Source organism: Mesorhizobium sp. WSM4844 (assembly GCF_055811775.1).
The window spans coordinates 1-54,613 of sequence record NZ_JBVVQB010000030.1; the positions used below are offsets into that span (position 1 = coordinate 1).

At 63.1% G+C, this 54,613-nt stretch carries 56 protein-coding genes and 3 pseudogenes (1 of these 59 cut by a window edge); 26 read left to right on the forward strand and 33 right to left on the reverse strand.

Annotation, left to right across the window (positions count from 1 at the left end; genetic code table 11):
* Positions 1–357: 357 nt before the first annotated feature.
* Positions 358–957 carry a TetR/AcrR family transcriptional regulator gene (locus AC0L2A_RS21840; protein ID WP_473610596.1) on the reverse strand — a complete coding sequence of 200 codons (600 nt, stop codon included), beginning with the start codon at positions 955–957 and terminating at the stop codon, positions 358–360.
* Between the two features lie 118 nt (positions 958–1,075).
* Between AC0L2A_RS21840 and AC0L2A_RS21845 the strand changes: the two genes are divergently transcribed.
* Positions 1,076–1,525 (forward strand): OsmC family protein, encoded by a 450-nt coding sequence (locus AC0L2A_RS21845; protein ID WP_473610597.1) that lies wholly within the window; start codon positions 1,076–1,078, stop codon positions 1,523–1,525.
* Between the two features lie 17 nt (positions 1,526–1,542).
* Complete coding sequence (locus tag AC0L2A_RS21850; protein WP_473610598.1) at positions 1,543–1,929, forward strand: nuclear transport factor 2 family protein; 387 nt, start codon at positions 1,543–1,545, stop codon at positions 1,927–1,929.
* A gap of 12 nt (positions 1,930–1,941) precedes the next feature.
* Here AC0L2A_RS21850 and AC0L2A_RS21855 read toward each other — a convergent pair whose 3' ends face one another.
* Complete coding sequence (locus tag AC0L2A_RS21855) at positions 1,942–2,196, reverse strand: hypothetical protein (RefSeq protein ID WP_473610600.1); 255 nt, start codon at positions 2,194–2,196, stop codon at positions 1,942–1,944.
* A gap of 191 nt (positions 2,197–2,387) precedes the next feature.
* Between AC0L2A_RS21855 and AC0L2A_RS21860 the strand changes: the two genes are divergently transcribed.
* Positions 2,388–3,059, forward strand: a complete 672-nt coding sequence (locus tag AC0L2A_RS21860) for a VOC family protein (RefSeq protein WP_473610601.1) — start codon at positions 2,388–2,390, stop codon at positions 3,057–3,059.
* A 327-nt stretch (positions 3,060–3,386) separates the two neighbouring features.
* On the opposite strand, the gene AC0L2A_RS21865 is transcribed toward AC0L2A_RS21860, so the two are convergent.
* A complete protein-coding gene (locus AC0L2A_RS21865) occupies positions 3,387–3,998 on the reverse strand; it encodes a LysE family translocator (protein ID WP_473610603.1) in 612 nt (203 codons plus the stop codon).
* Positions 3,999–4,490: 492 nt separating this feature from the next.
* Here AC0L2A_RS21865 and AC0L2A_RS21870 point away from each other — a divergent pair, with 492 nt between their 5' ends.
* A complete protein-coding gene (locus AC0L2A_RS21870) occupies positions 4,491–5,795 on the forward strand; it encodes a metal-dependent hydrolase family protein (protein ID WP_473610604.1) in 1,305 nt (434 codons plus the stop codon).
* Positions 5,796–5,942: 147 nt separating this feature from the next.
* Here the strand turns inward: AC0L2A_RS21870 and AC0L2A_RS21875 are convergent, their stop codons facing one another.
* From AC0L2A_RS21875 to AC0L2A_RS21895, 5 genes are all read right to left on the reverse strand, one after another.
* Positions 5,943–6,308, reverse strand: coding sequence for a YkgJ family cysteine cluster protein (locus tag AC0L2A_RS21875; RefSeq protein ID WP_473610605.1), 366 nt, complete (start codon positions 6,306–6,308; stop codon positions 5,943–5,945).
* A 23-nt stretch (positions 6,309–6,331) separates the two neighbouring features.
* On the reverse strand, positions 6,332–6,499 hold the full coding sequence (locus tag AC0L2A_RS21880) for a hypothetical protein (RefSeq protein ID WP_473610607.1): 168 nt from the start codon (positions 6,497–6,499) through the stop codon (positions 6,332–6,334).
* 1 nt (position 6,500) lies between these two features.
* Positions 6,501–6,908: a hypothetical protein gene (locus tag AC0L2A_RS21885; RefSeq protein WP_473492436.1), complete on the reverse strand. Its 408-nt coding sequence runs from the start codon at positions 6,906–6,908 to the stop codon at positions 6,501–6,503.
* Positions 6,908–7,135: a hypothetical protein gene (locus AC0L2A_RS21890; protein ID WP_287243968.1), complete on the reverse strand. Its 228-nt coding sequence runs from the start codon at positions 7,133–7,135 to the stop codon at positions 6,908–6,910. Before AC0L2A_RS21890 ends, AC0L2A_RS21885 begins: the two co-directional genes overlap by 1 nt.
* A 346-nt stretch (positions 7,136–7,481) precedes the next feature.
* Entirely contained in the window at positions 7,482–7,691 is a 210-nt protein-coding gene (locus AC0L2A_RS21895) for a cold-shock protein (protein ID WP_010915421.1), read from the reverse strand.
* A gap of 43 nt (positions 7,692–7,734) precedes the next feature.
* On the opposite strand from AC0L2A_RS21895, the gene AC0L2A_RS21900 reads away from it, so the two are divergent.
* Complete coding sequence (locus tag AC0L2A_RS21900) at positions 7,735–7,989, forward strand: hypothetical protein (RefSeq protein WP_473610608.1); 255 nt, start codon at positions 7,735–7,737, stop codon at positions 7,987–7,989.
* Positions 7,990–8,258: 269 nt separating this feature from the next.
* Complete coding sequence (locus tag AC0L2A_RS21905; RefSeq protein ID WP_473610609.1) at positions 8,259–8,438, forward strand: CsbD family protein; 180 nt, start codon at positions 8,259–8,261, stop codon at positions 8,436–8,438.
* A gap of 69 nt (positions 8,439–8,507) precedes the next feature.
* Here the strand turns inward: AC0L2A_RS21905 and AC0L2A_RS21910 are convergent, their stop codons facing one another.
* Positions 8,508–9,638 (reverse strand): metallophosphoesterase, encoded by a 1,131-nt coding sequence (locus AC0L2A_RS21910; protein ID WP_473610611.1) that lies wholly within the window; start codon positions 9,636–9,638, stop codon positions 8,508–8,510.
* Positions 9,639–9,757: 119 nt separating this feature from the next.
* Between AC0L2A_RS21910 and AC0L2A_RS21915 the strand changes: the two genes are divergently transcribed.
* The gene (locus tag AC0L2A_RS21915; protein WP_473610612.1) at positions 9,758–10,345 is read left to right on the forward strand and encodes a hypothetical protein; all 588 of its coding nucleotides are present in this window, start codon (positions 9,758–9,760) and stop codon (positions 10,343–10,345) included.
* A 31-nt stretch (positions 10,346–10,376) separates the two neighbouring features.
* On the opposite strand, the gene AC0L2A_RS21920 is transcribed toward AC0L2A_RS21915, so the two are convergent.
* The gene (locus AC0L2A_RS21920) at positions 10,377–11,063 is read right to left on the reverse strand and encodes a TetR/AcrR family transcriptional regulator (protein WP_473610613.1); all 687 of its coding nucleotides are present in this window, start codon (positions 11,061–11,063) and stop codon (positions 10,377–10,379) included.
* Between the two features lie 95 nt (positions 11,064–11,158).
* On the opposite strand from AC0L2A_RS21920, the gene AC0L2A_RS21925 reads away from it, so the two are divergent.
* From AC0L2A_RS21925 to AC0L2A_RS21940, 4 genes are all read left to right on the forward strand, one after another.
* Positions 11,159–11,929, forward strand: a complete 771-nt coding sequence (locus tag AC0L2A_RS21925) for an NIPSNAP family protein (RefSeq protein ID WP_473610615.1) — start codon at positions 11,159–11,161, stop codon at positions 11,927–11,929.
* Positions 11,930–12,198: 269 nt separating this feature from the next.
* A complete protein-coding gene (gene fumC, locus AC0L2A_RS21930) occupies positions 12,199–13,596 on the forward strand; it encodes a class II fumarate hydratase (protein ID WP_473610616.1) in 1,398 nt (465 codons plus the stop codon).
* 123 nt (positions 13,597–13,719) lie between these two features.
* On the forward strand, positions 13,720–14,142 hold the full coding sequence (locus AC0L2A_RS21935) for a DoxX family protein (RefSeq protein ID WP_473610617.1): 423 nt from the start codon (positions 13,720–13,722) through the stop codon (positions 14,140–14,142).
* Positions 14,143–14,293: 151 nt separating this feature from the next.
* Positions 14,294–14,716 carry a DoxX family protein gene (locus tag AC0L2A_RS21940; RefSeq protein ID WP_473610618.1) on the forward strand — a complete coding sequence of 141 codons (423 nt, stop codon included), beginning with the start codon at positions 14,294–14,296 and terminating at the stop codon, positions 14,714–14,716.
* A 63-nt stretch (positions 14,717–14,779) separates the two neighbouring features.
* Here AC0L2A_RS21940 and ppx read toward each other — a convergent pair whose 3' ends face one another.
* The gene (gene ppx / locus AC0L2A_RS21945; RefSeq protein WP_473610619.1) at positions 14,780–16,315 is read right to left on the reverse strand and encodes an exopolyphosphatase; all 1,536 of its coding nucleotides are present in this window, start codon (positions 16,313–16,315) and stop codon (positions 14,780–14,782) included.
* Positions 16,315–18,516, reverse strand: a complete 2,202-nt coding sequence (locus AC0L2A_RS21950; RefSeq protein WP_236386729.1) for an RNA degradosome polyphosphate kinase — start codon at positions 18,514–18,516, stop codon at positions 16,315–16,317. Before AC0L2A_RS21950 ends, ppx begins: the two co-directional genes overlap by 1 nt.
* Before the next feature lie 319 nt (positions 18,517–18,835).
* On the opposite strand from AC0L2A_RS21950, the gene AC0L2A_RS21955 reads away from it, so the two are divergent.
* Together AC0L2A_RS21955 and AC0L2A_RS21960 are read left to right on the forward strand one after the other, a co-directional pair.
* On the forward strand, positions 18,836–19,081 hold the full coding sequence (locus AC0L2A_RS21955; RefSeq protein ID WP_091590655.1) for a zinc-finger domain-containing protein: 246 nt from the start codon (positions 18,836–18,838) through the stop codon (positions 19,079–19,081).
* 15 nt (positions 19,082–19,096) lie between these two features.
* On the forward strand, positions 19,097–20,332 hold the full coding sequence (locus tag AC0L2A_RS21960) for an FAD-dependent monooxygenase (protein WP_473610621.1): 1,236 nt from the start codon (positions 19,097–19,099) through the stop codon (positions 20,330–20,332).
* 222 nt (positions 20,333–20,554) lie between these two features.
* Here the strand turns inward: AC0L2A_RS21960 and AC0L2A_RS21965 are convergent, their stop codons facing one another.
* From AC0L2A_RS21965 to AC0L2A_RS21980, 4 genes are all read right to left on the reverse strand, one after another.
* On the reverse strand, positions 20,555–21,358 hold the full coding sequence (locus AC0L2A_RS21965) for an amino acid ABC transporter ATP-binding protein (protein WP_023800620.1): 804 nt from the start codon (positions 21,356–21,358) through the stop codon (positions 20,555–20,557).
* Between the two features lie 21 nt (positions 21,359–21,379).
* Entirely contained in the window at positions 21,380–22,537 is a 1,158-nt protein-coding gene (locus AC0L2A_RS21970) for an amino acid ABC transporter permease (RefSeq protein WP_027155356.1), read from the reverse strand.
* A 4-nt stretch (positions 22,538–22,541) separates the two neighbouring features.
* Complete coding sequence (locus tag AC0L2A_RS21975) at positions 22,542–23,729, reverse strand: amino acid ABC transporter permease (protein WP_091590650.1); 1,188 nt, start codon at positions 23,727–23,729, stop codon at positions 22,542–22,544.
* A gap of 63 nt (positions 23,730–23,792) precedes the next feature.
* Positions 23,793–24,821: an amino acid ABC transporter substrate-binding protein gene (locus AC0L2A_RS21980; RefSeq protein ID WP_128169208.1), complete on the reverse strand. Its 1,029-nt coding sequence runs from the start codon at positions 24,819–24,821 to the stop codon at positions 23,793–23,795.
* Between the two features lie 428 nt (positions 24,822–25,249).
* Here AC0L2A_RS21980 and AC0L2A_RS21985 point away from each other — a divergent pair, with 428 nt between their 5' ends.
* From AC0L2A_RS21985 to AC0L2A_RS22015, 7 genes and pseudogenes are all read left to right on the forward strand, one after another.
* On the forward strand, positions 25,250–26,416 hold the full coding sequence (locus tag AC0L2A_RS21985) for a cystathionine beta-lyase (RefSeq protein ID WP_473610622.1): 1,167 nt from the start codon (positions 25,250–25,252) through the stop codon (positions 26,414–26,416).
* Between the two features lie 264 nt (positions 26,417–26,680).
* Positions 26,681–27,769, forward strand: a complete 1,089-nt coding sequence (locus AC0L2A_RS21990) for an HPP family protein (protein ID WP_473610623.1) — start codon at positions 26,681–26,683, stop codon at positions 27,767–27,769.
* 132 nt (positions 27,770–27,901) lie between these two features.
* A pseudogene (locus AC0L2A_RS21995) lies at positions 27,902–28,527 on the forward strand (RNA polymerase sigma factor).
* A 98-nt stretch (positions 28,528–28,625) separates the two neighbouring features.
* Positions 28,626–29,147: pseudogene (locus AC0L2A_RS22000) on the forward strand (DUF4142 domain-containing protein).
* A pseudogene (locus AC0L2A_RS22005) lies at positions 29,144–29,430 on the forward strand (cupredoxin domain-containing protein). The pseudogenes AC0L2A_RS22000 and AC0L2A_RS22005 overlap by 4 nt, the downstream one beginning before the upstream one ends.
* 196 nt (positions 29,431–29,626) lie before the next feature.
* On the forward strand, positions 29,627–30,814 hold the full coding sequence (locus AC0L2A_RS22010) for a Gfo/Idh/MocA family protein (protein ID WP_473510852.1): 1,188 nt from the start codon (positions 29,627–29,629) through the stop codon (positions 30,812–30,814).
* Between the two features lie 211 nt (positions 30,815–31,025).
* Positions 31,026–31,907 carry a sugar phosphate isomerase/epimerase family protein gene (locus tag AC0L2A_RS22015; RefSeq protein WP_473510850.1) on the forward strand — a complete coding sequence of 294 codons (882 nt, stop codon included), beginning with the start codon at positions 31,026–31,028 and terminating at the stop codon, positions 31,905–31,907.
* Here the strand turns inward: AC0L2A_RS22015 and phnE (AC0L2A_RS22020) are convergent.
* The 11 genes from phnE (AC0L2A_RS22020) to phnG all read right to left on the reverse strand — a co-directional run bounded on the left by phnE (AC0L2A_RS22020) (position 31,895) and on the right by phnG (position 41,839).
* Positions 31,895–33,445, reverse strand: coding sequence for a phosphonate ABC transporter, permease protein PhnE (phnE, locus tag AC0L2A_RS22020; RefSeq protein WP_473610625.1), 1,551 nt, complete (start codon positions 33,443–33,445; stop codon positions 31,895–31,897). The two genes, AC0L2A_RS22015 and phnE (AC0L2A_RS22020), sit on opposite strands and share 13 nt — an antisense overlap.
* Before the next feature lie 4 nt (positions 33,446–33,449).
* Positions 33,450–34,424 (reverse strand): phosphonate ABC transporter, permease protein PhnE, encoded by a 975-nt coding sequence (phnE, locus tag AC0L2A_RS22025; protein ID WP_473610626.1) that lies wholly within the window; start codon positions 34,422–34,424, stop codon positions 33,450–33,452.
* Positions 34,425–34,498: 74 nt separating this feature from the next.
* A complete protein-coding gene (gene phnD / locus AC0L2A_RS22030) occupies positions 34,499–35,407 on the reverse strand; it encodes a phosphonate ABC transporter substrate-binding protein (protein ID WP_473610627.1) in 909 nt (302 codons plus the stop codon).
* Between the two features lie 160 nt (positions 35,408–35,567).
* A complete protein-coding gene (phnC, locus tag AC0L2A_RS22035) occupies positions 35,568–36,425 on the reverse strand; it encodes a phosphonate ABC transporter ATP-binding protein (protein ID WP_473610629.1) in 858 nt (285 codons plus the stop codon).
* A gap of 219 nt (positions 36,426–36,644) precedes the next feature.
* The gene (locus AC0L2A_RS22040; protein ID WP_128169633.1) at positions 36,645–37,262 is read right to left on the reverse strand and encodes a DapH/DapD/GlmU-related protein; all 618 of its coding nucleotides are present in this window, start codon (positions 37,260–37,262) and stop codon (positions 36,645–36,647) included.
* The gene (gene phnL, locus AC0L2A_RS22045; protein WP_473610630.1) at positions 37,259–37,966 is read right to left on the reverse strand and encodes a phosphonate C-P lyase system protein PhnL; all 708 of its coding nucleotides are present in this window, start codon (positions 37,964–37,966) and stop codon (positions 37,259–37,261) included. The genes AC0L2A_RS22040 and phnL overlap by 4 nt, the downstream gene beginning before the upstream one ends.
* A 2-nt stretch (positions 37,967–37,968) precedes the next feature.
* Complete coding sequence (gene phnK, locus AC0L2A_RS22050; RefSeq protein WP_023797357.1) at positions 37,969–38,745, reverse strand: phosphonate C-P lyase system protein PhnK; 777 nt, start codon at positions 38,743–38,745, stop codon at positions 37,969–37,971.
* A complete protein-coding gene (locus AC0L2A_RS22055; RefSeq protein ID WP_473610632.1) occupies positions 38,742–39,653 on the reverse strand; it encodes an alpha-D-ribose 1-methylphosphonate 5-phosphate C-P-lyase PhnJ in 912 nt (303 codons plus the stop codon). Before AC0L2A_RS22055 ends, phnK begins: the two co-directional genes overlap by 4 nt.
* Positions 39,650–40,762, reverse strand: coding sequence for a carbon-phosphorus lyase complex subunit (locus tag AC0L2A_RS22060; RefSeq protein ID WP_473517719.1), 1,113 nt, complete (start codon positions 40,760–40,762; stop codon positions 39,650–39,652). Before AC0L2A_RS22060 ends, AC0L2A_RS22055 begins: the two co-directional genes overlap by 4 nt.
* A 1-nt stretch (position 40,763) precedes the next feature.
* Entirely contained in the window at positions 40,764–41,375 is a 612-nt protein-coding gene (gene phnH / locus AC0L2A_RS22065; protein WP_473610633.1) for a phosphonate C-P lyase system protein PhnH, read from the reverse strand.
* A complete protein-coding gene (phnG, locus tag AC0L2A_RS22070) occupies positions 41,375–41,839 on the reverse strand; it encodes a phosphonate C-P lyase system protein PhnG (protein ID WP_473610634.1) in 465 nt (154 codons plus the stop codon). Before phnG ends, phnH begins: the two co-directional genes overlap by 1 nt.
* A gap of 123 nt (positions 41,840–41,962) precedes the next feature.
* On the opposite strand from phnG, the gene phnF reads away from it, so the two are divergent.
* Entirely contained in the window at positions 41,963–42,712 is a 750-nt protein-coding gene (phnF, locus tag AC0L2A_RS22075) for a phosphonate metabolism transcriptional regulator PhnF (RefSeq protein WP_473610636.1), read from the forward strand.
* 7 nt (positions 42,713–42,719) lie between these two features.
* Here phnF and AC0L2A_RS22080 read toward each other — a convergent pair whose 3' ends face one another.
* The 6 genes from AC0L2A_RS22080 to AC0L2A_RS22105 all read right to left on the reverse strand — a co-directional run bounded on the left by AC0L2A_RS22080 (position 42,720) and on the right by AC0L2A_RS22105 (position 50,331).
* A complete protein-coding gene (locus AC0L2A_RS22080; protein WP_473610637.1) occupies positions 42,720–43,736 on the reverse strand; it encodes a zinc-binding alcohol dehydrogenase family protein in 1,017 nt (338 codons plus the stop codon).
* Between the two features lie 65 nt (positions 43,737–43,801).
* Positions 43,802–44,767, reverse strand: a complete 966-nt coding sequence (locus tag AC0L2A_RS22085) for an ABC transporter permease (RefSeq protein WP_091595434.1) — start codon at positions 44,765–44,767, stop codon at positions 43,802–43,804.
* On the reverse strand, positions 44,764–46,317 hold the full coding sequence (locus AC0L2A_RS22090) for a sugar ABC transporter ATP-binding protein (RefSeq protein WP_473610639.1): 1,554 nt from the start codon (positions 46,315–46,317) through the stop codon (positions 44,764–44,766). Before AC0L2A_RS22090 ends, AC0L2A_RS22085 begins: the two co-directional genes overlap by 4 nt.
* A gap of 116 nt (positions 46,318–46,433) precedes the next feature.
* Positions 46,434–47,429: an ABC transporter substrate-binding protein gene (locus AC0L2A_RS22095; RefSeq protein ID WP_023797365.1), complete on the reverse strand. Its 996-nt coding sequence runs from the start codon at positions 47,427–47,429 to the stop codon at positions 46,434–46,436.
* A gap of 336 nt (positions 47,430–47,765) precedes the next feature.
* On the reverse strand, positions 47,766–48,764 hold the full coding sequence (locus AC0L2A_RS22100; RefSeq protein ID WP_473610640.1) for an aldo/keto reductase: 999 nt from the start codon (positions 48,762–48,764) through the stop codon (positions 47,766–47,768).
* A 61-nt stretch (positions 48,765–48,825) separates the two neighbouring features.
* Positions 48,826–50,331 carry a UxaA family hydrolase gene (locus AC0L2A_RS22105; RefSeq protein WP_473610641.1) on the reverse strand — a complete coding sequence of 502 codons (1,506 nt, stop codon included), beginning with the start codon at positions 50,329–50,331 and terminating at the stop codon, positions 48,826–48,828.
* Between the two features lie 269 nt (positions 50,332–50,600).
* Here AC0L2A_RS22105 and AC0L2A_RS22110 point away from each other — a divergent pair, with 269 nt between their 5' ends.
* The 5 genes from AC0L2A_RS22110 to AC0L2A_RS22130 all read left to right on the forward strand — a co-directional run.
* A complete protein-coding gene (locus tag AC0L2A_RS22110; RefSeq protein ID WP_473610643.1) occupies positions 50,601–51,494 on the forward strand; it encodes a GntR family transcriptional regulator in 894 nt (297 codons plus the stop codon).
* A 142-nt stretch (positions 51,495–51,636) separates the two neighbouring features.
* On the forward strand, positions 51,637–51,993 hold the full coding sequence (locus AC0L2A_RS22115; RefSeq protein WP_473610644.1) for a hypothetical protein: 357 nt from the start codon (positions 51,637–51,639) through the stop codon (positions 51,991–51,993).
* Between the two features lie 104 nt (positions 51,994–52,097).
* Positions 52,098–52,634 (forward strand): copper chaperone PCu(A)C, encoded by a 537-nt coding sequence (locus AC0L2A_RS22120; RefSeq protein WP_473610646.1) that lies wholly within the window; start codon positions 52,098–52,100, stop codon positions 52,632–52,634.
* Between the two features lie 39 nt (positions 52,635–52,673).
* Complete coding sequence (locus AC0L2A_RS22125; protein ID WP_473610647.1) at positions 52,674–53,192, forward strand: YcnI family copper-binding membrane protein; 519 nt, start codon at positions 52,674–52,676, stop codon at positions 53,190–53,192.
* 54 nt (positions 53,193–53,246) lie between these two features.
* Positions 53,247–54,613, forward strand: the 5' portion of a protein-coding gene (locus tag AC0L2A_RS22130) for a copper resistance CopC/CopD family protein (RefSeq protein ID WP_473610649.1). 256 nt of this gene lie beyond the right edge of the window; only the first 1,367 of its 1,623 coding nucleotides appear in the window; it begins with the start codon at positions 53,247–53,249; the stop codon falls past the right edge of the window.

Below are 54,613 nucleotides of genomic sequence, written 5' to 3' on the forward strand. Positions count from 1 at the left end.
ATTCAGAAGTAACGGCATGGATCCTAGGGTCTCCGCAACGTCGCTTCGCTCCTGCTCCGCCCTAGGATGACGAAGGCGTACTGACCTGTGGCCAATCACAGGCGTTGGAGATTGGCATCTAATGCAATCGAAAACCGTGGGGACGCGCGGCTGATGGCATATCGCCAACTGAAGATTAGCCGAAACGACATTGCCTTCGTCATCCTAGGGCGGAGCAGGAGCGAAGCGACGTTGCGGAGACCCTAGGATCCATGCCGTTACTTCTGAATGTTGCGGCGGTGCAGAACATGGATCGCAGGCTGGAGCCATCTCTTGTTCGGCCTTCGGGCCCTTTGGCGGCATCCGCACCAGCTTCCGTCACCTCGCCGTTACAGCGACCTCTTTGGCCGGCAATGCACCCTCTATCAGCGCGGCGACTTCATCGGCTACCGCCAGCACCGGGGCGCGGTCGCGGCTGGCGCGCGCGATCACCATCAGCCCCTCCAGCGATGATTCGACAAGCAGCGCCAGGGCGCGGGCGCGGCGCTCGGGCACCCCGGCCCTGACGAAGGCCGCCTGCAGCAGGCCTACCCATTGCTCGAAAGCCGACCGGCACAGTTCGGCCAGGTCCGGCACGTCGGCCGGCGAGTCCAGCACCACGGGTGCGATCGGACAGCCGAGCGTGAACTGGTTGTCCTCCAGCATGCGTGCGACCGACTGGTAGATGTGGTGGACAGCCACCGCCGGATCTTTTTCGGCGGCCAGCTCTTCGCCAAGCCATCGAGACACCTTGTCCACGCTGTCGCGCGTCACCTCGATGACCAATTGGTCCTTGCCACCCGGAAAATGAAAGTAGAGCGATCCTCTTGGCGCACCGGAGGCGCTCAAGATGTCGTTGAGCGAGGTGCCGTGATAGCCGCGCTGCCTCAGCAGCAGCGCCGTCGCCTCGATGATGCGGATGCGGGTGTCGTTCGCCATGTCAACCTCTGTCAGGAGTGAGCACTATAGGCTTGCGCCGAATATGACAATCGGTCTATATAATATGTAGATCAGTCTATATATTCGGCGCCATTCCATCGAAGAGGAGAACGACAAAATGACCATTCGTGAAGCAGAGGCCCAATGGCAGGGTTCGTTGAAAGAAGGCTCGGGCCGGCTGCGGCTCGGCAGCGGCGTCTTCGAAGGCGCCTATTCCTTCCCGTCGCGCTTCGAAAACGGTCCCGGCACCAATCCCGAGGAACTGATTGCGGCGGCGCATGCCGGCTGCTTTTCAATGGCGCTGAGCGCCATACTGGGCAGCGGCGGCCATGTCCCCGTACGGATTCACACCGTCGCCAAGGTGCATCTCGGCACGAGCACGGCCGGACCGACGCTCACCCGCATCGACCTTGAAACGGAAGCCGAAATCCCGGGCCTGGCGCCCGAAGAATTCCAGCGCCTTGCCCAATCGGCGAAAGCAACTTGCCTCGTTTCCCGGGCTTTGGCGGGCGTGGCTGATATCAGGCTCAGGGCCGACCTCGTCACGGCCGCCGCTGCGGAAAAATGAAATCAGGAGGTACCGAGATGAAACGGGATAGCATCATTGTCGTCCATCCCGACGACCAATCCAGACAGACGGCCGATATCATCCGGCGCTTCAACGACGTGTTCCAGCTTCATGATCCGTCGGCGCTCGCCGAGCTGGTGGCCGAGGACTGCGTCATCGAAAACACCGTGCCGGCGCCGGATGGCGCCCGCCATGCCGGCCGTGAGGCATGCGTGCGGCTGTGGTCGGCGATCGCCAGCGAACCCGGCACCCGCTTCGACGTTGAAGAAACGTTCGTCGCCGGTGAACGGGCGACAATCCGCTGGCGCTACTGGCCCGCCGACGGCAACTCCATCCGTGGCGTCAATCTGATGCGCGTAGCGGACGGGCTGATCGTCGAAGCGATGGGATACGTCAAGGGCTAGCGCCAACAGGCGCTACCGCTCGGTCAGCGCCAGTTTTGCGCGAGCGCGACGAAGGCGCCGGCGAAGGTGCGGCGCATCCTGGTTCTGCAGCAGGGCGTGTCCATGACCCGCAGCGGAAGTTCGCTCGTCCTCGATTGGACTTTGATTTTGGGAGTTGATTTGCTGCAATTCAATAAGAATGCTACCAAATTTAGTCGTCAATATTTTTTGCCGATCAGCGATCAGCCTGCCAAAACGTAGGGCGCGTTCGTCCGCCGCGAAGTCCATCTCGGATTAGCGGGCGCGAGTTCGCGCTATCGGATATGTGCACATCCAGAAGAGCATCGCGAGGTTCGGCGGCATAGGTGCGGCCCCGTAGCCTCAAATCCCGCTTGCATGCATGAACAGCCACCACGGGCACCGGCCAGCGCGCGCGGCGTTGAAGATAGCGCAACGCATCCAAACCCAAGGAGATCGTCATGAATGATATTGAGGAGCGCGGCGAAGCCGCAATCGCAACCCCGTCAGCGCGAAGGGTCGACATCAAGCTCGAAGTCGTCGTCATCCCCGTTTCGGACGTCGATCGAGCCAAGCGATTTTACGGCGGCTTGGGTTGGAGGCTCGACGCCGACATCACAGGCGACGAATTTCGTGTCATCCAGTTTACGCCTCCGGGCTCCTCGTGTTCGATAGTCTTCGGCTCAGGGGTCACCCCAGGGCCCTACGCCCGGGTCGAGCTCGATGTCCTCGAAAGCGTTGGCGAGCTCGTCGTGTCAGACATCGAGGCAGCGCGCGCCGAACTCGCCGATCGCGGTGTCGACGTGAGCGAGGTTTACCACTATGCCGGCAGTGAAGGCCATGTCAGCGGTCCGGACCCTGAGCGGCGCAGCTACTCCTCGTGGGCCTCCTTCAGCGATCCGTCCGGAAATGTCTGGCTGTTGCAGGAGGTCACTGCGCGAGCGCCCGGCCGCGTCGACGCTGACGACACCACATTTGTCTCGCCGGCCGAACTCGCGGCCGCGCTCCGGCGTGCGTCTGCAGCCCATGGCGAGCACGAGAAGCGGACAGGCGGCCAGCGTGATGAGAACTGGCCGGACTGGTATGCCGAGTACATGGTGGCCGAGCAGGCTGGCAAGCCGCTGCCGCTGTAAGGATGGATCACGACGTCATTTGAAACAGCATCGACGCAATAGTAACCCTTTGATCGAGGAGCCAGCGCCCTCGGCGGCTTGATCGAAGTGCAGGGCGTGCGCATCCCGGCACCAACCACGCTTTGAGGCATTAGCGATAACGTTTTGATGTTTCTCGGGCAGACTCGCTTGCAAGCGACCGTGCTCTTATCTTCGGGCGCAAAGCGGCCTCCATCTGGCGCTATTTCATGGCCGACGGCAACTCGCTGCGCGGCGTCAACCTGATGCGCGTCGGGAACGGGCGGATCGTCGAGGCGATGGCTACATGAAGGGGTAGCACCGGCGGCTCTACCGCTCGGTCAGCGCCAGTTTTGCGCCGAGCGCGACGAAGGCGCCGGCGAAGGTGCGGCGCATCCAGGTGAGCACCATCGGCCGCGACACGACATGGCTGCGGATCGAGGCGGCGAAGATGCCGTAGCCGACAAAGACGATGAAGGTCAAAAGCATGAAGACGGAGCTGAGCTCCAGCATCTTCGACAGCGCATGCGGTTCGGTGGTGCTGACGAACTGCGGCAGGAAGGCGAAGAAGAAAATCGACAGCTTCGGGTTGAGGATGTTGATGAGGATGCCTGAGGTGATCACCTTGCCGGTCGTGCGCGGCGCGACATCCTGCCCGACGTTCAAGCTGCCGCTCTCCTTCAGCGTGTTCCACGCCATGTAGAGCAGATAGGCGACGCCCAGATATTTCAGCGTCTCGAAGGCGAGCGCGCTGGTGTGCAGCAGCGCCGCCAGACCGGTGATGGCGGCCGCCATGTGCGGAATGATGCCGAGCGTGCAGCCGAAAGCAGCGATGATGCTGGCGCGCGCGCCACGCGAAAGTCCGGCGCTCAGCGTATAGAGAACGCCGGTGCCGGGCGAAGCCACGACGATCAGCGACGTCAACAAGAATTCGATGCTCACGATGCGTCCTCCGGTGACCTGCCGCCGGCAAGGTAGCCAGCGAAACGCGCGGGCACAAGCCAGCCCGAGGACCGTTAGTGCCTCATTTCGAATTTCGGGTCACGACCCAGGGCGGTATCCCTCGGCGGGATTTTAAAACCAACTCCCGTAGGCGACGTTTCGTCAGAATCGTCAGCTCGTTTCCTGAGGCAAACCTTGCACTGCTGGCCCTGCCGTCATCGCATTGGCCTGATTTTGGACACCACCTTCACTGCGAACGAGGCCAGTCCGGTGCCAGTCCGGAACACTTCTTGACCCGATGCCGTGTAAGCTACAAACTTGTCCTTGCGCCGTGACCACCTCTCCAGAAGCGGGATAATCGTCATGTGTCACAAATCCTTTGGATCGCAGGAGCTGACGAAAGGCAAGGTTGCGGCGCATGCCCTGTCCTGCGCCGCTGTGTTGTTCTTTGTTGCGCGCCCGGTTTTCACGATGCTTCGCTCTGGCAGACAAATGCTTGCGGCGGCTCTCCTGCTTGGACTTTGCGCCAGCGCGAGCGCCGATGACGTGCTTTTCGAAAACGTCCGCATCTTCGACGGGAAGGGCGCCGCACTTTCGGCTCCGTCGAGTGTGCTGGTGCAGGGCAAGCTGATTGAGCGGATTTCGACAAGTCCCATCGCGGCCGAGGGCGCGCAGCGCATCGCCGGCAACGGGCGAACGCTGATGCCGGGGCTGATCGATGCGCATTGGCACGCAATGCTGATTGCATCCACCCCGGCAGAGGCGATGGGCGACATCGGCTTCGCCAATCTTGCGGCCGGCGACGAGGCGACGGATACGCTGATGCGCGGCTTCACCACCGTTCGCGACGTGGGCGGGCCGGTGTTCGGCCTCAAGCGCGCGATAGATCAAGGCATCGTCGCGGGACCGCGCATCTATCCGTCCGGAGCCATGATCACCGTGACCAGCGGGCATGGGGATTTCCGCCAGCTCAGCGACTTGCCCCGGACGATCGGCGGCTTGTTCACCCCCATGGAGAGGAACGGCGGCAGCATAGTCGTGGACAGCCCCGACGAGGTGCGTTTGCGTGCCCGCGAGCAATTCATGCAGGGGGCCGCGCTGCTGAAGCTGACAGCGGGCGGTGGAGTGTCGTCGCCCCACAGCCCGCTCGACGTCACCACCTTCACCGAGCCGGAACTGCGGGCCGCCGTTGAAATTGCCGAGAATTGGGGCACCTACGTCGCCGCGCACGCCTTCACCTCGGATGCGATCCGGAAGGCTGTCGCGGCTGGCGTCAAGTGCATCGAACACGGCTTCCTCATGGACGAGGCAACCGCCAAGCTGATCGCCGAAAAGGACGTTTGGCTGAGCTTGCAGCCGCTTCCCGAATTGATGAGGACAGGCCTCCGAGAGGGTTCGGTCGAGCGAGCCAAGGCCGATGAGGTGTGGCCAGGCATCGGCAGGACCTACGAACTCGCGAAGAAATACAAGATCAAGACGGCATGGGGCACCGATGTCCTGTTCTCCCGCGCGCTGGCGAAGCAGCAGGGAGCAATCCTGGCGTCGCTTGTGCGTTGGTACACGCCTGCCGAAGCACTCGTCATGGCGACCGGGACCAATGCCGAGCTGCTCGCGCTGTCGGGCCTTCGCAATCCCTATCCGGGAAAGCTCGGCGTGATCGAAGAGGGCGCGCTCGCCGACCTCCTGCTCGTCGAAGGCAATCCGCTGGAGAACCTCGACCTGGTGGCCGATCCTGCCAACAACTTCAAAATCATCATGAAGGACGGCCTGATCTACAAAAACACGCTGACTCAGTGAGGAACGACTGAGCCACCCGTCTCTACTCGACGCATCCGATGGCCTGCTGGCGGCCGCGGAGCGCTGGCATTCCACAGCCGAGCGACAAGGAATGGTCGCTTCCAACCCCGAGCTGGAATTCAAACTGAGACCTATCGGGGCCGGTTGTCACAGCGCCGGCAGCCCATGTGCCTTGCGCGCCATCAGGCAGTCGTCGCCACCGGGCATGCAGGCGCGGCAGACGTCCGGTCTGACCTCGTAGATGCCACAAATGGTCGACTTGCCGACCTCGCCGGAAAGTGCCGAGCAGCGCACGCCGTCGCAACGCATGCCGGCCTCGTCGGCAGCCACATATTTCTGCGGGATCAAGTCGAGCTGCGCGTCATCTTCGGTCGAGAAGCGCGGCCATTCGGATGAATAGGAACAGCAGGCGCCACAGCTCTGGCAGTCGAAGAGAGGGGCGGCGCGCTCCTCCAGTGATGAAAAGTCTCCGGCGCTCGCCAGGGCGAGCAGCCCTGACGCAACAGAATTCATACCGGCGTTGCTCGGCAAGGGCGCTATTTTTTCTTCCTGGTCTTGCGCGACACCACGTCCGCCGGCGACTTGAACAGGTCGGTCGCTGCCTCGGCGGCGACATCGGCTTTCGGCGCGGCGGCCGGCTTGGCCAGCTTTGCGGTGGCAGCGGCTGCTGCCGGCTGATCCTTGGCGGAAAATTTTATGGCCATATCAATCCTCGTCGGAGAAACGCGATGATGGCGCATTCGGGTTGCGAAGCCGGCCGATCAGCGCCGAGACCGCCGTGATGTTCATTTCCTCGGGCGACCAGTTCCTGGCCTCCTCGATGTGCCGGGGTGCCAGTTCGCGATGCGTGCTGCCGCTATAGGCGGCATCCTGATGGGTGACGCGCTCACGGGTCTTGGCATTTTCGCGGACATACTCGATCAGATAGTTCGGGCATTCGGAGCGGCCACGCACGCCGAGCCTGACCTGGGCATCGCCATGGGCGCGCTTGCACCGCTCGAGCTTTTCGAGCACGCGCCGGACATACTCGACCGGCTTGTCGAGGGCTCCCACGACATCGGCGATGGTCGAATCGGCGGCGATCGCCTCTTGCGGGACGCGCTTGGTGGCCATCAGCGTTTGCCTGCGCGCTTCGGCGCGGCCGCGAGCGAGGCGGCTGCAGCCAGCTCGTCAGCTTCCTTTTCCAGGCGCAGTTCGCGCAGCCGCGCGGTCTTGGCTTCCCGGGCCTGGCTGACAGCATCCTGCTCGGAAATAATGCGGTTGAGCGACATGGACTGGGTCTGGGTCTTGCTGAAGATGGATTCGGCGTGGTCGCGGGATTTCTTCGAAGTGGCGGTCAAGGTCTTTCTCCCGGTTCGGAGCGTAATGCCGAAAATGGCGAGACCGGTCTTTCGACCAGGACCACGCACAAAGCAATACGGCAGTCGATTTCAAATTGCTGGAGCATCCTTAGCACGTTCAAGCGAACGCGCGGTGCTCTTTTCGAACTTTGCGGCGCCCGAAACGCAAAAGGCCAGGCATTGCCTGACCTCCGCCGGAGCGCCGCGCGGCCGGTTGAACGCGCGTGCACTTGCTCATTCTGCGCATGATCCTTTCCGGAAACCGGTGTTTCCGGGGTCATGCGCTGGAATTTGCCGTTCACCGGTGCCAGTACATCCGTGGTCACCAGCGAGGCTGAATTCCGTTTTAGGCCGCCTTCAACTGATCGGCGGACATCTTGCCCGACTTGTTGTCGCGGACCATCTCGTAGCCGAGCTTCTGGCCCTCGACGATGTCGCGCATTCCGGCGCGCTCTACGGCCGAGATGTGGACAAAAACGTCGGCCGAGCCGTCGTCAGGCTGAATAAAACCGAAACCCTTGGTGGCATTGAACCATTTAACTGTGCCTGTGCTCATAACGAACCCTTTCCGTGGCAAATATTCGTTCGCAGTCATGCGAATGCACAACAGCGTTTGTCTCGATTTTGATGGGGGAAGTTCGTCAAAGGCGCGCCTGGACACGCGGATAACAAAAGTCGGTCAAACAAATATCGACGAATTGCTTTTAGACTTCTTTTGGCGCCGTGTCAATTTTTTGCTTTCGCCGTCTGCTTTCGTCGTCGGCGGGCCAATGGCGGCACGCTGGCTGCGCAGCCAATTCGACGGCGGATCTGACGCCGAAAACCGGGCCCAGCGTCAGCTGTTAAAAATGTAAAAAAAAATCGCGCCATGCCGGGAACCATCTTGGCATCCGTGCATTTTAAATATCGCCAGCAGTTCATGAGAGCAATCTCAGGAAAGGCTGACACAAAGGACGCCTCCCGTGCAATAAAACGCGCGAGGGGCGTTCTTTTATGCCGGGCAGCAATCGCCATGGCGGTCAGGGCCAAAGGCCGTGGCCTGTTGATTGACCGACGAGGCAGGGCTCCGGAACCGAAAACCCAGCCACCCGTTTCCCAAAAGCAGATTCCGGGAGATGCGGCCATGGTGAACAAGAGGCAGATTGCGGGCCTAGCCAAGCAGCTCAAGGGCTCGGTGAAGAAAGCCGCCGGCAAGGCCACCGGCAACAGGCGCGTCCAGGCTGAAGGCGTGGCCGACAAGATCGCCGGCAAAATGCAGAAGGCCTATGGCGACATCAAGCACAAGCTCAGGAAGGTGATCTGAACCCTGCGCTGTTGTTTCGATAGCGATGAGGAAAGCGGTTTAGCGGTCCGCTGTCTGCTTCAGTTGCCGTTAGAAATTCAGGCTCTTTGAGAAAGCGTTGGTGAAGGCGATCTCGCCATGGTCGCCAACGGCTTCGCCAAGCGCCACGTCCATGCTGTCGCCGCTCACCCGCGCCAGCGCGAAGCCGCCCATATAAGCGGCCTTCGGCTTGAACAGGTCGAGCCCATCGCTGCGGTAGATCATCGCTGTCTCGTGCTGGTGGCCATGGAAGATGCCGATGACGTTGTAGCCCTTCAGCGCCGCCAGCAGCGCCTGCCGGTCCGCCTCGCTCCACCAGTGCGGCGCGCCAGCGCCTTCATCGTCGAAGGTTCCTTTGGCGGCATCCCACCGTTCGATCGAGAAAACATCCCAACCATAGTGCTGGAACAGGATGACGGGGCGGCCGTCCGCTGCATAGGTCGCCAGATCCTGCTTCAGCCATGGCAGGCCGGGGACCGCGCCGTGGCCGGTGTCGCCGGCGAAACGGTGCGTCTGGACTAGATGCAGGCCGCCCCAGTCCCACGAGTAGCAGTCGGTGTCGACATCGTAACTGGTCACCGGCACCGGCGGCTTGAAGAACACGCCGGCACGATGGTTGACCTCGACATAGTCCCGCAATTCGCGGCGGTACCAGTCGACGTGGTTTGGCGGGCCGTTCTGGTCGAGATCGTGGTTGCCGAGGCCGACATAGACCGGCACATGCACGCGATCGGGGCCGACGCCCTGCTGGAAACGCTGGCTGAACTGGAGCAACTGCGTGCCTTCGCTGGGCCGGATGACCTGGCCGCCGCCGTCGTCGGTCATGTCGCCGCCGACGACGAGGCCGAGCGGCGTGCCGATGCGGCTGCCGGCTGAGCGCAGGCCGGTGGCGATGCCGTTGATTTCGGCCGGCCAGTGCTTCTCGCCAATGGCGTTCAACGCGGCGACACTGCGCAGCAAGGCGGCGTCGGTCTTGCCTTCCTGCTGGCAATTGGGGCTCAGCCCGCTGGCCATGCGGCAGGCATGGACATCGGCGACGAACAGGAAGGTGGCGTCGACAGGCGCAATGCGCTGTCCGGTCTGTCCGAGCGCCGGTCGCGCAAGGACGCCGGCCGCGGCCAACCCTGCTCCCTGCGTCAGGAAGCGGCGCCGGGAGAGTGATCCTGCCGAGATACGATTCATGGCGTGAAATTCAGCACAGCCGGCGCCTCTTCGTCCAGTTGCCGCGAACGGTATGTCGACACGCTGCCGCAGGTCTGGCATTGCTTCAGGTCAGGACTCAACTTGCGCGGGAAAACGCTATGAAGACTATATCCATCGCAACGGCACTTACCATCCTGGCGAGCGCCGCTCATGGTGCCGAGTGCATTGACGCCAAAGCCGCCAAGGCCGGATTCATTCTCGAAAGGCCCGGCATCCACAGCGAGTTTCGACCGGCGGCGGGTGGAATGGTGTCGGTCGCCAACGAATACCAATCCCAATCGCCGCAGACGCAGTTTCTGTTCGGCGGTCTGATCGAGGTGTTTCGCGACAGCGAGACCGGTCAGCTTGCGATGATCCCGTTTTCGGATCTCAGAAAGCTGTTTCCGCTCAAGGCCGGGGCGAAAAGTAAGACCGTGTTCGTCCGCCTCGCTGCAAACAAACAGCCCAAGGGCACCGAGACGCTCGAGATCAGCGTCAAAGGCAAGGAGACGTTCAGCCTGGGCGACTGCAAATACAACGTGCTCGCCGTCAGGCTTACGATCAAGAACGGGGCCGGCAAGACCCAGGATGAATTCACCGCGCTCTATGCGCCCGATCTGCAGGCCGTTCTGGCCAGGCGCTATGACGAGGGCACCAACGCCGAAAGCGTGGTCGGCTACGAGGTCATCAAACCGCTGCCGAATTAACCCCCCGGCAGGGGAGAAGGCGACTCCGGCATCAAAAGGCTTTGTACTGCCGCAGCACCCTGCGACGTCGCTTCGCTCTTGCTTCGCCCTTGGATGACGAAACTGGGGAAACTCCCTGCTCCAGCGCGTTCAGGCAATCGCGCAGCACAGCAGAATCCTGCGTCGTCTTGGCCATCGACATGGCGCCGGAATAGGTCGCGACCGCGAGTGCCGCGAAACGCTGCGGATCGGTGTCCTGCTCCCTGCCCGCTTGCTGGTCGGCCCCGACCTTGGCGGCGATCGCCTGGCGCCACGCCGAAAAAATGCCGGCAAGGGCGGTGCGGAAATCCGGATCGGCAAGCGACAATTCATGCGCCAGGTTGTTGAGCGGGCAGCCGCGCACGAAACCCTGTTGCTCCAGTTCCGCGGCCACGGCCTCGAACACGCTGCGCACGCCCTCGCGCGCCGAGCCTGCCGCCTGCACCGGCGCGATCCATGTTGCTTCGACGGCTGCGGCGACCCGCTCCTCGATCACCGCCAGGGCCAGCGCCTTCTTGGTCGGGAAGTGATGATGCAGCGCGCCGCCGGTGACGCCTGCCGCGGCCATCAGGTCGCCGAGGCTGGAGGCATGGTAGCCGCGCGCCTGAAACAAGGCTTCGGCGACATCGAGCACGCGTTTGCGCAGGCCTTCCGGGTCGTTGGTCCGTTTGCCGGGCTGCGCCTTTGGGCGAGCGGTCATCTCTGCTGACATTTTTCAACGATAGCAGATTGACAAAACAGGACAACCGGTCTGTTTATAAAACAGGATGAACGCCCTGTTTTGGAGATTGCGCGATGAGCCTGCCCCTGAATGCCGCGTCCAAATCCGGCCTCAACGCCTCGCCGGTCGTCGAGCTCAGGCAATACACGCTGAAACCTGGCCGGCGCGACACGCTGATCGGGATCTTCGACGGTCACCTCATCGAGGGTCAGGAAGCGGCTGACATGACCATCATCGGTCAGTTTCGCGATCTCGACCGGCCTGACATGTTCATCTGGCTGCGCGGCTTCGAGGGTATGGAAGCGCGGAAAAATGCACTGACCGCGTTCTATGAGGGGCCCGTATGGGCCGCCTGGCGCGACGCCGCCAACGCCACGATGATCTCCTCCGATGACGTGCTGTTGCTGAAACCGGCATGGCCCGGCGCCGGATTCGATCTGTCGGGATCGCAACGAGCAGCCTTGGCTGGTTACGAAAAACCAAGCGGAGACAATCGCTTGTCGGATATTGTTATAATCAAGATTCATCATCTGCGGCACGGCGCCGAAGCCGACTTCGCCAGCCGCTTCAAAACCGACGCGATTGCCGTGTTGGCGGCACTTGGCGCGCGGCCGCTTGCTGCGTTTGTCTCCGAACATGCCGAAAACAGCTTTCCCCGCCTGCCGGTGCGATCAGGCGAAAATGTCTTCATCAGCGTCGCCGCCTTCGACAGCGCGGACGCCCACGAAAGCGTTGAAGCCGCGCTTGCCGCGGCGCCGGCCTGGCAGGCATTGCAGTCGAGCCTGGCCAGACCGACGGAAACGCTGCGCCTATCTCCAACCGCACGATCGCTGCTTGGGCGGTGAGCGGCAAACTTCTTCCTTCTCCCCTTGTGGGAGAAGGTGGATCGGCGCGCAGCGCCGAGCCGGATGAGGGGTGTTGGACGGAGTGCTGTCGGTGCCAAGCTGGAGCACCCCTCATCCGACCTCGCTTCGCGAGGCCACCTTCTCCCACAAGGGGAGAAGGAAGAGTCCCCCCTCTTCAACCGATTTGCATCCTTGTCGCCCGCAATCTCCGCTTGAAGCCATTTGTGCAACGCGATAGGCCGTTTGCAAATTGCAATCCGGAGAGACATGTGAGCGCGCCAGAGACCAGAACCGAATCCGACACGTTCGGTCCCATCGAGGTTGCCGCCGATCGTTACTGGGGCGCGCAGGCGCAGCGTTCGCTGGGCAATTTCAAAATCGGCTGGGAAAAGCAGCCGGCGTCGATCGTTCGCGCGCTCGGCATCGTCAAGCAGGCGGCGGCCGAAACCAATATGGAGCTGAAGCGGCTCGACCCGGCCATCGGCAGGGCGATCATCGAAGCCTCTCAGGAAGTCATCGACGGCAAGCTGAACGATCATTTCCCGCTGGTCGTCTGGCAGACCGGCTCGGGCACGCAATCCAACATGAACGCCAACGAGGTGATCTCCAACCGGGCGATCGAACTGCTGGGCGGTGTCATGGGGTCGAAGAAACCGGTGCATCCCAACGACCACGTCAATATGAGCCAGTCGTCGAACGATACCTATCCGACGGCCATGCACATCGCCTGCGCCGAGCGCATCGTGCACGATTTGTTGCCGGCGCTCAGGCATTTGCACGCCGCGCTGGAGACCAAGACCAAAGCATTCGCCCACATCGTCAAGATCGGCCGCACCCACACGCAGGACGCGACGCCCCTCACCCTTGGCCAGGAATTTTCGGGCTATGCCGCGCAGGTCGCCTCCTCGATCAAACGCATCGAGATGACGCTGCCCGGCCTGCAGGAACTGGCGCAAGGCGGCACGGCCGTCGGCACCGGCCTCAACGCGCCGGTCGGCTTTGCCGAGAGAGTGGCGGATCGCATCGCCGCGATCACCGGCATCGCCTTCGTCACCGCGCCAAACAAGTTCGAGGCGCTGGCGGCGCATGATTCCATGGTGTTCTCGCATGGCGCCATCAACGCCTGCGCCGGCGCCCTGTTCAAGATTGCCAACGACATTCGTCTGCTCGGCTCCGGCCCGCGCTCCGGCCTTGGTGAACTGTCGCTACCGGAAAACGAGCCCGGTTCGTCGATCATGCCGGGCAAGGTCAATCCCACCCAGTGCGAGGCGATGACCCAGGTCTGCATCCAGGTGTTCGGCAACAATGCGGCCGTGACCTTCGCCGGCAGCCAGGGCCATTTCGAGCTCAACGTCTACAACCCGCTGATGGCCTACAATTTCCTGCAGTCGGTGCAACTGCTCGCCGACGCCTCCATCTCGTTCACCGACAATTGCGTCGTCGGCATCGAGGCGCGGGAAGACAATATCAAGGCCGCCCTCGACCGTTCGCTGATGCTGGTGACAGCACTGGCGCCGACCATCGGCTACGACAACGCCGCCAAGATCGCCAAGACCGCTCACAAGAACGGCACAACCCTGCGTGAGGAAGCGCTTGCCACCGGGCTGGTCAGCGAAGCCGACTACGACCGCCTGGTTCGGCCAGAGGAGATGACGCATCCGGGATGATCTTGCGCTGATCGCAAAAACTTTACTGCGGTGAACAATCTGTAACCAAATCTGCATCTTTGGTGAACAGTCGCCCTGCTCTATGTGGGTGGGCACCACAACCCCTCCCGGAGAGAGCCCATCATGTCCACCAACACGACCGTTGCCGGTTCCGGCACCGTATCCAATGCCTCAGGCAGCATCCTGCTCGGCCGTATCCTGCTTTCGGTCATCTTCGTGCTTTCCGGTTTCGGCAAGCTCACTGCGATCGCCGGCACCGCCGGTTACTTCGGCAGCATGGGTCTGCCGATGCCGACCGTGACGGCGATTGTCGTCGGGCTGCTCGAGCTGCTCGGCGGCCTCGCCATCCTCATCGGCTTTCAGACCCGGATCACCGCCTGGGTGCTGGCAATCTTCACCGTCGCCACGGGATTGGTCGCCCACACCGGCTGGGCCGATCAGATGCAGATGATCAGCTTCATGAAGAACCTGGCGATTGCCGGCGGCTTCCTCGTGCTGGCTTCCTCGGGCGCCGGCGCCTATTCGGTCGACGGCAAGCGCGGCTGAAGCGGTCCAGAAACCACTTGCAGCAAGGGGCGCGGAATTTTCCGCGTCCCTTTTTCGTTGTCGGTTTATGCCCGTCGATCAGCCGGCCGGACTTTCTGCTAGGATGAGGTGTCGGGGTGAAGCCAACCGCCGCCGACGTCGGAGGTGACCAATGCCGCGCGATGCGCTGCTTCTGCTTTCGCGGCTGCTGCTCGCCGCTCTATTCGTTCCGTCCGGCTTTCACGCGCTTACCGACATTGCTGGCACATCGGGCTATTTTTCCGGCCTTGGCCTGCCGCTGCCGACGCTCGCAGCCTGGGCGACGGGGCTGTTCGAATTGATCGCCGGACTGCTCATCCTCGTCGGCCTCAAGACGCCGATCGCGGCGCTCCTGCTTGCCGCTTTCTGCATCGCGGCAGGCTTCATCGGCCACTATGGCCAGGGCGGCGACGATCCGACGCTGACCTTCATGCATTCGCAGATGCTGATGAAGGACATCGCGCTATCGGGCGGTTTTCTGGCGCTGGCAATGGCAGGCGCCGGCGCCTACTCGATCGACGGGCGGATGCTTCGGATCGGCGCTGAAACGACTTGACCGACACAACTGCCGGACTGAGCCGAATTATTTGACCGAGCCGAATTACTTGACTGAGCCAGACTACTTGGCTGGCATAGTGGGGCCGCCCTCGACCGCCAGCACCAGCCGGCGATTGGTGACCCTCGCCAGCTGCGCCAGTCGCCCGGCCGGCCGCTCGCCGTAAAGGTCGGCCAGCGACGCCGGCAGCACCAGCGCCAGCACGCCATTGCCGCGCCTCTCCCATTTCAACCGCGGCATGACGCCCGGCATTGCCGCCGTCAGCAGGTAGACGACGCGCATCACCGCGGCCAGCACACGGGCGCGCTCGATATAGCGCGGCGTTGCCAGTGCCTTGATTTCCGGCGCGATCGATTCGTTGAAGACGCCATCATGACGGTAGGCGTTGGCCAGCGCCAGGAAGGCGCGGCCGGGATGGTCGACGCCGATGAAGGAGGCGTGGGCAATGATGTTGAGCGATTGCTTGCCGCGATATTCGGGATGCGCGCGCCAGCCGATGTCGGCAAGCAGGCAGGCGGCCTGGCGGTAGCGCGCCTCGTCGACCGTCTCCTCGATGCCGAAGGCGGCGAAGGTCTTGCCCGTCCACTCGACAAGCTCATGCGCGTGGGTGACCGAGCGCGAACGCAGCCGGGCGAGTTCCTCCGAGGCCGAGATCAGCGGATCCGCCTTCTGCTCGGCTTTGTCGAGCAGCGAATAGAGAAAGCCCTCGCGCACGCCCAGCGCCGAGACGATGATCTTTGACGGCTGCATCGCCGCCATGATCTCCTGCAGCACGATGGCGCCATAAGGCAGCAGCGAGCGGCGGTTCTTCGAGACGCCTTCGATACCCCTTATCTTCTCGATCTCGCCCTTGGCGACCTGCTTGAGGAAGTTCGCAGCGCTGTCGATGCCGATCTCGTAATGGTGCATGACGCTCAGCGGATAGCTGGTCATTTCCATGTACAGCCGAGCGAGGTTTCGCCAGGTGCCGCCGACGGCATAGAACGGCCTGCCCTGCCCGCCTTTCAGCAGCCTTGCCTTCGCGAGTTCGTCGCGCGCTATCTTTGCCGCCTGGGCCAGTGAGTTCTTGGCCATGTCCTGCAGGCGCAGGCCACCCAGCGGCAGCGTAATGCCGTCGCCGATTGCCTCGCCATCGACGTCGACCAGTTCGAGGCTGCCGCCGCCGAGGTCGCCGGCGATGCCGTTGGCCGGGTGGAAGCCGGAAATGACGCCAAGCGCGGAATAGTGGGCTTCCTGGCGCCCGCTCAGCACCTGGACCTCGGTCTTGAGCACATCTTCGGCGCGGTGGATGAAATCGGGGCCGTTGACCGCCTCGCGGGCGGCGGCGGTCGCCAGCACATACATATGCTCGGCGCCGGCCTGCTCGGACAGCGCACGGAAACGCCGAAACTCCTCCATCGAACGGGTCACCGCCTCGGGATCGAGCTTTCCGGTCGAGACGATGCCGCGACCGAGGCCGGCCAGCATCTTTTCGTTGAACAGCGTGGTTGGCGAGCGCGCCAGCCCCTCATAGACGACAAGCCGGATCGAGTTCGACCCGATGTCGATGATGGACAGCGGTCGGCGGTCCTGAAGCCGGCCCTGGGACGTTGAAATCATCAGCCGGTCGCTGCGGCGTTTTTCTTGCGGCGCTTGAACTGCGCGATGCGCTTGGGCGCATGCGATTTCAGCGCATCGCCGCGTCCGGAGAGGCTCGGATTGGTCATGAAATATTCCTGCGCGTTGAACGGTTCCTCGCCCTCCTCGAGCGTGGCGCGCCGGGAGGTTCCGTCAGCCAATACGTCGAAACTTTGCTGGTTGTCCATGATGTTGCCCAGCATGATCTGGCCGAGGACTTGTTCATGCACCGTTGGATTGGTGATCGGCACCATGGTTTCGACGCGGCGGTCGAGATTGCGCGGCATCAAATCGGCCGATGAGATGTAGACGATCGCCCCGTCCGACGGCAGTCCATGGCCGTTGCCGAAACAATAGATTCGGCTGTGTTCGAGGAAGCGGCCGACGATCGACTTGACCCTTATGTTTTCCGACAGGCCCGGCACTTGGGGCCTCAGGCAGCAGATGCCGCGCACGACGAGATCGATCTCGACGCCGGCGCGGCTGGCGTCATAGAGCGCATCGATGATGATCGGGTCGACCAGCGAATTCATCTTCATCCAGATGCGGGCCGGCCTGCCCTCCAGCGCATGGCCAATCTCGTCCGAAATGTGCTTGAGGATGCGCTTGCGCAGCGTGAACGGCGAGATGGCCAGCCGCATCTCCTCGGTCGGCTCGGCGTAGCCGGTGATAAAATTGAACAGCTGGGCGACATCGCGGGCGATTGTCGGAGCGGTGGTGAAGAAGGACAAGTCGGTGTAGATGCGCGCGGTGACCGGATGGTAGTTGCCGGTGCCGAGATGCACATAGTTGCGCAGCTTGCCGTCCTCGCGCCGCACCACCAGCGACATTTTCGCGTGGGTCTTCAGTTCGAGGAAGCCGAACACGACCTGAACGCCGGCGCGCTCGAGGTCGCGCGCCCAGCGGATGTTGGCTTCCTCGTCGAAACGCGCCTTGAGCTCGACCAGCGCGGTCACCGACTTGCCGGCCTCCGCCGCGTCGACCAAAGCGCGCACGATCGGGCTGTCGTTCGAGGTGCGATAGAGCGTCTGCTTGATCGCCACCACTTCGGGATCGGCCATCGCCTGGCGCAGGAACTGCACCACCACGTCGAAGGATTCGTAGGGGTGATGAACGATGATGTCCTTCTCGCGGATGGCGGCGAAACAGTCGCCGCCGTGCTCGCGGATGCGTTCGGGAAAGCGCGGATTGTAAGGCTTGAATTTGAGATCGTCGCGGGCGATGGCGACGATCTCGGAAATCTGGCTGAGCGCCAGCGGACCGGTGAGCACGCTGATCCGGCTCGACGAGACGCCAAGCTCGCCGGCGACGAACTCGCGCAGTTCGGCCGGCATCAGCTTGTCGAATTCGATGCGGATGACCGAGCCGCGACGACGCCGTTTCAGCGCCGTCTCGAACAGGCGCACGAGATCCTCGGACTCCTCCTCGACCTCGATGTCACTGTCGCGGATGATGCGGAAGGTACCGGAGCCCTTGACCTCGTAGCCGGGGAACAGCTTGCCGATATAGAGGCCGACCGCTTCTTCCAGCGGAATGAAGCGGACATGATGCTTGCGGTCAGGCAAGCGGATGAAGCGCTTCAGCGCCACCGGCAGACGCAACAGCGCGCTCATCTCCTCGCCATTCCTGCGGTGGCGCAGTTGCAGCGCCATCGAGAAGCCGAGATTGGGAATGAACGGGAACGGATGCGCCGGGTCGATCGACAGCGGTGTGAGCACCGGAAACACCTGCTCCTGGAAATGATCCTCGAGCCAGGTCTTCTCGTCCTTGGTCAGCCCATCGCGGCTGATGCTCTCGATGCCTTCCTTGTCGAGCAGCAGCATCAGAGCGGATAGGCTGTTCTGCTGGTCCTCCTGCAGGCGCTCGACCTCGCGCAGCAATTGTTCCAGCTGTTGTTCGGGGGTGCGGCCGTCCGCGCTCTTCAGCGTGATGCCTTCGCGAACCTGGCCGGCGAGACCGGCGACACGGACCATGAAGAACTCGTCGAGATTGGCGGCCGAAATCGACAGGAAGCGGACCCGCTCGAGCAGCGGATGGTTGGCGTTCAGCGATTCTTCGAGGACGCGGCGGTTGAATTGCAGCCAGGAAAACTCGCGGTTGACGAACCGATCCGGGTTGCCGCCCTCTGGGCTCGCCACCTCGACAGTGGTGAATTCGCTCTGCACCGGCTTTAGTTCGTTCATGGTTCCTGCTCGTTTCGCACCCGCTGGCCACAGCGTCGCGCGTCTTTGCGGACGCGCAAAAGGACGCTCCCGCCACTTAAGCTACGCATGATCCCCAGCAAAACCGAATTCGGTTTCGGGGCCATGCCTTAACCGGCTTAGCTTATCCTGTGACAGGCTTTTACGACAGTTTGATTTCATCGATCTTGCAAAGAGACTGCTTATGATCCAGATGCAATCCAGGTACAGCGCGGCGCGTCCTTTGGACGCGCAAAGGGACGCGGTGGAATTTTGATTTTGCACATGATCCGGGGTCATGCGGCAAATATAGGAGACGACGATGGCAGGCGGTTCCATTCCCCATTTCCAGAACGATGCGGGTTATGCGGCGATCGACATCGGCGTCAAGGAATTCATGTGCACCGGCGCCAACCCGCCTTTCGACCATCCGCATGTGTTTCTCGACATGGGCGACGACAATGAAAAGGTCTGCCCCTATTGCTCGACGCTTTATCGCTATTCGCCAAAGCTGAAGGCGACGGAAACGCAGCCTGCCGGATGCCTCTATATCCACCAGGCCGCCTGACGCGCACACCATCCGATGGACGACACCCGGTCCCGGCAGGTCGTTATCGCCGGAGCCGGCGTCGCCGGACTGACCGCGGCACTGGCGTTTTCCGAGCGCGGCTATCTGGTGCGGCTGTTCGAACAGGCGCCGCGCCTCGAAGCGGCCGGCGCCGGCATCCAGCTCTCACCCAACGCGACGCGCATCCTTCGCCAGCTCGGCGTGCTCGACCGGCTGTTGCCGGCGGCGGTGCGGCCGGAGGCCGTCGTGCTCAAGGACGCCGCCACGCTGCGTGAGCTGGCGCGGGTACCGCTTGGCGAAGCGGCCGAAAGGCGCTGGCAGGCGCCTTATCTCGTCGCTCATCGGGCTGACCTGCAAGATGCACTGATGGCGCGCCTTGCCGAACGGCCGGACATCAGTCTCGTCACCGGCGCGCGCGTCGGCGGCATCGCCACAGGACCGCGCCATGCCACGGCAACAGTCGAGATTGCCGGCAAGACAGTCGAAGCCGGCGGCTTTCTGCTGATCGGCGCCGACGGCGTCTGGTCGGCGATCCGGGCTTTTGGCGGGTTTGCGGCCAAAAGCCGGTTTTCGGGCGAGCTTGCCTGGCGCGCTACGATCAGTGCAGACAGTGTCGCAGGAGAAGCCCTTGCGGCGGTCGGCGCCGCCAATTGCGTGACCACCTTCCTGCATCCCGGCTTCCACCTCGTCGCCTATCCGGTCAGCAACGGCACGGCGTTCAACCTGGCTGCCTTCACCAGGGGCGAGATCATCGCCGAGCGCTGGTCGGGCCACGCCGACCCCAATATCCTCCTCAGCGCCATGCGTGGCACGGCGGCAGCGCTGGGCCGGCTTGCCGAGGATGCCGGCCCGTGGACCGCGTGGCCGATCCATACGGTCGACCAGGCACAGCCATGGACGACGCCCGCCGGCATCGCGCTGATCGGTGATGCGGCGCATGCAATGACGCCGTTCGCGGCGCAGGGGGCGGCGATGGCGATCGAGGATGCCGCAACCCTTGCCGGCTTTGTCGCTGCCGCGCCCGCCGATCCGTGGGGCGCGCTTGCCGCCTGGGAGAAGATGCGCCGCCCGCGTATCGCCAAGGTCTCCCGCCGCGGGGCGGTCAACCGGCTCGCCTGGCATGCAGCGGGGCCGGTGGCCGTCGCGCGCAACCTGTTCCTGAAGTGGCGCTCGCCGGAAAAGCTCGCGGCCGATCTCGACTGGCTCTATGGCTGGCGGCCGGACACTCTACAGTTTAGCTCGTCGACGTAGCGATCCTTCCCACCCCCCTCTGTCCTACCGGACATCTCCCCCGCAAGGGGGGAGATTGGCCGTCACTGCGGCCTTCGCCAATCTCCAACGTTGCAGCAGTGAGCGGAGCGCCGAAGCTGCTGATCTCCCCCCTTGCGGGGGAGATGGCCGGCAGGCCAGAGGGGGGTGCTGTCCCTCTAACATCAAAGACTTACGGTCTGCGCAGCTGCGCAGCGACAGCGCTCAGTGCAGGATTTGCGACAGGAACAGTTTTGTGCGCTCGTGGCGCGGATTGTCGAAGAACTCGGCTGGCGTGTTCTGCTCGACGATCTGGCCCTGGTCCATGAAGATCACCCGGTTGGCGACCTTGCGTGCAAAGCCCATCTCGTGGGTGACGCAGAGCATGGTCATACCCTCTTCGGCGAGGCCAACCATCGTCTCCAGCACTTCCTTGATCATTTCGGGATCGAGCGCCGAGGTCGGCTCGTCGAACAGCATGATGCGCGGATTCATGCACAACGAGCGGGCGATGGCGACGCGCTGCTGCTGGCCGCCGGAAAGCTGGCCGGGATATTTGTTGGCCTGTTCCGGAATCTTGACGCGCGTGAGGAAGTGCATGGCGATTTCCTCGGCCTGCTTCTTCGGCGTCTTGCGCACCCAGATCGGCGCCAGCGTGCAGTTTTCCAGGATGGTCAAATGCGGGAACAGGTTGAAATGCTGGAACACCATGCCGACCTCGCGGCGCACCTCGTCGATCTTCTTGAGATCGTTGGTCAATTCCTTGCCGTCGACGATGATCTTGCCCTTCTGGTGCTCTTCCAGCCGGTTGATGCAGCGGATCATCGTCGATTTGCCCGAGCCCGAAGGGCCGCAAATGACGATGCGCTCGCCGCGCATCACCTTCAGGTTGATGTCCTTCAGCACATGGAATTCGCCGTACCATTTGTGCATGGCGATGATGTCGATGGCGACATCGGTGGTGGAAACCTGCATCTTGGCGGCATTGACCTTGATCTCTTCCGCACTGACTGCATTTTCTATTGTCATGGAAGGTTCCCTTTTTTGTTCTTAGCGCTTGTGGCCGGTGTCGAGCCGGCGTTCCGTGAACATCGAATAGCGCGACATGCCGAAACAGAACAGCCAGAAGACAAAGGCAGCAAACACCAGGCCGGACCTGGCCGTTTGCGGCGTTGCCCAGTTGGGGTCGTTAAAATTCTGTTTGACGACGCCGAGCAGGTCGAACATCGAGATGATCGAAACCAGGCTGGTGTCCTTGAACATGCCAATGAAGGTATTGACGATGCCGGGAATGACCAGCTTCAGCGCCTGCGGCAGCACGATCAGGCCCATTTTCTGCCAGTAACCGAGGCCGAGCGAATCCGCACCCTCATACTGGCCCTTGGGGATCGCCTGCAGGCCGCCCCGCACCACTTCGGCCATATAGGCAGCGGCAAACAGCGAAACACCGATCAGCGCACGCAGGAACTTGTCGAAGCTGACGCCGGCCGGCAGGAACAGCGGCAGCATGACGCTGGCCATGAACAGCACGGTGATCAGCGGGATGCCGCGCACCGTCTCGATAAAGATGACGCACAGCATCTTGACGATCGGCATCTTCGAGCGCCGGCCGAGCGCCAGCACGATGCCGAGCGGCAGCGACACGGCAATACCGACGAAGGACAGGGTGAGCGTCACCAGCAGCCCTCCCCACAGCGGGGTTTCGACATGCGGCAGGCCGAACACGCCACCAACCAGCAGGATGAAGGCAAAGATCGGCAGCGCCCCGAAGAACAAGATGGCGTTCAGCCCCTTGCGCGGCACCTTCGGGATGAGCAGCGGCACCAGAAGCGCCACGAACAGGATGGCGACCAGGATCGGCCGCCAGCGCTCATCGATCGGATAGCGGCCGAACATGAACTGGCCGAACTTGGCGTTGACGAAGGCCCAACAGGCGCCGGACCAGCCGTCCGGCTGGACGCCGCCCTGTGCCGCCGTTGCGCAAAAGGTACGGTCCGCGCCGGTCCATTGAGCGTTGATGAAGGCCCAACTGATCAGTTGCGGCAGGATCATCGCGACCAGCACGATGCCGATGATGGTCAGGATCGTGTCACCGGTCGACGCAATCAGGTTCTTACGTATCCAGGCGCCCAGGCCGCGCTCGCTTGCAGGCGCCGACTGTGCCAGCGCCATTTCGACGCGGACGAAGGAAAGATCGTGCTCCTGCATGTCGCTACCTCTCCACCAGCGCCATTCTGGCGTTGACCACGTTCATGACCGCCGACGTCAACAGGCTGAGTGCGAGATAGACCACCATCATGATCAGCACGCACTCGATAGCCTGACCGGTCTGGTTCAGCACCGTGCCGGTCGTCGCCGTCAGATCCGGGTAGCCGATGGCGATGGCCAGGGACGAGTTTTTGGTCAGGTTCAGATATTGGCTGGTCAGCGGCGGAATGACGATCCGCATGGCTTGCGGAATGACGACAAGCCGCAGGATCGATCCCGGCCGCAGCCCGAGCGCACCAGCTGCCTCGGTCTGACCCTTATTGACGCCCATGATGCCGGCCCGCACGATTTCGGCGATGAAGGCCGCCGTATAGAAGGACAGCGCCAGGTAGAGCGACAGGAACTCCGGTTTGACCTGAAAGCCGCCAGTCAGGTTGAAGGTCGATTGCTTTGGATAATCGAAGCTCAGCGGGAAGCCGCTGAGCGCGTAGGCCAGCAACGGCAAGCCGATGATCAAAGCCGCCGATGTCCAGAACACAGGGAATTGCTGGCCGGTCGCCATCTGCCGCTGACGCGCCTTGCGGGCGACGAACCACGCCATGGCGATGCCGAGAAGCAAAGCAACCAGGATCAGCCAGGAGCCTTCGCCCCACACAGCGCGTGGAAAATAAAAGCCGCGTTGGTTGAGAAAGGAGCTGAACGGCAAATTGATGCTTTCACGCGGCGGCGGCAGCACCGAAAGCACGCCAGAATACCAGAAGAAGATGACCAGCAGCGGCGGGATGTTGCGAAAGACCTCGACATAGACCATGCAGATCTTGCGGATCAGCCAGTTGTGCGAAAGCCGGCCGACGCCAAGGATAAAGCCGATGATGGTGGCGGTGACGATGCCGGCGGCGGCAACGATGAGCGTGTTGACGAAGCCGACCACAATGGCGCGGCCATAGGTCGAATCCGACGAATAGGCGATGGCGCTGTCACTGATGTCGAAGCCGGCGCGGCCCCTGAGGAAGCCGAAGCCTGACGCAATGCGCAGGCGCGTCAGATTGTCGATGGTGTTTTGGACGATCCACCAGACCAACGCAACCAGCACGATGACGACCACCGCCTGGAAGACTATGCCGCGGACCTTTGGATCATTGATGAAGGAGCCGCGGCTTGGCTCCTCGCGAAGAATTTCCTGCGATGCCATTCGACCATCCCCTGGAAAGAGAAACCGGGAGGCAGACGATCTGCCTCCCGGATCACATTTCGATCAGCGGATCGGCGGAGAGTATTGCAGACCGCCCTTGGTCCACAGCGCGTTGATGCCGCGCGCGATCTTCAGCGGGCTGCCCGACCCGACATTGCGTTCGAACATTTCGCCGTAATTGCCGACGGCCTTGACGATGTTGACGACCCAGTCGTTGGAGACGCCGAGATCGGTGCCGATCTTGGTATCGGCCTCCTGGCCGAGCACGCGCTTGATCTCGGGATTTTCCGAGGCCTTCATTTCCTCGACATTGGCCTTGGTGATGCCGAGTTCCTCTGCCTGCAGCAGCGCAAAATAGGTCCACTTGACGATGTGGTACCACTGATCGTCGCCCTGGCGCACGGCCGGTCCGAGCGGTTCCTTGGAGATGATCTCAGGCAGCACGACGTGGTCGGCGGGCGCGCCCAGCGTCAGCCGGATGCCGTAGAGACCTGATTGGTCGGTGGTGTAGACATCGCAACGGCCGGCGTCATAGGCCGCGTCGACCTCTGACAGCTGTTCGAAGACGACGGGGCTGTACTCCATCTTGTTCGTCTTGAAGTAGTCGGCGAGGTTGAGTTCGGTCGTGGTGCCGCTCTGCACGCAGACCGCCGCGCCCGAAAGCTGCAGCGCGGAATTCACCCCCGGCAGCTTCTTGGCGTTGATCATGAAGCCCTGTCCGTCATAATAGGTGACACCGACGAAGTTCAGACCAAGCGCCGTATCGCGGTTGATGGTCCAGGTGGTGTTGCGCGACAGAACGTCGATCTCGCCTGACTGCAGTGCGGTGAAGCGTTCCTTGGCACTGAGCGGCGTGAACTTGACCTTGGTGCCATCGCCGAACACGGCGGCCGCGACAGCGCGGCAGAAGTCCGCATCGATGCCTTGCCAGTCGCCCTTGTCGTCCGGCGCCGAGAAGCCGGCCAGACCGGTCGACACGCCGCATTGGATGAAGCCCTTGGCCTTGACGTCGTCGAGCGTGGCCGCCGACGCGGCCGAAGCCACCAATCCAAGCGCGGCGGCGCCCAGAATGCCGATTGCAATGTGTTTCATAACCCACAGACCCTTTTCTGTTTTTTTCAGGCGAACCTGACTTTTTTTTTCGTGTGAACGCAGCTTCCCGTTCCGGCCCATTACCGGAACCCGCATCGCAACCGACGCGCTGCCTCCCATTCACGGACTGCATCGAAGGCGATTATCACAGTGAGGTCAAGGAAAATGACCGAAACCCAAAGAGTTTCAAACCATTTGCCGCAAATGCCTGAATTGCAGACAAACGCGCCCGAAAATTAGCCAGCAACTGCAGGTCCGGCCAACGCGAATCGGAGCTGGCTTCTGAAATCCTTCTTCAGGGAGGCAGCGCCGGGCCGGAAAGCCATCGGAGCGATTGGCACAACCAGTCCGCCGGCTGGCGGATGGCGAACGGTTGCGCGGCCAATGCCGCCGCACTATGGCTAGCGCTTCATCAGAGGCGAAGCGCAATGGCAAAAGACGGCAGTGAAATGGGCATCAACACGCGGCTTGCCCACTCGGGCAACAATCCGCACGACTATTTCGGCTTCATCAACCCGCCGGTCGTACATGCCTCGACCGTGCTCTTTCCCAACGCGGCGACGATGGCGGCACGCAGCCAGAAATACACCTACGGCACGCGCGGCACGCCGACCACCGACGCCCTTGCCAGCGCCATCGACGGGCTGGAAGGCTCGGCCGGCACGATTGTGGTGCCCTCCGGCCTGGTGGCGGTGACAGTGCCGCTGCTCGCCTTCCTGTCGGCGGGCGACCATGTCCTGATTGTCGATTCCGTCTATCACCCAACCCGCAATTTCGCCGACACGATGCTGAAACGGCTAGGCGTCGAGGTCGAATATTACGATCCGCATGTCGGCGCCGGTATAGCGGCGTTGATCAAATCCAACACCAAGGTCGTGTTCACCGAATCGCCGGCCTCCAACACTTTCGAGGTGCAGGACATACCGGCCATTTCCAGCGCGGCACACGCCGCAGGTGCGATCGTGATGATGGACAACACCTGGGCGACGCCGCTCTACTTCCGCCCGCTCGACTATGGCGTCGACATCTCGATCCATGCGGCGACGAAATATCCGGCTGGCCATTCCGACGTGCTGCTCGGCACGGCGTCGGCCAACAAGGCCTGCTGGAAACAGCTTTGCGAGACATTTTACACGATGGGCTGCTGCGCCGGGCCGGACGATGTCTATCAGGTGCTGCGCGGCCTGCGCACCATGGGTGTGCGCCTTGACCACCATCAGCGCAGCGCCCTGGCGATCGCCGGCTGGCTGGAGGGCCAGCCGGGCGTGGCGCGGGTGCTGCATCCAGCGCTTGCCAGCCATCCCGACCACGATCTCTGGAAGCGCGACTTCTGCGGCTCGAGCGGCATTTTTTCGATCGTGCTCAAGGGCGGCGGCCAGAAACAGCAGCATGCCTTCCTCGACGCGCTCAGGATATTCGGCCTCGGCTATTCCTGGGGCGGCTATGAGAGCCTTGCGGTGCCGGTCTTCCTCGGCGACCGCGTCGTCGCCAAGGGGCCTTATGACGGCCCGCTCATCCGCCTGCAGATCGGGCTCGAGGATGTCGAGGATTTGAAGGCCGATCTGGCGCGCGGCCTCACTGCGGCGGCGGGTTGAGCTACGGTAGCGAGCTTCCAAAACCGATTCAGAAAACGCGCTCAACCTCTTGAAAAGACTAGCCGGATCACGCTGTGTAGCTGCTCCGGCTGGCGGCCGGACCTCGCCTGATCTACCCGCGTAGCGCAACAATATTTCCCAAATCCGCTATTTCTCGGATTGGTTTGGCTTTCGAATTCAGCAGTCTGGCGTCATTGCAAGGCGTTTCAAAGTTCAACACTCCTCGGGGATCAACCCCAGAGTGGGATAAACCCCAGAGCACCCATGGCCTTTCGTCTTTTTTCTCCCATACTGGCCGGCGCGACACTGCGCGAGCGCATGATCGCCTGTTTCGGTGCGACGATCGGCATTGCGCTGACCGGCGCGATCAGTGGCCTCGTGCTCGGCAGCGGCCCGCATGTGCCGCTGCTCGTGGCGCCGATGGGTGCCTCGGCCGTGCTTTTGTTCGCAGTGCCGGCGAGCCCGTTGGCGCAACCCTGGTCGATCATCGGCGGCAACACCATATCGGCGCTCGTCGGCGTGATTGTGGCGCGTTTCATACATGAGCCCGTCCTTGTGGTGGGCATTGCGGTATCGTTGGCCATCGCCGCGATGTCGTTCACACGCTGCCTACATCCACCAGGCGGCGCGGCGGCTCTGACGGCGGTGTTCGGCGGCCCGGCCGTCATCGACGCCGGCTTCCTGTTTCCGTTCGTGCCGGTGGCATTGAACTCGATCGTGCTGGTGGCGCTCGGATACGGTTTTCACAAGCTGACGCGACGGATCTACCCGCATGGTACCACCGCTGCGTCAAAGAACAGCCACGGCACCATCGATCCACTGGCGCAGGAGCGTATCGGCTTCCGGCCCGAGGACATCGATGCTGCGCTCGGCGCTTTGGAGGAGACGTTCGACATCGACCGCAACGATCTCGAACGGCTACTGCGGCAGGTGGAGTTACAGGCGATGGTGCGCACGCACCGGACCTTGCTGTGCGAGGATATCATGTCGCGCGACGTGATTGCCGTGGACGAGCATGCTGATGCCGACGAGGCGCGTCATCTGCTGCTCGATCACAATATCCGGATGCTGCCGGTCGTCGACGCGGAGGCCAAGCTTATCGGCGCCGTCGGACTGCGCGAACTGGCGCGGGCGGCGCAAGCGGTGAAAAGCGTGACAAAGGCCGTGGCGACTGCCTCGGCGAGTGCGCCGGCCATGGGCCTCCTGCCGGTGCTTACCGACGGCCGCAGCCACGCCGTCGTCATCGTAGACGACAACCAGCACATCCTCGGCCTCATCACGCAGACCGATCTGCTGGCCGCAACGGCACGCGCGCAAACTGGCGACAAGGCGTTGGCGGAAGCGGCAGCGTAAGCGGTGCCGGCCGCCGGGAAAAATGTTCGGGAACCTTTTCGCGGTTAGCCCGTCCAATGTTTCGATCGGAGGATTTGCTTCCGGTCATGAGATTGGCTCGCGATGAGGAAACCGGCCATATCTGCGACCGTCATGCCCGCCGCATCTGGCGAGATGCAGCTTGTCGGCCGTGCGCTGGCGCGCGAGGGCGGAGCCTTCCACACGATTATCAAAATGCACAACCAGCGACTCTATCGTATCGCCCGCAGCGTCGTCCGCAACGACAGCGAGGCTGAAGACATCGTGCAAGAGGCCTATGTCAGGGCCTTTGCCCAGCTCGGGGATTTTCGCGGCGAATCCTCTCTCGCCACATGGCTGTCACGCATCGTCATCAACGAGGCGCTTGGGCGTTTGCGCAAAAGGCGGCGAACGGTAGCGATGCCGCAAAATCTACAAGCCGAAATCATCGAGTTCCCCCTCAATCCCAGCGACGATCCGGAGCGGATGATGGCGCAACGGCAGATCCTCGAGCTTGTCGAACGGGCGACCGATCGACTTCCCGATGTCTACCGGACAGTATTCGTGGCGCGGGTGATCGAGGGTCTCAGCATAGACGAGACCGCCGAATTACTCGATGTGCGGCCCGAAACCGTCAAGACCCGGCTGCACCGAGCCCGCGCCAGATCGGCCCGGTGCTGCTCGATGCCTTCCCCTTCGCCGGCCGCCGGTGTGAACGGCTGACCGCCGCGGTGATGCAGCGGCTTGGCTTTACCAGCTGATTTTCCCGAATTCCCGGGAACGTTTGCCCCCTTCCGGCATCCAAACATCGTCAACTGAAAATGCCCGGAGCCAACCGCGTCCGGCGAAGGAGAACGTCATGTTTATTCGATCGACCACCGCACTGGCAGCGCTTTTCCTGCTCAGCGCAGCGACGTTGGCGCAAGCCTCCGACAAGCCGAGCGACCCGCAGATCGCCCACATCGCCTACACAGCCGGCGTGCTTGACGTTGAGGCGGCCGCGCAAGCGCTGAAGAAATCGAAGAACAAGGAGATTCTCGATTTCGCCAAAGACATGGTGCGAGCATGAAGCCGCAAGCAAACAAGCGCTTGACCTGGTCAAGAAGTCAACGTGACCCCAGAGGACAACGCCACCAGCAAGGCGCTGACCAAGGCGGCGGACGAGGAACGGGCGAAGCTCGCCAAGCTCGACGGCGCCGCGTTCGACAAGGCCTATTTCGACAACGAGGTCGCCTATCACAAGCAGGTCAACGACGCGCTCGAAACCCTGCTGATCCCCTCGGTCGAGAATGCCGAACTGAAGAGACTGCTGGAGACTGGCCTGAAGCTATTCCAGGGCCATGAACAGCATGCCGAACATGTCGCCGGCATGCTGAAATGAGAACAGCACCAACGGTGGCGAAACATCTGTGGATTGCAATGGCGCTAACTATTGCTGCCGAACCCGCCAAGGCCGAAACGATTGAGGTGACGATCGAGAAGCTGGTGTTTTCGCCGGCAAGCATCGAGGCGAAGGTCGGCGACACATTCGAGTGGGCCAACAAGGACGTGTTCGCCCACACGGCGACCGTCAAAGGCGGCTGGGAGGTGATGATCCCGCGTTCGACTATTTCTGCCGCTTCCACCCCAACATGAAAGGCCGTCTGACGGTGACGTCGCCCTAGCCATGCCAGCGGAGACCGCCCTGCGCGCGCGCGCGGGCGGGGGGGGGGGGGGGGGGCCGCCGGGGGGGGGGGGGGGCCCCCCCGGCCGGGGGGGGGGCGGTTCATGCCGAGCTCCACGCCCGGCGACCCCACCCCGACGCTACGCGTCGACCCTCCCCGCAAGGGGGAGGGTAAGAAACAACGAGGGAGAAAAATCATGGTCGGCGCATCGAAGTCGGAAACGGGAGGCGGCCCGATCCGCTACGGCATGGTCGGCGGCGGGCAAGGCGCCTTCATCGGCGCGGTGCACCGGATTGCGGCGCGCATGGACAATGAGTTCGTGCTGGTCGCCGGTGCCCTGTCATCCGACCCGGCGCGCGCCAAGGCGTCGGCCGAGGAGCTTGGGCTCGATCCGGCGCGCAGCTACGGCTCGTTCGCCGAGATGGCCAAGGCCGAGGCCAAGCGGCCGGACGGAATCGAGGCGGTGGCCATCGTCACGCCCAACAATGTGCATGTGCCGGCGGCGAAGGCGTTTCTCGAAGCCGGCATCCACGTCATTTGCGACAAGCCGCTGGCGACGACGTTGGCGGAAGCGAAGAAGCTGGCGGCACTGGTCGAAAAGACGGGCAAGGTCTTTGTCCTCACCCACAACTACACCGCCTATCCGATGGTGCGGCAGGCGCGCGAGATGGTGGCCAAAGGGCAGCTCGGCGACATTCGCATCGTGCAGTCGGAATATCCGCAGGACTGGCTGACCGAGGACCTTGCCGCCACCGGCCAGAAGCAGGCAGCGTGGCGCTCGGATCCCAAACAGGCCGGCGCCGGCGGCGCGCTGGGCGACATCGGCACGCATGCCTACAATCTGGCACGCTTCGTCTGCGGGCTTGAGCTTGATGCGCTTTCCGCCGATCTCGACGCCTTCGTGCCGGGGCGGCAACTCGACGACAATGTCAATGTGATGCTGCGCTTCAAGCCGGTCGGCAAGTCGCACCCTGCCAAGGGCATGTTGTGGGCGAGCCAGGTGGCGCCCGGCCACGAGAACGGGCTGAAGCTGCGCATCTACGGCTCGAAAGGCGGGCTTGAATGGGTGCAGGCCGACCCGAACTACCTCTGGTACACGCCGTTCGGCCAGCCGAAGCAGTTGATCACTCGAAATGGCGCCGGCGCGCTGCCCGTCGCCGGGCGCGTCAGCCGCGTTCCGTCAGGCCATCCGGAAGGCTATCTCGAAGGCTTCGCCAACATCTACCAGGAGGCGGCCCGCGCCATCCGCGCGGCGCGCCGGAAGAGTGGCAAGCCGGCTAAGGATGTCATCTACCCGACCATCCAGGACGGTGTCGAAGGCATGGCATTCATCGAGGCCTGCGTGAAATCGTCGAAGAAGAACGCAGCCTGGACGAAGCTTTGATCGCTGCGCCCCCTCACCCGGATTGCCAACCGAATTGCAAGGGTAATTCGGGGCAATCCGACCTCTCCCCGAGGGGAGAGGAGACGCCGGCGCTGCCGTCTGCCTCTTCTCCCCAGCGGGGGAGAAGGTGGCCGCGAAGCGGCCGGATGAGGGGGCTTATGGCGAAGTCGGCGGAGGAGCCAGCCGGCCGTCAAAAAGGGAGGGGGCGTCGATGAAAATCGGCATGTGCATGTTTTTGTGGACGACGGCCGTGTCGAAGAAACACGAGCCGCTGCTCAGGGATATCAAGGCGACCGGCTTCGACGGCGTCGAGATACCGATCTTTGCCGGCACGCCGGACGACTACAAGAAGCTCGGTGCGCTGCTCGACCGCATCGGGCTGGAGCGCACCGCCGTTTCGGCGATGGGCGATCCGGCGATGAATTTGATCTCGGCCGATGCCTCAACGCGCAAGGCCGGCATCGACTATATGAAATGGGCGATCGACTGCACACAAGCGCTTGGCGCCAAGACGCTGAGCGGCCCGCTGCATTCGACGCTCGGCGCCTTCTCCGGCAGCGGACCGACGGCGGCGGAGAAAAAGCGCTCCGTCGCCTCGCAACGCGCCATCGGCGATCATGCTGGCAACAAAAACGTCACCATCGGGCTGGAGGCGCTCAACCGCTTCGAATGCTATCTGCTCAACACGATGGACGATCTGTCGGAGCATGTCGACACGATCGATCGGCCGCACATCAAGGCGATGTACGACACTTTCCATGCCAATATCGAAGAGACGGACGCGATCGGCGCCTATTCGCGCAACCGCAAAAATGTCGTCCATATCCATATTTCGGAGAATGATCGCGGCGTGCCGGGGCGCGGCCATATTCCGTGGCAAGAGACGTTTTCGGCCATCCGCAAGAGCGGCTATGACGACTGGCTGACGATCGAGGCCTTCGGCCGCTCGCTGAAAGATTTGGCGGCGGCCACCAAGGTGTGGCGCGATTTTTCGGAAAGCCCGGAAGCCGTCTACCGCGACGGCTACAAGCACATCAAGAGCGGCTGGAAAAAGGCTGGTGCCTGGACGCAGCCTTCCTCTCAGGCGATCTGAACTGCCGGCGGCCGGGCGGAAACGCGCCGCTCATCATTGCTGTTTGCGACAGTCCCCATCAGCTTGCGGCGGAGATAGCTGGAGATGCTGTCGAAGACAAAAACGACAAGCAGGATCAGCAGAACCATGTAGAAAACATTGGCCCAGTTGGTGTTGGTGCGCATGGCCTCCCACAATTTCAGGCCGATGCCGCCGGCGCCGACAGCGCCGATGATCGTCGCTGACCGGGTGTTCGATTCCCAGAAATAGAGGGATTGGCTGAGGAATACCGGCAGAACCTGGGGCAGCACGCCGTAGCGCTGCACCATTGCCGGGGTGGCGCCAACCGAGCGGATGCCCTCGCGCTGCTTGTCGTCGATGTTTTCCAGCGCCTCGGAATAAAGTTTGCCCAGGGTTCCGGTGTCGGTGAAGAAGATAGCCGACATGCCGGCCAGCGGCCCAGGACCAAAGCCGCGCGTAAAAAACAGCGCCCAGATCAGCATGTCGACCGAGCGCAGGAAATCGAAGAAGCGCTTTGTCACCTGGTTGGCTATGCGGCTCGGCGTGACGTTGCGCGCAGCCAGGAAGGCGAGCGGAAAGGCGACGATCGAGGCCAGCACGGTGCCGACAAAAGCCATGACGATGGTCTGCAAGAGTTTCAGCCAGACGTCGCCGTGCTGCCACTCGGCGTTGTTCAAAATGTTGTCCCAGGCGAGCGCCGCGTTTGACCGCGCCGGGTCGATGCGAGCCCCGGCGACGATCAGTGAAGCGACCTCGCTGAACGGCTTTCCCCAGAATGGCGAGTTCGTGTCGAACACGAAATTGGCCCAGCCGAAGAAACGTCGCCAGGCGACCACCTCGTCGTTCTGCACCTCAGCGCGGCCGAGAAATCCGAACGAGACATAGGCTGTCGAGCCTGGCCTGCGTTGCTCGATCCAGCCGGGCAGCGGTGTGCGCGGTGTCACAGAACTGCCCTTGGCGATGTCAAAAACGACGGTTTCGGCGCCGCGCGTCACGGTGACCAGGTTTGGCGTGACGGCGATCTGGCCATTGCCAAGGGTGACGGTCGCCGCCACGACGGCGTTTTCGCGCACCGTTTCAGGCACCGCAGGAGCGGATTGGCCCGAGGGGGCGGCCGGCTTCTCGGCAGTTGGCGCACCAGGCGCCATGAACGAATCCTGCGACGACTTGTTGGTCGCGACCGCCGGTGCCGGCACTGCCTCGACCTGCCGCTCGATGATGGCCATCTGCTTGGCCACCCAGTCGGGATCTGGGTTGGATCCCAGCTTGGAGAAGCGGGAGTAGTCGATTGTCAGATGATTGTCCTTGAATTCGATGTCGGGCCGGATTTCGTAAGAGACCCAGTCGGCGAGATAAGCGCCGGCAAGGTTCCAGTTCGCCTTTTCGAGAACTCCGGCGACCGAGAAGAACCACGCGCAGTAGAAGGTGTAGAGAATGCAAAGAAGGATGCCGATCGGGGTGGCGTAGCGCTTCCACGGCGAGCGCCGGAAAGCGTCCGGGTGGCGAGCGGCGACGTCGTTGATGGCATCGGCATTCATTGCTTTACTCTCCGCGCCCGTAGGCGAACGCCTGCCGGCCGACAAGACGATGTCTTAGCCATGCCGAAAGCTGGTCGACGGCGACAATCGTGCAGAACAGCAGGAAGACGATGGCGATGGTCTTGGCCTCATGGCCCCGGCCGATCGAAAGACGCAGGGATTCGCCGATGCCGCCGGCGCCGACGGCGCCAAGTATGGTCGAAGCGCGCACATTGATCTCGAAGCGGAGCAGGAAATAGCTGATGAAGTTGGGCAGGACCTGGGGCACGATGCCAAACCACACCCGCTCGACCCAATTGGCGCCCACGGCGCGCAAGCCTTCCTCAGGCTTCATGTCGGCATTTTCGACGACTTCGAAGAACATTTTTCCGAGCGCGCCGACGGTATGGATGCTGACCGCAATGATCGCAGGAATCGGCCCTAGCGAGAAAATCGCCAGAAAAAAGCCGGCAATGACAATTTCCGGAAAGGCGCGGACAATTTCAAGGAAGCGGCGGGTAGCGAAACGGAGCCAGCGGCTGGCCGTGATATTGCCTGCAGCGAGGAAGCAGAGCAGGAAACCGAATGTGGCGCCCACCAGCGTCGAAAACAGGGCGATGTTCAGCGTCTCGGCCATCCGGTGGAAATACTCCGGAATGTAAATGCCTTGGGTCAGGTAGACCCGGCCTTCCGGGTAGTCGAACTTGAGGCTGCCGTCGTCATAGGGGGACGGCAGGTCGAACAGTGCGCGCACCGGGTCGAACCAGTCGCGCGGCTTCAGCTCGGCGAAAAAGTCGGCGACGTGGGGAAGGCGGTCGAAGAACTTTCCGGCGTTGGTTTCGTTGGCGAACCAGAGCGAGCCGGAGAGTGCAAGAAACAGGAAAACCAGGCCGCCGATCGTGTAAAGGCGCCGGCGGGCGGCAAGATCGCGCCAGTGCCGCTCGACGGTGGCTCCCTCCGGTGAAAGCGCGGGCGCGCGGTAAATTTCGGTCGCACTCATCGATAGATCCCCGGCCCCTGATGCGGCAACGCCGCCGGCGGCACGTGGCCCCGGCGGCGTTGTGGCAGTTTGCCTTACGAGCCGATCTTCGCCTTACGGGCGTCGATGATCGGCTGGTAGAATTCTGGGGTGACCGGTGAATAGCCCTTGTAATCGCCGCCTTGTATCGCCGAGAAACAGGCCGGATCGGTTTCCGGAAGCTTGGTCAGGAAATCGGTGATCTTCTGCTTGGCGCCGGCGTCGATCGACGTACGCAATACCAGCGGGCCGTTCGGGATCAGCGGCGACTGCCACAGTTCGACGAGGTCATCCATCTTCAGGACGCCCTTGTCGACCATCTTGCGCAGATTGCCCGAGCTGTAGCCGTCGTTGAAGTCGCCGACGCCGGAGGCCCAGGTGGTGCCGGCATCGAAGGTGCCCTTCAGGACTTCAAGGACGAGCTGTTCATGGCCGCCACCGAAACCGGTCGACGCGAAGTAGCTCTTCACATCCATGCCGATGTCCTTGGGCAGTGACGTGACCGGGATCAGGTAACCAGAAGTCGAATCGGGATCGGCGAAACCGAGTTTCTTACCCTTCATGTCGGCGAGCGTCTTGATGCCCGAATCAGCACGCGCGACCATGACCGCACGGTAGCCGGTCGAGCCGTCGGTCTGGATCGTCGTCAGGATCGGTTGAACCGCGTCCTTGTTTTCGAGATAGACCTTGGCATAGGCCGAAGCGCCGAGCTCGGCAAAGTCGAGCGTGCCGCCGAGCAGGCCCTGGATGACGCCGTCGTAGTCGGCGGCCGGGAACAGCGAAACTTTTTCGACGCCGAGGACTTGCTTGATGTGGTCGGCAAAGCACTGGTAGTTGCGCAGGCGGTCGGCTTCGTTCTCGCCGCCCAAAATGCCGACGCGGAATTCCTTCAGATCCTGTGCCTGAACCGCGCCCACCGCCATGGTGAGGATGGAAACGGCACCGAAGAGTATTTTTCTAAACATTTCGCGTCTCTCCTGTTGGTTCCGGCATCGCGCCGGCAGCGTTCGAATTTTGACGGCGCTTTTTTATGCCCGGCCTTGATGCGGACTGGCGGTCCAGGCGCTCTTTCGTCGTCTGCTTTCGTATACTCGTATACCGGTATCCACTTGCCGGATCGTCGACCTAGTAGCCGGGAAATGCCGGCTCGAGCGGTCCGGCGGATGCGGCGATCTTTTGCTTGATGGCGACGCTGGTCGAGGTGATCGCCTCGGAGATTTCGCCGCCATTGCTGTCGGCGCCATAGACCATGCGCACGGCCTCGCGGTTGAGCTCTTCGGGCGGACCGTCGAACACCACCTTGCCGGCGGCCATGCCGATGATGCGGTTGCAATAGTTGCGCGCCGTATCCAGCGTGTGCAGATTGGTGACCACGGTGAGGCCCTCGCGCAGATTGATGTCCTGCAGCGAATCCATCACCACCTTGGCATTGAGCGGGTCGAGCGAGGCGATCGGTTCGTCGGCGAGGATGACTTTCGGCTGCTGCATCATGGCGCGGGCAATCGCCACGCGCTGCTGCTGGCCGCCGGACAAGGTGCCGGCCGGCTGCAGCGCCGTGCGGGCGATGTCGAGGCGTTCGAGCGCCGCGATCGCCTCGGCCCGTTCCTCGCGGGAGAAGACACCGAGCAGATTGACAATTGTCGAGCGGTGATTGAGCCGGCCGAGCAGCACATTGGTCAGCACGTCGAGGCGCGGCACCAGGTTGAATTGCTGAAAGATCATGGCGCAGTCGCGCTGCCAGCGCCTGAGCAGCGAGCCGCGCAGGCTGGAGACTTCGGCGCCGTCAAAGAAAATCGAGCCCTGGCTGGGATCGATGAGGCGGTTGATCATGCGCAAAAGCGTCGACTTGCCTGCACCCGAGCGGCCGATGATGCCGACCATCTGGCCTTGAGGGATCGAGATGTCGACATTGCTGACGGCGGTGTTCCTGCCAAACCGTCGGGTGACGCCGCGGATTTCGAGCGTGGCTGAGGTTGCTGACATAGGCAAGTTCCAGTCCAGTCGCGTTTCGAAGGTCTGTTAACCTTGGCTAGCGCAGCCGCGTGAAACCGCGGTGTCGGATTGATGTCAGTTTTGTTACCGTCCACAGGCTGAAGGGGGCGAGCCGGCGGCGGCAGTTCGATCAAGTGGTGAATGGTGAATGGTGAATGGTGACAAGGACGGCTTCTCTGCCGCCATTCACTATTGACCATTCACCATTCACTAACCGCCATGCTTCTCCAAAAACGCCTCCGCCGATAACTGGCGAAAATCGTCGAGCGCGGCGCGCAGGCGGGCGTGGTCCCAATCCCACCAGGCAAGTGCCTGATAGCGTTCCGCCGTGCGGCGGTCGAAGCGTTCGCGGATCGGTTTGGCCGGCACGCCGCCGACAATGGTGTAGGGCGCCACGTCCTTCGACACCACGGCGCCGGCACCGACAGCCGCGCCGTCGCCGACGCTGACGCCGGGCAGGATGGTCGAGCCGTGGCCAAGCCAGGTGTCGTGGCCGATGGTGACCCGTTTGGCGCGGCGCTGGGCAAAGAATTCGCTCTCGTGCTCGGCATCGTCCCAATAGTCCGAGGCGCGATAGGTGAAATGGTGCAGCGTCGGCCGCCAGGTCGGATGGTTGGTGGCGTTGATGCGCACGCTGGCGGCGATGTTGGCGAATTTGCCGATCGTCGCGCACCAGGCGCTGCAGTCCTGCATCATGTAGGAATAGTCGCCGAGCGTACTTTCCGAAAGCCGGCAGCGTTCGGCGATCTCGGTCCAGCGGCCGAGCGTCGAGTTGTCGACTTCCGCTGTCTCGTGGACAAGCGGCGTTTCCGACAGTTTTCTGGTCATGCGGCGATTTTCCCGGCGGCAAAAGCGGTCACGTCGATGACGCGGTCGGCCACTGCCTCGCGCACGTCGTGGTCGTGGAAGATGCCAAGCAGGGCGACGCCGGCCGCCTTCTTGGCCGCGATCAGCGCAATCACCACGTCGCGGTTGCTGGCGTCGAGCGAAGCGGTCGGCTCGTCGAGCAGCAGGATCGGGTGCTCGGTGATGAAGCCGCGCGCGATGTTGACGCGCTGCTGCTCGCCGCCGGAAAAGGTCGCCGGCGGCAGTGCCCAGAGCTTTTCCGGCAGGTTGAGTTGCGCCAGCAAGGCGCGTGCCTTGCCGCGCGCGACCTCGCGGTCCTCGCCGCGCTCGACCAGCGGTTCGGCGACGACATCCAGCGCCGAGACGCGCGGCACTGTGCGCAGGAACTGGCTGACATAGCCGATCGTCAGCCGGCGCACGGCAAGCACGGTGCGTGGGCTGGCCGTCGCCAGATCGATGAGCCCGTCCTCGTGCTGGACGATGATCTGGCCCGCATCGACGGCATAGTTGCCGTAGAGCATCTTCAGGATCGAGCTCTTGCCGGCGCCGGAGGGGCCGCCGAGCACGGCACATTCGCCGCTCCTGATCGAGAACGACACGCCGGCGACGACCGGCAGTTTGATGCCGTCACGCAGATGCATGGTGAAGCTCTTGGCAACATCGGAGACGACGAGCGGGGTTGCCATGATCACACCTGCAATATCGAAGAAACGAGAAGCTGGGTGTAGGGCGCGCGCGGATCGTCGAGCACGCGGTCGGTGAGACCGCTTTCGACGACGCGGCCGTCCTTCATCACCATCATACGTTGCGACAGCAGACGCGCCACCGCAAGGTCGTGGGTGACGACGATCGCCGCCAGGCCGAGATCGGTGACCAGGCCGCGCAACAGGTCGAGCAGGCGCGCCTGCACCGAAACGTCGAGGCCGCCGGTCGGCTCGTCCATGAACACCAGCCGCGGCCCGGTGACGAGGTTGCGGGCGATCTGCAGGCGCTGGCGCATGCCGCCGGAAAAGGCGCGCGGCTCGTCGTCGATACGGTCCTCGTCGATCTCGACGCGCGACAGCCAGTCGACGGCGGTAGCGCGGATTTTGCCATAGTGGCGATCGCCGACCGCCATCAGCCGCTCGCCGACATTGGCGCCGGCCGAAACCGTCATGCGCAGCCCGTCGGCGGGGTTCTGATGGACAAAACCCCAGTCGGTGCGCATCAGGAAGCGGCGCTCGGCCTCGCTCATGCGGTAAAGCTCGCGGAACTGGCCGTCGCGCATGCGGTAGCTGGCGGTGCCGGAGCTCGGCAGCAATCTGGTCGACAGGCAGTTGAGCAGCGTCGTCTTGCCGGATCCGGATTCGCCGACCACTGCCAGCACCTCGCCCGGCCACAGGTCGAAGCTGACGTTCTCACAACCAATGCGCGAACCGTAGAACTTGGACAGCGCGGAGACGCGCAGCAGCGGCTCGTCGCTCATTGCGCCGGCTCCGTTTTTTCCAGGGCAGGAGGGGTTTCAGGCGCAAGGTGGCCGCGATGGCCTTGCTCGCGCCGCTTCTCGCAATGGTCGGTATCGGAGCAGACGAACATGTGGCCGCCATGGTCGTCGAGGATGACCTCGTCGAGATAGACGTTTTCGGCCGCGCACAGTGCGCAGGGCTGGTCGAAGGTCTGCACCTCGAACGGATGGTCCTCGAAGTCGAGGCTGACTACGTCGGTGAAAGGCGGCAGCGCATAGATGCGCTTTTCGCGGCCGGCACCAAACAGTTGCAGAGCCGGCGAACGGTGCATTTTCGGGTTGTCGAACTTCGGCGTCGGCGACGGGTCCATCACGTAGCGGCCCTCGACCTTGACCGGATAGGCGTAGGTGGTGGCGATGCGGCCATGCCTGGTGATGTCTTCGTAAAGTTTTACATGCATGAGGCCGTATTCCTCCAGCGCATGCATTTTGCGCGTTTCCGTCTCGCGCGGCTCGAGGAAGCGCAGCGGCTCGGGAATCGGCACCTGATAGACCAGCACCTGGCCTGCGGTCAGCGGGTGCTCGGGGATGCGGTGGCGGGTCTGGATGATGGTCGCCTTCGCCGTCTCGGTGGTGACGGCGACATTTGCGACCTTCTTGAAGAAGGCGCGGATCGAGACCGCATTGGTGGTATCGTCGGCGCCCTGATCGATGACCTTCAGCACATCGTCCGGGCCGATGATCGAAGCGGTAACCTGGACGCCGCCGGTGCCCCAGCCATAGGGCATCGGCATTTCGCGTGAGGCGAACGGCACTTGGTAGCCGGGAATGGCGATACCCTTGAGGATCGCGCGGCGGATCATCCGCTTGGTCTGCTCGTCGAGATAGGCGAAGTTGTAGGTTGCGATATCGGTCGGTTGTGCGGTCATTCCGCGGCCTCCCTTTTTTCTTCCATCTTGCCGCCGTTTTCGCGGCCGTCGTGCTCGGCGCGCATGCGGCGCACCAGGTCGAGCTCGGCCTGGAAGTCGACATAGTGCGGCAGCTTGAGGTGCTCGACGAAGCCGGTCGCCTGGACATTGTCGGAGTGCGAGATGACGAATTCCTCGTCCTGGGCAGCGGCGACGACATCTTCGCCGAATTCGGTTGCACGAAGCGCCCGGTCGCAGAGCGCCATAGCCATCGCCTTGCGCTCGCTCTGACCGAAGACGAGACCGTAGCCGCGGGTGAATTGCGGCGGCGCCTTGGCCGAGCCCTTGAACTGGTTGACCATCTGGCACTCGGTGACACGCGCAGTACCCAGCGGTACGGCGAATGGCAGCTCCGGCACGTCGAGTTCCAGCTCGACCTCGCCGATGCGAACCTCGCCGACGAACGGATGGTTGCGGGCATAGCCGCGCTGGGTGGAATAGCCGAGCGCCAGCAAAAAGCCCTCGTCGCCGCGTGACAGCGCCTGCAGGCGGATGTCGCGCGCCATCGGGAATTCCAGCGGCTCGCGGGTGATGTCACCGGGGACATGGTCCTGCGGCATGTCGCCATCAGGCTCGATCAGGCCTTCGCGGGCGAGGATGGCGGAGACGCGCGGCATGGCGTCCGCGTCGCTGGCGCGCTGCAGCGGCTCGGCGACATCGCCGCCGGCCGCAAGCTCGGGATCGAGCAACCTATGCGTGTAGTCGAAGGTCGGGCCGAGCAGCTGGCCGCCGGGCAGATCCTTGTAGGTCGCCGACACGCGCCGCTCGACCAGCATGGCCCCGGTGTCGATCGCCCTGGTGTAGCCGAAGCGTGGCAGCGTGGTGCGATAGGCGCGAACCAGGAAGATCGCCTCGATCATGTCGCCGCGCGCCTGAACGATGGCCAGCGCCGCCAATTCGCGATCGTAGAGCGAACCTTCGCTCATCACCCGGTCGACGCCGAGCGCCAGCTGCTCGACGATCTGGTCGAGGCGAAGCGCCGGCACGGAACGGTCGCCGCGGCGGCGGTCGGCGAGCAGGGCGTGGGCGTTGGCAATGGCCGCTTCACCGCCTTTTACCGCGACATACATATCACGCCTCCATCGTCTTGATGCGCGTCGTGCGCGGCAGGCAGGTAACGCCTTCCGGGGTGGCGAGGATAATGTCGACACCACGGGGGAAACGCTGATTGTTCTGCTTCCATTGTTCGACGAAGTGGCGCGGCATCTGCGCCGGCGCGATGGTTGCAGTCTTTTCGATGCCGGGACCTTCGAGCAACAAAGGGGCGCCTGAGACAAGATCGCTGATCTGCAGGATCAGCGTCGTCGAGCGGTCGGGATAGTCCTGGGTGCCTTGTGAAAAGCCGTCGAGCGCCATCATCTCGGCCGGCGTGGCGATCAGCGCGAAATGCGCATCGGCTGGCGTGTGGGCCAGTGGCGCGCCGGTGTGGAAGCCAAGCCAGGACTTTATCGCTGCCGGGGCCTGCAAGACGAGGTCGAGCCAGAGCGGCGTGTCGTTGTCGCACAGCGCCAGCGCGATGGCGCCCGCGGTGGCCGACAGCGGCGCCGGCGGGCGGGCAAAGACCGGCAGAGGCTGCAGGGTGCCCGGCCGCGCCATTGCGTCCATCACGGCGCGGAACACCGTCTGGGCGTCGAACACCGGATCGGCAAAGCCGCCCTTGATCGCCTGGGTTGCGATATCCATCAGTCTTCTCCGCGTACCATGGTGAAGAAATCGACCTTCGTTGCCGCCGTCTCGGCGCGCCGCCGCTCACGTCGGCTGGCCAGTGCGGCCTGCAGCGGCGCAATGAGTTTGCTCTCGACCTCGTTGCGGCGGGTGGGATCCTGCCAGAGCGCGTCGGCGATCGCCGCCAGTTTTGCTTTCTGCTTGTCACGGCCCAGCGCGTAGCAGTGGCCGACTTCTCCCGAGGCAAGCCGCACCGTCGCTCGGGTGACTGTCGCCTCGCCGACGTTGAACGGCGCGCCGCCGCCGCCGATGCGGCCACGCACGGTGACCAGGCCGGTTTCGGGGCCGCGCAGGAGTTCTGCTTCCGAAGGCAGGCCGGCTTTGTTCCAGAGGCGGACGATATCGTCGCCGGTCGATTGCGCCAGCGTCGCCATGACGGCCTTGCGCTCAAGCTGCTGATCACGCGCTTCCTGCCCTCGCATGGTTAACATTTCCTTGCGCTGAAAATTTGTCTATTGATGTAGACAATTATACAAATTATATCTATTTTCTAAAGCGTGTCCATGACGGATGGATGACAGCGCGAAAAAGATCGGGGCAAAGAGATGATCGGTCAGCAGATGGCCAGCAGCTTGGAGCGGCGCAGCGGCGTCGCGCTGTGGCGGCAGATCGCCGACCAGATCCTGCATTCGATTGCCGTTGGCGACTTTGCCGAGAATGCTGCGTTGCCACCGGAAGTTGCACTGGCCGAGCGCTATGGCGTCAACCGCCATACGGTGCGCAGCGCCATCGCCGCACTGGTGCAGGATGGCGTGCTCAGGGCCGAACAGGGGCGCGGCACTTTTGTGCTGTCGCGCAAGCGCCTGTCCTATCCGATCGGCGCCCGCACCCGTTTTTCGGAGGGCTTGCAAGGGCAGGCGTCGGAGCGTCGCAGCGTGCTGCTCGAATCGGCGGTCGAGCCGGCCAGCCGGCGCGTCGCCGAAGGGCTGGGGCTTGCCAGGGGTTCGACTGTCATACGCCTCGAAACGCGCGGTGAAGCCGATGGGCAACCGGTCTCGCGTGCCACCGGCTGGTTCGACGCGGCTCGCTTCGCCGGCATCGATGCCGCAATGGCCGAAACCGGATCGGTGACCGCCTCATTCCAGCGTTTCGGCATCGGTGACTATCTCAGGCAATCGACGGTGCTGTCGGCCCGCCATGCGGACGCCGCCGACCTTGCCGATCTTAATCTGCAGCCCGGCGCCATCGTGCTGGTCACGGTCGCCGTCAACGTCACGCCGGACGGCCAGCCGATCCAGTTCGCCGAAACGCGGTTTCCGGCCGAGCGGGTCGAGCTCAAGATATCGGCGCTTTAGGTCCGGTTCATCCGACCTGGATGACGGCCTTGATCAGGCCGGATTTCTCATGCGCCCAGCGGGCGAGGTCGCGCGGCGTGTCGCCAAGCGTCGTGCGATGGGTGACGAGCTTTGCCAGCGGCACAGCACCATCGCGAATCGAGGCAGCGACATGGTCGAAGTCGGCGCGCAGCGCGTTGCGGCTGCCGATCAGCGTCATCTCGCGTTTGTGGAATTCGGGATCGGAAAAGACGATGTCGTCCTTGACGACGCTGACCAGGACCAGCGTCCCGCCATGCGCGACATGGGCGAAGGCTGACTGGACGGACTGGGTGTTGCCGGTGGCATCGAAAATCACGTCAAAACCTTCGCCGTTGGTCGCCTCGCGCACCAGATCGGTCGCAGACTGCCGAGATGCGTCGAGGGTGGCGAAGCCGAGTTCGCTTGCAGCAAAACCCAGCCTCTCGGCACTCATGTCGAGCAGCGTCACGTCGAGACCGGCGATGTGGGCAAACAGCGCTGTGCCGAGGCCGATCGGCCCGGCACCGATGACCAGCGTGCGCGCGCCGGGATCAGCCAGCGAGCGCCGCACGGCATGCGCCCCGATCGCCAGGAATTCGACGGCGGCGGCATCGGCCAGCGACAGGCCGTTGGTCGGATAAAGATTTTGCGCCGGCACCAGGATCCGTTCGCACATGGCGCCGTCGCGGTGGACGCCGAGCACCTCGATCCTGACGCAGCAATTCGGCTTGCCTAGGCGGCAGGCGCTGCATTTGCCGCAAGCGAGATAGGGATTGATGATCACCGGCTCACCGACGGCCAGATCGACGCCTTCGCCGGCCTCGATCACGGTGCCGGAGACCTCGTGACCCATGATGCGGGGATAGGCGAGGAACGGATGCTTGCCCTCGAAAATGTGATAGTCGGTGCCGCAGATGCCGACATGACTGACCGCGACCAACGCCCAGCCCGGCGGTGGTGTGCCCGGCGCCAGGCGGTCTTCCACAACAAGATCGCCGGGCGAACGGCAGATGACGGCTTTCATGCTTTGATCCAGTCGGTTCATGGCGCCGCCGGCCCGATCGCCGGGCCGGCGGTTGTTAAGATGGTCTATTTGCCGCGGCGGCGCAGGCCGTCGAAATAGACGATGACGATGATCAGCACGCCGGTAATGATGCGCTGCCAGAAGGCATTGACGTTCAAGAGATTGGCGCCGTTGTTGATAGTGGCGAGGATGAAGGCGCCGAGCAGCGGTCCGTGCACCGAGCCGACGGCGCCGAACAGCGAAGTGCCGCCGATCACCGACGAGGCGATCGCCTGCAACTCCCAGCCCTCGGCCTGCGTCGGATTGCCGATGCCGATGCGCGAGGCAAGCAGCACGCCGACAAAAGCCGCGCAGAGGCCAGACAGCGTATAGGCCATGTAGATGGTGCGCTGGACGTTGACGCCGGACAGACGCGAGGCCTCGGCGTTGGAGCCGACCGAGAACAGATACCGGCCCCAGCGGCTGTGATGCAGGAAGATGTAGGCGGGAATGCCGACCAGGATCACCATCCAGAACAGATTGGGGACGCCGAGGAACGAGCTGCGCGAAAACAGCTGGAAGGCGTCGTTGTTGATCGAGATCGAGTTGCCATTGGTCATCAAAAGGCCGATGCCGCGCAGCGAGGTCAGCGTCGCCAGCGTGATGATGAAGGGCGGCAGGCCCATCTTGACGATGCCGAAGCCGTGGAACAGGCCGATGGCGACGCCAACCAGCAAGGTGATCAGGATGGCGAGGTAAATCGGCACGCCGGCATTGATCAGCATCGCAACGATGACGGTGGCGAAGCCAACCACGGCGCCGACGGAAAGGTCGATACCGCCGGTGATGATGACGAAGGTCTGGCCGACCGCCAGGATGGCGATCATCGAACCTTGCCGCAGCAGGTTCGAGATGTTGTTGGCGGAGGCGAAGCTCGGCGTCGCCACCGACAGGATGACCCACAACAGCACCAGCAGCGCCAGCAGTGTCAGCCCGAACAGCGCGTTGTAGTTGCGTTTCGGCCTTTCGGCCGCGATCGCCTCGGTGCTCATATCTGTCCTCCCGGTTTTTCTTGTTTCTCGGCCAGCGCCTGGGTGAGGATCTCCTCATGGTCGGCAGTGTGGAAACCATGAGTGGCCACCAGTTTGCCGCGCCGGAACACATGCAGCGTGTCGGCCAGTTCATAGACCTCGGGCAGATAGGACGAGATCAGGATGATGCCGGCGCCCTTGGACAAAAGCGCACTGAACAGGCGGTAGATCTCGGCCTTGGTGCCGACATCGACGCCGACTGTCGGCTCGTCGAAGATGAACAGCTTGGCGCCGTGCGCCAGCCATTTGCCGATGACGATCTTCTGCTGGTTGCCGCCGGACAGGCTGGAGGCGAGGGCGTGACGCGTCGGCGTCTTGATCCTGAGATTGGCGATCTGGCGATCCGCCTCGGTCTTCTCCTGTGCGCTGGAGATCAGCAGATTGCTGGAGATGCGCTTGTAGATCGGCAGATTGAGATTGAGGCCGACCGGCAGGTTGAGGCAGAGGCCCTGGTCACGGCGGCTTTCCGGCGCCAGCGCCATGCCGAGCCTGATGGCGTCATGCTCGGAGTTGACCTGAACCTCCTTGCCCTCCCAGAGGATCTGGCCGGCCGACTTGCGGTGACGGCCGTAGAGCGTGGTGACGAACTCGCTGCGCCCAGCGCCGATCAGCCCGTAGAGCCCGACGATTTCGCCGGCACGGACCGTCATCGAGACATTTTCGAAGCCCTTGCCGGAGAGATTTCTGGCTTCGAGCAGCGTCGCGCCCGGGGTAAAATGCTCCTTGTGATAGACTTGCTCGATCGAGCGGTTGATCATCATCTTGACCAGCTCGGCGTCGTTGGTCTCGGCGATGTTCCTGGTGCCGACAAGCGTGCCGTCGCGCAGCACCGAGACGCGGTCGGCGAGCTCGAACACCTCTTCCATGCGGTGGCTGATGTAGATGATGGTGACGCCTTCGCCCTTCAGCCGGCGGATCAGCGTGAACAGCTGGTCGGCCTCCTTGCGGGTGAGATAGGCAGTCGGTTCGTCGAAGATCAGGAACTTGGTGCCGCGCACGGTGGCGCGGGCGGCAGCGATCAGCTGCTGCTGGCCTATGGTCAGGTCACCCAGCACGACATGCGCCGGCAGATCGAAGCCGAGATCGTCGATGATCTTCTGCGCTTCCCTGACCATGGCCCGCTGCTGCAGTATGCCGAAGCGGGAATCCTCCTCGCCGAGGAACATGTTGGCCGCGACAGTGAGATGGCGGCACAGAACGACCTCCTGGTGCACGGCATTGATGCCGAGCGCCATCGCCTCATGCGGCGTCGCCAGCGCTGCCGGCTTGCCCTCCCAGATGACGTCGCCGGAGGTGCGCGGCATGACGCCGGTCAAAAGCTTGATCAGGGTGGATTTGCCGGCACCGTTCTCGCCGACAATGGCGTGGATTTCGCTGGCCTTGAAGGCGAGGCTAACCGGCTTCAGCGCGTGCGTGCCGGGATATCGTTTCTCCAGGCCCTTGAGTTCGAGGATCGTCCTGCCCGGTTCCAGCGTTGGGGCGGGATGCAGTTCCTGCGCCGTCGACGTCATGACGTTCCTCCCAATTGGCCTCCCAGATTGGCCTCCCAGATCGGCCTCACGAGTGGCACGAGTGTAGGTCGTTTCCGGGGCAAAAAGCCCCGGAAACGGTGTGCCAATGCCGGTGCTCAGTCGAGCTTCGGATTGAGCAGCGCGTCGATCTTCGGATCTTTCATGTTAGCCTTGGTGACGAGGTTGGCGCCGGTATCGACATTGGCCTCGACCTTCTCGCCCTTCGAGGCAGCGAGCGCCGTCTTGATGCCGTCATAGCCCATCCGGTAAGGATCCTGGACGACGAGGCCGGAAATGACGCCGTCATTGAGGAACTTGACCAGCTTCTCGTCGCTGTCGAAGCCGATCAGCCCGACCTTGCCGGCAAGGCTGTTCTCGGCGATCGCCTGACCGACGCCCTGCGCCATGATCAGGTTGGAGGCGAAGATGCCCTTGAGGTTCGGGTTGGCGGTGATCAGGTCGGTTGCGATGTTGAGGCCGGTGGTGGCCTGGCCGTCGGCGTATTTGTCGGCAATCAGCTTGAGGCCGGGATATTTGGCGGCAAGCTGTTCCTTGAAGCCCTGGGCGCGCTGCTCGAGCGAGCCGGCACCCGGAAGCGCGGTGATCAGGGCGACGTCGCCCTCGATTTTGCCGCCATTGGCTTCGCCGATCGCGGCCGCCAGCCCGTCAGCGGCGACGCGGCCGCCCTGGATATTGTCGGTGGTCAGGAACGAGGTGAAGGCCTTGGAGTCGGCGCCGGAATCGATGCCGATGATCTTGACGTTGGTGGCTGCCTCGTCGATCGGCTTGCCGAGCGCCTTGGCCTCGGTTGGTGCGATGACCACGGCAGCCGGGTTGCCGGCGACGGCGTTTTCAAGGATCGAGATCTGGCCGTTGACGTCGGTCTCCGCCTGGGCGCCGAGTTCCGGCACGTTGACGCCGAGGTCCTTGCCGGCCTTGCGGGCGCCGGCCAGCACGATCTGCCAGTAGAAAGAGGTGGTGTCCTTGACGATGATCGGAATGGTTACGTCCGCCGCCGAAGCAGGCGCCGAATGCATCACGCCGGCAAGCATCGAGGCGGCGGCGAGCGCCACGAATACGCGGCGGTTGAGAATGCTGGTCACGAATTTCATTTAGACTTCCTCCCTAGGTCGCCTGGTGAACGTAGCGGAAGCTCGGTTTGGATAGGCGCTGGCCAAACGGAACTTTATCAATAAAAAACATTTACCGCATTTTGATAGTGCATCGGTCCGGTCGACGCAAGCGGTGTTTCGTGTCGTCCTGCCTATGCCTCGACCGGAAAGGGAGTGCCGATCCTCATTGTCAAACCCCGCAAATCCTCTCCAAAAGGTATGGAATATTAATTCCATCTTCCGGTCAAGATGGAATATTCATTCTTTTTTGAAGCATAGGGTGGGGCGCCTCCTGATCGCACCGTCCGCCGTTCAACCGGCGAAGGCCGCCGCGCATCAGCCGAGCTTCTGAACGACCGTGTAGGGATCATATTTGGCGAATTCTGTTTCGGGCACCTGGATGTCGAGCAGTTGCAGATTTCGTTCCAGATTGGCCGGCTTGGCGGTGCCCGTCAGCACAGAAGCCACCACAGGCTCGTGCAGCGGGAACTGGAATGCCGCCGCGGCAAGCGGATAGTCGCCCTCGGCGGCGATTTTTTCCATGGCGCCGACGCGGTCGAGAATGTCCTCGGTGGCCGGCAGGTAGTCGAAATGCGCACCCGGCACCGGGCCGGTCGCCAGGATGCCCGAGTTGAAGACGCCACCGATGATCAGCGAGGTCTGCCGTTGCCGGCAAAGCGGCAGCAATTCGGCTTCGGCGGTGCGGTCGAGCAGCGAATAGCGGCTGGCGAGCAGGATGCAGTCGAGCGGCGCCTGGCGCAGCACATCGAGACAGATCTGCACCTCGTTGACGCCAAGGCCGTAGGCGGAAATGACCTTGTGCGACTTCAGCTCTTCCAGCGCCTTCAGCCCGCCATCCATAAACTGGCGGAAATGCAGCTTCGTTTTCTCGACGCCATGCGTATAGACGCCGATGTCGTGGACGAACAGGACGTCGATTCGATTGAGGCCAAGCCGCGCATAGCTGAACTCGACGGAGCGCATGATACCGTCGTAGGAATAGTCGTAGTCGGGCGCAAAGGGCAGCGGATCAACATAGGAATGGTCCGGAATCCGGTCTTCCGGCACCGGCCGCAACAGGCGCCCGACCTTGGTCGACAGCACGTAGGAGTCCCGCGGCTTGTCGCGCAGGAAATCGCCGAAGCGGCGTTCCGAAAGGCCGAAGCCGTAGAACGGCGCGGTATCGAAATAGCGCAAGCCGGCATCCCAGGCGACCTGAAGCGTCTGCATCGCCGTCTCGCGTGGACAGGCTCGGTAGAGCCCGCCGACCGCCGCGCCGCCGAAGCTGACCTCGGTTATTTCCAGCGCGGTGCTGCCGACACGGCGTTTCTTCATGCAAAGCCTCCCACCGGCCATTTGCCGGCCCGTCCATGTCTCAAGTCAGTTGATGGCTGGTCTAGAGGGTCGCGCCGAGGTGCCACGGCACGAACTCGTTGTCGCCGTAGCCGAACTCCTCGCTCTTGGTCTTGCGGCCGGAAGCCGTCTCGACGATCAGCTCGAAAATCTCGCGGCCCATGCCGGCAATGGTCTTTTCGCCCGAAGCGATGACGCCGCAATTCACGTCCATGTCCTCTTCCATCGTATGGTACATGGTCGAGTTGCTGGCGACCTTGATCGACGGTGTCGGCCGGCAGCCGAAGCAGGAACCGCGGCCGGTGGTGAAGACGATGACGTTTGCGCCGCCTGCCACCTGGCCGGTGGCGGAAACCGGGTCGTAGCCGGGCGTGTCCATGAACACCAAGCCGTGGCCGGCGACCTTCTCTGCGTAGCCAAAGACGCCGTTGAGCGGCGTCTGGCCACCCTTGGCGACGGCGCCAAGCGACTTCTCCAAAATGGTGGTCAGGCCGCCGCGCTTGTTGCCTGGTGACGGATTGTTGTCGATTGAGGCGCCATGCTTGGCAACATGGTCTTCCCACCATTTTACATAGCCATCGAGCTTGGCGGCGATCTCCGGGGTCGCCGCGCGATAGGCCAGAAGATGCTCGGCGCCGTAGATTTCCGTCGTCTCGGAAAGGATGCCGATGCCGCCGACGCCGGCCAGGATGTCGACGGCGGCGCCCAGCGCCGGATTGGCGGTGATGCCGGACATGCCGTCGGAGCCGCCGCATTGCAGGCCGACGACGATCTCGCTGACCGGAATCGGCTCACGCTCGAGCTTGCCGACCTCCTCTGATATCTCGGCCAGCACGACCAACGCCTTCTCGACAGATTTGCGCGAGCCGCCGGCTTCCTGGATGTTGAAATGGCGCTTTCCCGCGGCGACGCCCTTCTGGCCATAGAGGGTGAGCTGGTTGACCTCGCAGCCGAGACCGACCATCAGCACACCGCCAAAATTCGGGTGACGGGCATAGCCGGCAAGCGTGCGGTGCAGCACCATCATGCCGTCGCCGGTGGCGCTCATGCCGCAGCCCTGGCCGTGAACGATGGGAACGAAGCCGTCGATACCCGGATATCTGGGCAGCAGCGTCCGGTTCGCCTCGTCGGCGATGGCGTGGCAAACGGTGGCCGAGCAATTGACGCTGGCGAGAATGCCGACGAAGTTGCGCGTGCCGGCACGGCCGTCGGCGCGGCGGTAGCCCATGAAGGTGCGGGCGCGATCGGCCTCTGTGGCGTGCACAGCCTCGCTCGGCGGCACCACCGGCAAACGCCCGGATTCGAAGACCAGATTGTGCGAATGGACATGCTCGCCGGGCGCAATGGCTTCAGTGGCGCGGCCGATCGCCTGGGCGTATTTAACCACGGCCTCGCCGGCGGCAATCGGCTTGATCGCCACCTTGTGGCCGGGTTCGATCAGCGCCGTGGCAACGGCGCCGCCCGGCAGCACCGCGCCGATCTCGATGCGGCCGTTGGCGACCGCGACATTGTCGGCGGCGGACAGAAGAATGCTGTTTGCGGTGTTCACGGGCAGTTTCCTGGGTGTTCCTGGGATCGGCAAGCGATTGACACGCGCCTGTTAACGGTTAATGTCTTTTATCGTGAAAAAACAGTTTTGCGTCAATTGTTTTTTCGTGACGAAGCCGCGCGTTGTTGTGGATGCGCAGAGGACCGGACACTGGAACCAGGCCTGACTTCCGAAAAGCGATTCCGCTTCCCGGGAGCCTGCGCCAGAAGCATCTGCATATCGCGCTTCAAGCCGGCCGCCGCAAGCGCCGGCGCGCAACGGGGCAGGGGATGTCGAAGAGCAACAACGTCTATAAGGACGCCTACAATCGCGGTTTGCGGCTGCTCGACGAAACGAAAAGCCTGCCGTCGGAGCCCGAGCTGGGCACCCTGCTTGGCGTCAGCCGCACGACCATCCGCACCATCCTTGCGCGCATGGAAGAGACCGGGCTGATCGCCTGGAACAAGCGCAGCAAGACGGTTTTGCGCGTGCCGCGGCCGGACGACTTTTTTCCCGAGGAAGAAACCGACACGCTCTCGCAGATCATCGAGCGCTCCTTCATGCGGCGGCTGCTTGCCGGCGGTGCCGAGCCCGGCATGCAGATCAACGAACTCGAACTGGCGCGCGAGATCGGCGTTGGCACCACCAGCGTGCGCGAGTTCCTGATCCGCTTTTCCCGCTTCGGGCTGATCGAGAAGCGCCGCAACAGCCACTGGGTGCTGAAAGGCTTTACCCGCGCTTTCGCGCTGGAACTGACCGAAATCCGCGAGATGTTCGAACTGCGCTCGGCCGCCGCCTTCGCCGCGCTGCCGGAAGACAGCCCGGTGTGGGCCGACCTCGACCTGCTGGAGGATGAGCATCGCCTGCTGGCGCGCGAGATCGCCATGCGCTTCAACGAATTCTCGGAGCTCGACGAGCGCTTTCACCGGCTGATCCACCGCGCGTCGCACAATCGCTTCATCGTCGATTTCTACGACGTCATCGCCATGATCTTCCACTACCACTATCAGTGGAACAAGGCGCAGGAGCGCGAGCGCAACGAAGTGGCGGTCGCGGAACACCTGGCCTATATCGCGGCGCTCAAATCGCGCGATCTCGGCAAGGTAGACGCCGCCTGCCGCAAGCATCTGAAGTCCGCGCGGCACACGCTGCTGACGTCGATTCCAGAAGGCCAGCAAGCGTAGCGAGCTTTAGGTTGTTGCATTAAAGCGCCGCGTTGCCGCAGTGGTGATTTGGCGATTTTCCGACCGCCGGCCGCGTGCTAAATATCTTGCCGTTGCTGCGTGAGGAGGCAGGTCTTTGAACATCCGGCAGAGACGATGGAGCATGCCGGCGACATTCGCCGCGGCCTATTTGCTCGTGCTCCAGTCGATGCTTGGCGCATTCGCCTTCGGCATCGGGCCGGATGCTTCGCAACGCGACGCTTTCGGCAACGTCATCTGCACCCAGGAGGGCGCTGCCCAGCTTCCCGGCGGCGATCCGCACCAGCAGCACATGCCGGCTTGCTGCATGCCTGGCTGCGGCATGGCTTCGGCTGTCTACGCGCCGCCGCCCGCTGCCGCCACGGTGTCCGGCAATTTTTCGGCCGAAATCGTCGCCTTTGTGCTGCCGCCGTTCAGGCATCTCGACTTTGCCCGCGACCGCTCTCCGTCGAATCCGCGCGCGTCTCCGGTGACGGCCTGATCCGTCCCAGTTCGCCTTGCGGAATATTTCGCGGGCGAATTCGTTCAACATCGAAACTGTTCGCGACCGGCCGACGGCGCGATTTCTCAGTTCCTGGAGCTATCATGTCTCACACTTTTCGCGCGCGGCTCGGCCGCAACAGCCGCTTCCTGCGCAGCTTCGAGGAGCGACTCGGCGTCACCGTACTCGTCCTCGCCCTGCTGTTCGTCAGCGCCCAGGCCGTTTTCGCGCATGAGTTCAGGGCTGGCGACCTCGAGATCGTGCATCCCTGGTCGCGCGCCACACCGCCCGGCGCCAAAGTGGCCGGCGGCTACTTCACCGTGACCAACACCGGCAGTTTGCCGGACCGGCTGCTGTCGATCTCCTCGGAAATTTCGGCCAAGGCCGAATTGCATGAGATGGGCGTCAAGGACGGCGTCATGACGATGCGGCCGGTCAGCGGCCTCGAAATCCCGGCCGGCGGCAAGGTCGCGCTGGCGCCCGGCGGCTATCATTTGATGTTTGTCGGCCTCAAGCGTCAGCCCAAGCAGGGCGAGACGTTTCCCGCCACGCTGACTTTCGAGAAGGCCGGCACGGTCGCCGTCGAGTTCACGGTGGAAGGCATGGGCGAAACGGGCGGCATGCACGACCATGCCAATTGATCCGGCCAGATCCGCTCAATTCAAACTCGAGGAACCATCATGAACAATTATCTTCTGTCGGCCGGCGTGTTTTTCGTCTTGGGGACAAGTGCTGCCTTTGCCCACATTACGCTGGAAGCGCAGGAGGCGGCGGTCGGTTCGACCTACAAGGCGATCCTGCGCGTGCCGCATGGCTGTGAAGGCAAGGCGACGACCGCCGTGCGCGTGCAGATCCCGGAGGGAGTGATTTCAGTGAAGCCGATGCCGAAGGCCGGCTGGACGCTGCAGGTCAAGAACGGCAGATACGAGAAATCCTATCAGCTCCATGGTCAAGAGATGTCCAGCGGCGTCAAGGAAGTCAATTGGAGCGGCGGCAGCCTGCCGGACGAATTCTACGACGAATTCGTCTTCCGCGGCACACTGGCGGCGGATCTGCCGGCCGGCCAAACGCTCTACTTCCCGGTGGTGCAGGAATGCGACGGCGCCGCCGAACGTTGGATCGAGATACCAGCGGCCGGCCAGGATGAGGACGCGCTGGAATATCCGGCGCCCGGCCTCAAGCTTGCGCCGAAGCAATGATTATTTGGCGGCGCGCATTGTTCGAAAGAGTGCGCCGCTGTTTTGTGCCGTGACATGAGTGCTGCATCCCTGCTGCGAACGGTATGCGCAACCGGCCGATTTGCGATCTGCCTGCTGGCTGCGATCGTGCTGCTTGCCGCCATTGCCGCGCCAGGTCAGGCCTTCGCCCACGCGGCGCTGGTCACAACGGAGCCGACGGACGGCGCCGTGCTGGCGCAGAGCCCCGCGCAGTTCTCGCTGACCTTCAGCGAGCCGGTGTCACCGCTGATGCTGACCTTGGTGCGGCCCGATGGAACGCCGGTTCCGCTGACATCCTTTCGGCTCAATGGCCAGACGCTCGACATCGACAATCCGCAACGGCTCGGATCCGGCACCCATGTGCTGAGCTGGCGGGTGATCTCCGCCGATGGCCATCCGGTCGGCGGCTCGGTGCTGTTTTCGATCGGCGCGCCGAGTGCGGCGCCGGCCGTCGCCGAAGCTGTCGACCGGGGCCTGAGGTCGGCAATCTGGATCGGCAAGGTCTTTCTCTATGTCGGCCTGTTTCTCGGCGTCGGCGGCGCCTTTGCCATCGCCTGGCTGGCGAAGGGCGGGCGTTCCGGCCGGCGCTTCGTCATCGCCGCGATCCTGTGCGGCCTCGTCGCGGCGCCGTTGTCGCTCGGCTTGCAGGGACTGGACGCGCTCGGCGCACCGTTCGTCCGGCTGGCGCAGCCACGCGTCTGGCAGGCCGGGCTCGGCACCAGCTTCGGCTGGACGATGCTGGTCGCGCTGGTGGCGCTCGGGCTTGGCCTGCTGTCGCTGGTCGGGCCGCGCGGCGGCGCAAAGCTGTTTGCCCTGGTCGGCCTGGCCGGTGTCGGTGCCGCCCTCGCCGCCAGCGGACATGCAAGTGCCGCCGAACCGCAATGGCTGACAAGGCCGATTGTGTTTCTGCACGGCGCCGGCATTGCATTCTGGGCCGGGGCGCTGGCGCCGCTCGGTCTCACTATCAGGCGGAAGCCGGCCGAGGCCGCGCCTTTCCTGCATCGGTTTTCCCAGGCGATCCTGCCTGTCGTGGCCGTGCTTGCGGCCACCGGCTTCGTGCTGGCTGTCATCCAGGTACAGGCGCCCGCAGCTTTGCTCGAGACCGCCTATGGCCGGCTGCTGCTGGTCAAGCTGGCGCTGCTGTTGTTTCTGTTCATTCTGGCCGCCATCAACCGCTGGAAGCTGACCGGTCCCGCGGAAGCGGGAGAGACGGAAGTACAGAAGAGGCTGGTCCGCTCGATCGGCATTGAGATGCTGATCGTTCTGGCGATATTCGGCGTTGCCGCCGGCTGGCGCTTCACGCCGCCGCCACGCGCCCTGGCGATCGCAGCGGCGCAGCCGGCTTCGGTGCATATCCACACGCCGAAGGCGATGGCCGACCTCAGCATCACACCCGGCCATGT

Excerpts from the sequence above, each read along its gene's own strand:
- AC0L2A_RS21965 (WP_023800620.1), bottom strand. The coding sequence starts at position 21,358 with ATGACAATAGAAAATGCAGTCAGTGCGGAAGAGATCAAGGTCAATGCC.
- AC0L2A_RS21975 (WP_091590650.1), bottom strand. The coding sequence starts at position 23,729 with ATGGCATCGCAGGAAATTCTTCGCGAGGAGCCAAGCCGCGGCTCCTTC.
- AC0L2A_RS22115 (WP_473610644.1), top strand. The coding sequence starts at position 51,637 with ATGCCGGCGACATTCGCCGCGGCCTATTTGCTCGTGCTCCAGTCGATG.
- AC0L2A_RS21920 (WP_473610613.1), bottom strand. The coding sequence starts at position 11,063 with ATGACCGCTCGCCCAAAGGCGCAGCCCGGCAAACGGACCAACGACCCG.
- AC0L2A_RS22110 (WP_473610643.1), top strand. The coding sequence starts at position 50,601 with ATGTCGAAGAGCAACAACGTCTATAAGGACGCCTACAATCGCGGTTTG.
- phnF (WP_473610636.1), top strand. The coding sequence starts at position 41,963 with ATGATCGGTCAGCAGATGGCCAGCAGCTTGGAGCGGCGCAGCGGCGTC.
- AC0L2A_RS21955 (WP_091590655.1), top strand. The coding sequence starts at position 18,836 with ATGGCAGGCGGTTCCATTCCCCATTTCCAGAACGATGCGGGTTATGCG.
- AC0L2A_RS21985 (WP_473610622.1), top strand. The coding sequence starts at position 25,250 with ATGGCAAAAGACGGCAGTGAAATGGGCATCAACACGCGGCTTGCCCAC.
- AC0L2A_RS21905 (WP_473610609.1), top strand. The coding sequence starts at position 8,259 with ATGGTGAACAAGAGGCAGATTGCGGGCCTAGCCAAGCAGCTCAAGGGC.
- AC0L2A_RS22095 (WP_023797365.1), bottom strand. The coding sequence starts at position 47,429 with ATGAAATTCGTGACCAGCATTCTCAACCGCCGCGTATTCGTGGCGCTC.
- AC0L2A_RS21855 (WP_473610600.1), bottom strand. The coding sequence starts at position 2,196 with ATGGACTTCGCGGCGGACGAACGCGCCCTACGTTTTGGCAGGCTGATC.
- AC0L2A_RS21925 (WP_473610615.1), top strand. The coding sequence starts at position 11,159 with ATGAGCCTGCCCCTGAATGCCGCGTCCAAATCCGGCCTCAACGCCTCG.
- AC0L2A_RS21960 (WP_473610621.1), top strand. The coding sequence starts at position 19,097 with ATGGACGACACCCGGTCCCGGCAGGTCGTTATCGCCGGAGCCGGCGTC.
- phnK (WP_023797357.1), bottom strand. The coding sequence starts at position 38,745 with ATGAGCGACGAGCCGCTGCTGCGCGTCTCCGCGCTGTCCAAGTTCTAC.
- phnG (WP_473610634.1), bottom strand. The coding sequence starts at position 41,839 with ATGCGAGGGCAGGAAGCGCGTGATCAGCAGCTTGAGCGCAAGGCCGTC.
- AC0L2A_RS21895 (WP_010915421.1), bottom strand. The coding sequence starts at position 7,691 with ATGAGCACAGGCACAGTTAAATGGTTCAATGCCACCAAGGGTTTCGGT.
- AC0L2A_RS21900 (WP_473610608.1), top strand. The coding sequence starts at position 7,735 with ATGCACAACAGCGTTTGTCTCGATTTTGATGGGGGAAGTTCGTCAAAG.
- AC0L2A_RS22010 (WP_473510852.1), top strand. The coding sequence starts at position 29,627 with ATGGTCGGCGCATCGAAGTCGGAAACGGGAGGCGGCCCGATCCGCTAC.
- AC0L2A_RS21935 (WP_473610617.1), top strand. The coding sequence starts at position 13,720 with ATGTCCACCAACACGACCGTTGCCGGTTCCGGCACCGTATCCAATGCC.
- phnE (WP_473610625.1), bottom strand. The coding sequence starts at position 33,445 with ATGAATGCCGATGCCATCAACGACGTCGCCGCTCGCCACCCGGACGCT.
- AC0L2A_RS21875 (WP_473610605.1), bottom strand. The coding sequence starts at position 6,308 with ATGAATTCTGTTGCGTCAGGGCTGCTCGCCCTGGCGAGCGCCGGAGAC.
- AC0L2A_RS22120 (WP_473610646.1), top strand. The coding sequence starts at position 52,098 with ATGTCTCACACTTTTCGCGCGCGGCTCGGCCGCAACAGCCGCTTCCTG.
- AC0L2A_RS22040 (WP_128169633.1), bottom strand. The coding sequence starts at position 37,262 with ATGACCAGAAAACTGTCGGAAACGCCGCTTGTCCACGAGACAGCGGAA.
- AC0L2A_RS22055 (WP_473610632.1), bottom strand. The coding sequence starts at position 39,653 with ATGACCGCACAACCGACCGATATCGCAACCTACAACTTCGCCTATCTC.
- phnL (WP_473610630.1), bottom strand. The coding sequence starts at position 37,966 with ATGGCAACCCCGCTCGTCGTCTCCGATGTTGCCAAGAGCTTCACCATG.
- AC0L2A_RS21910 (WP_473610611.1), bottom strand. The coding sequence starts at position 9,638 with ATGAATCGTATCTCGGCAGGATCACTCTCCCGGCGCCGCTTCCTGACG.
- AC0L2A_RS21880 (WP_473610607.1), bottom strand. The coding sequence starts at position 6,499 with ATGGCCATAAAATTTTCCGCCAAGGATCAGCCGGCAGCAGCCGCTGCC.
- AC0L2A_RS21990 (WP_473610623.1), top strand. The coding sequence starts at position 26,681 with ATGGCCTTTCGTCTTTTTTCTCCCATACTGGCCGGCGCGACACTGCGC.
- AC0L2A_RS21940 (WP_473610618.1), top strand. The coding sequence starts at position 14,294 with ATGCCGCGCGATGCGCTGCTTCTGCTTTCGCGGCTGCTGCTCGCCGCT.
- AC0L2A_RS22125 (WP_473610647.1), top strand. The coding sequence starts at position 52,674 with ATGAACAATTATCTTCTGTCGGCCGGCGTGTTTTTCGTCTTGGGGACA.
- AC0L2A_RS21870 (WP_473610604.1), top strand. The coding sequence starts at position 4,491 with ATGCTTGCGGCGGCTCTCCTGCTTGGACTTTGCGCCAGCGCGAGCGCC.
- AC0L2A_RS22015 (WP_473510850.1), top strand. The coding sequence starts at position 31,026 with ATGAAAATCGGCATGTGCATGTTTTTGTGGACGACGGCCGTGTCGAAG.
- AC0L2A_RS21845 (WP_473610597.1), top strand. The coding sequence starts at position 1,076 with ATGACCATTCGTGAAGCAGAGGCCCAATGGCAGGGTTCGTTGAAAGAA.
- phnC (WP_473610629.1), bottom strand. The coding sequence starts at position 36,425 with ATGTCAGCAACCTCAGCCACGCTCGAAATCCGCGGCGTCACCCGACGG.
- AC0L2A_RS22080 (WP_473610637.1), bottom strand. The coding sequence starts at position 43,736 with ATGAAAGCCGTCATCTGCCGTTCGCCCGGCGATCTTGTTGTGGAAGAC.
- phnH (WP_473610633.1), bottom strand. The coding sequence starts at position 41,375 with ATGGATATCGCAACCCAGGCGATCAAGGGCGGCTTTGCCGATCCGGTG.
- AC0L2A_RS22090 (WP_473610639.1), bottom strand. The coding sequence starts at position 46,317 with ATGACGTCGACGGCGCAGGAACTGCATCCCGCCCCAACGCTGGAACCG.
- phnD (WP_473610627.1), bottom strand. The coding sequence starts at position 35,407 with ATGTTTAGAAAAATACTCTTCGGTGCCGTTTCCATCCTCACCATGGCG.
- AC0L2A_RS22085 (WP_091595434.1), bottom strand. The coding sequence starts at position 44,767 with ATGAGCACCGAGGCGATCGCGGCCGAAAGGCCGAAACGCAACTACAAC.
- AC0L2A_RS21950 (WP_236386729.1), bottom strand. The coding sequence starts at position 18,516 with ATGAACGAACTAAAGCCGGTGCAGAGCGAATTCACCACTGTCGAGGTG.
- AC0L2A_RS22060 (WP_473517719.1), bottom strand. The coding sequence starts at position 40,762 with ATGTATGTCGCGGTAAAAGGCGGTGAAGCGGCCATTGCCAACGCCCAC.
- AC0L2A_RS21980 (WP_128169208.1), bottom strand. The coding sequence starts at position 24,821 with ATGAAACACATTGCAATCGGCATTCTGGGCGCCGCCGCGCTTGGATTG.
- phnE (WP_473610626.1), bottom strand. The coding sequence starts at position 34,424 with ATGAGTGCGACCGAAATTTACCGCGCGCCCGCGCTTTCACCGGAGGGA.
- AC0L2A_RS21970 (WP_027155356.1), bottom strand. The coding sequence starts at position 22,537 with ATGCAGGAGCACGATCTTTCCTTCGTCCGCGTCGAAATGGCGCTGGCA.
- AC0L2A_RS21885 (WP_473492436.1), bottom strand. The coding sequence starts at position 6,908 with ATGGCCACCAAGCGCGTCCCGCAAGAGGCGATCGCCGCCGATTCGACC.
- AC0L2A_RS21860 (WP_473610601.1), top strand. The coding sequence starts at position 2,388 with ATGAATGATATTGAGGAGCGCGGCGAAGCCGCAATCGCAACCCCGTCA.
- AC0L2A_RS22100 (WP_473610640.1), bottom strand. The coding sequence starts at position 48,764 with ATGAAGAAACGCCGTGTCGGCAGCACCGCGCTGGAAATAACCGAGGTC.
- AC0L2A_RS21840 (WP_473610596.1), bottom strand. The coding sequence starts at position 957 with ATGGCGAACGACACCCGCATCCGCATCATCGAGGCGACGGCGCTGCTG.
- ppx (WP_473610619.1), bottom strand. The coding sequence starts at position 16,315 with ATGATTTCAACGTCCCAGGGCCGGCTTCAGGACCGCCGACCGCTGTCC.
- AC0L2A_RS21915 (WP_473610612.1), top strand. The coding sequence starts at position 9,758 with ATGAAGACTATATCCATCGCAACGGCACTTACCATCCTGGCGAGCGCC.
- AC0L2A_RS21850 (WP_473610598.1), top strand. The coding sequence starts at position 1,543 with ATGAAACGGGATAGCATCATTGTCGTCCATCCCGACGACCAATCCAGA.